At 38.2% G+C, this 57671-nt stretch carries 26 protein-coding genes, 3 tRNA genes and 1 pseudogene (2 of these 30 running past the window's edge); 22 read left to right on the forward strand and 8 right to left on the reverse strand.

Going from position 1 to position 57671, the window contains the following annotated elements; translation table 11 throughout:
- The 4 genes from BTR_RS00745 to BTR_RS00760 form a co-directional block, all read right to left on the reverse strand.
- Positions 1-473: the 5' portion of an SH3 domain-containing protein gene (locus tag BTR_RS00745; RefSeq protein ID WP_012230479.1), read on the reverse strand. The gene continues 88 nt to the left of window position 1, outside the view; the window shows 473 of its 561 coding nt (coding positions 1-473); it begins with the start codon at positions 471-473; its stop codon lies beyond the left edge, outside the window.
- A gap of 1594 nt (positions 474-2067) precedes the next feature.
- Positions 2068-2301, reverse strand: coding sequence for a 30S ribosomal protein S21 (gene rpsU, locus BTR_RS00750; RefSeq protein WP_012230480.1), 234 nt, complete (start codon positions 2299-2301; stop codon positions 2068-2070).
- Between the two features lie 188 nt (positions 2302-2489).
- A complete protein-coding gene (locus tag BTR_RS00755) occupies positions 2490-4163 on the reverse strand; it encodes a formate--tetrahydrofolate ligase (RefSeq protein ID WP_012230481.1) in 1674 nt (557 codons plus the stop codon).
- A gap of 784 nt (positions 4164-4947) precedes the next feature.
- A tRNA-Arg gene (locus BTR_RS00760) sits at positions 4948-5024 on the reverse strand.
- Positions 5025-5392: 368 nt separating this feature from the next.
- Here BTR_RS00760 and BTR_RS00765 point away from each other — a divergent pair.
- From BTR_RS00765 to pgi, 3 genes are all read left to right on the forward strand, one after another.
- On the forward strand, positions 5393-6532 hold the full coding sequence (locus BTR_RS00765; RefSeq protein WP_012230482.1) for an efflux RND transporter periplasmic adaptor subunit: 1140 nt from the start codon (positions 5393-5395) through the stop codon (positions 6530-6532).
- Positions 6529-9666, forward strand: a complete 3138-nt coding sequence (locus BTR_RS00770) for an efflux RND transporter permease subunit (RefSeq protein ID WP_012230484.1) — start codon at positions 6529-6531, stop codon at positions 9664-9666. Before BTR_RS00765 ends, BTR_RS00770 begins: the two co-directional genes overlap by 4 nt.
- 189 nt (positions 9667-9855) lie before the next feature.
- Positions 9856-11520, forward strand: a complete 1665-nt coding sequence (pgi, locus tag BTR_RS00775; protein ID WP_012230486.1) for a glucose-6-phosphate isomerase — start codon at positions 9856-9858, stop codon at positions 11518-11520.
- Between the two features lie 305 nt (positions 11521-11825).
- On the opposite strand, the gene BTR_RS00780 is transcribed toward pgi, so the two are convergent.
- Positions 11826-11915 (reverse strand) — tRNA-Ser (locus tag BTR_RS00780).
- A gap of 288 nt (positions 11916-12203) precedes the next feature.
- On the opposite strand from BTR_RS00780, the gene rplU reads away from it, so the two are divergent.
- The 4 genes from rplU to BTR_RS00805 all read left to right on the forward strand — a co-directional run bounded on the left by rplU (position 12204) and on the right by BTR_RS00805 (position 17572).
- Positions 12204-12680, forward strand: a complete 477-nt coding sequence (gene rplU / locus BTR_RS00785; protein ID WP_012230487.1) for a 50S ribosomal protein L21 — start codon at positions 12204-12206, stop codon at positions 12678-12680.
- A gap of 12 nt (positions 12681-12692) precedes the next feature.
- Positions 12693-12962 (forward strand): 50S ribosomal protein L27, encoded by a 270-nt coding sequence (gene rpmA / locus BTR_RS00790; protein WP_012230488.1) that lies wholly within the window; start codon positions 12693-12695, stop codon positions 12960-12962.
- Between the two features lie 1376 nt (positions 12963-14338).
- Positions 14339-16873, forward strand: coding sequence for a phosphoenolpyruvate--protein phosphotransferase (gene ptsP / locus BTR_RS00800; RefSeq protein ID WP_038473168.1), 2535 nt, complete (start codon positions 14339-14341; stop codon positions 16871-16873).
- A 609-nt stretch (positions 16874-17482) separates the two neighbouring features.
- Positions 17483-17572: transfer RNA gene (locus BTR_RS00805), tRNA-Ser, on the forward strand.
- Between the two features lie 172 nt (positions 17573-17744).
- Here BTR_RS00805 and BTR_RS00810 read toward each other — a convergent pair.
- The 3 genes from BTR_RS00810 to BTR_RS13295 are packed head-to-tail and all read right to left on the reverse strand — an operon-like array spanning position 17745 to position 20177.
- Positions 17745-18950 carry an ATP-grasp domain-containing protein gene (locus tag BTR_RS00810; RefSeq protein WP_012230492.1) on the reverse strand — a complete coding sequence of 402 codons (1206 nt, stop codon included), beginning with the start codon at positions 18948-18950 and terminating at the stop codon, positions 17745-17747.
- The gene (locus BTR_RS13290; protein WP_244393483.1) at positions 18947-19576 is read right to left on the reverse strand and encodes an MFS transporter; all 630 of its coding nucleotides are present in this window, start codon (positions 19574-19576) and stop codon (positions 18947-18949) included. The genes BTR_RS00810 and BTR_RS13290 overlap by 4 nt, the downstream gene beginning before the upstream one ends.
- Positions 19476-20177, reverse strand: coding sequence for a hypothetical protein (locus tag BTR_RS13295; protein ID WP_012230496.1), 702 nt, complete (start codon positions 20175-20177; stop codon positions 19476-19478). Before BTR_RS13295 ends, BTR_RS13290 begins: the two co-directional genes overlap by 101 nt.
- A 211-nt stretch (positions 20178-20388) precedes the next feature.
- Between BTR_RS13295 and BTR_RS00820 the strand changes: the two genes are divergently transcribed.
- The 15 genes and pseudogenes from BTR_RS00820 to BTR_RS00895 all read left to right on the forward strand — a co-directional run.
- Positions 20389-21555 (forward strand): tyrosine-type recombinase/integrase, encoded by a 1167-nt coding sequence (locus BTR_RS00820; protein WP_012230497.1) that lies wholly within the window; start codon positions 20389-20391, stop codon positions 21553-21555.
- Between the two features lie 208 nt (positions 21556-21763).
- A complete protein-coding gene (locus BTR_RS00825; RefSeq protein ID WP_007347209.1) occupies positions 21764-21964 on the forward strand; it encodes a helix-turn-helix transcriptional regulator in 201 nt (66 codons plus the stop codon).
- Positions 21965-22061: 97 nt separating this feature from the next.
- Positions 22062-23630, forward strand: a pseudogene (locus tag BTR_RS13300) (YfjI family protein).
- A 669-nt stretch (positions 23631-24299) separates the two neighbouring features.
- Positions 24300-29264 carry a DEAD/DEAH box helicase gene (locus BTR_RS00835; protein ID WP_012230499.1) on the forward strand — a complete coding sequence of 1655 codons (4965 nt, stop codon included), beginning with the start codon at positions 24300-24302 and terminating at the stop codon, positions 29262-29264.
- Between the two features lie 1872 nt (positions 29265-31136).
- On the forward strand, positions 31137-31796 hold the full coding sequence (locus tag BTR_RS00845) for an LbetaH domain-containing protein (RefSeq protein ID WP_012230502.1): 660 nt from the start codon (positions 31137-31139) through the stop codon (positions 31794-31796).
- Between the two features lie 82 nt (positions 31797-31878).
- Entirely contained in the window at positions 31879-32472 is a 594-nt protein-coding gene (locus BTR_RS00850; protein ID WP_012230504.1) for a hypothetical protein, read from the forward strand.
- Positions 32473-32577: 105 nt separating this feature from the next.
- Complete coding sequence (locus BTR_RS00855; RefSeq protein WP_012230506.1) at positions 32578-33357, forward strand: hypothetical protein; 780 nt, start codon at positions 32578-32580, stop codon at positions 33355-33357.
- Positions 33358-35055: 1698 nt separating this feature from the next.
- Positions 35056-50163 carry a Vomp family autotransporter gene (locus BTR_RS00860; protein ID WP_012230508.1) on the forward strand — a complete coding sequence of 5036 codons (15108 nt, stop codon included), beginning with the start codon at positions 35056-35058 and terminating at the stop codon, positions 50161-50163.
- Positions 50160-50762, forward strand: a complete 603-nt coding sequence (locus tag BTR_RS00865; RefSeq protein ID WP_012230510.1) for an invasion associated locus B family protein — start codon at positions 50160-50162, stop codon at positions 50760-50762. The genes BTR_RS00860 and BTR_RS00865 overlap by 4 nt, the downstream gene beginning before the upstream one ends.
- 933 nt (positions 50763-51695) lie before the next feature.
- The gene (locus BTR_RS00870) at positions 51696-53006 is read left to right on the forward strand and encodes a Ppx/GppA phosphatase family protein (protein ID WP_012230515.1); all 1311 of its coding nucleotides are present in this window, start codon (positions 51696-51698) and stop codon (positions 53004-53006) included.
- A gap of 29 nt (positions 53007-53035) precedes the next feature.
- Positions 53036-53764, forward strand: coding sequence for an RlmE family RNA methyltransferase (locus BTR_RS00875; RefSeq protein ID WP_012230516.1), 729 nt, complete (start codon positions 53036-53038; stop codon positions 53762-53764).
- Positions 53765-53931: 167 nt separating this feature from the next.
- Complete coding sequence (obgE, locus tag BTR_RS00880; protein ID WP_012230518.1) at positions 53932-54957, forward strand: GTPase ObgE; 1026 nt, start codon at positions 53932-53934, stop codon at positions 54955-54957.
- A gap of 1 nt (position 54958) precedes the next feature.
- On the forward strand, positions 54959-56098 hold the full coding sequence (gene proB, locus BTR_RS00885; RefSeq protein ID WP_012230520.1) for a glutamate 5-kinase: 1140 nt from the start codon (positions 54959-54961) through the stop codon (positions 56096-56098).
- A gap of 44 nt (positions 56099-56142) precedes the next feature.
- Positions 56143-57399, forward strand: coding sequence for a glutamate-5-semialdehyde dehydrogenase (locus BTR_RS00890; RefSeq protein WP_012230522.1), 1257 nt, complete (start codon positions 56143-56145; stop codon positions 57397-57399).
- A gap of 29 nt (positions 57400-57428) precedes the next feature.
- A protein-coding gene (locus tag BTR_RS00895) for a nicotinate-nucleotide adenylyltransferase (protein WP_012230525.1) crosses the window boundary here: on the forward strand, positions 57429-57671 show its beginning. 342 nt of this gene lie beyond the right edge of the window; only the first 243 of its 585 coding nucleotides appear in the window; it begins with the start codon at positions 57429-57431; its stop codon lies off the right edge, out of view.

Raw genomic sequence — 57671 nt, forward strand, 5'->3', positions numbered from 1 at the left:
CACCATTGTCCATCGCATTGGTGGATATTGCCAATGACATTAGGCTCTACTTCTGCCAAAAGTTCTGCGTTGTCGGTGGGTTTTTTTCGTAGCATTAGCCTTTTTGTTTTATCTTTTTGCCATGGAATAGTTATAGCAGTTCGCTTTCCTGATAAAAGCGATTGATACACCCACCCTTCATCACCTTCTGCATCACGAATTTTGCGCCATTGATCATATTCTTGGATGATTTCAATAGGTAATCCCTTCTTTTTGTAAGTAAAAATGATAGAATAGTTACTTCCTGGCCCAACGCGTACGTTAACACGAGTAGGTTTAATCGAAGCAAATCGCGGAAGTGGTAAACCACTGGGACCTAAATTTTGATTAAGTGTTTGTGCGTGCAACAAACGCGGTGAACCTAATACGATGACTTTTGCTATTAAGATACATGATGCAAGCATTAAAACGTGATACAAACGAGAATTTTGCACACTGAACTCCTTTATTTCATCATATATTGGTCATTTAAAATCTGGAAGATTAAGATCGGAGACTGATAAAAATTATGCCATATCGCCCGTTAACGAGATCTAAACAATGAAAAAATTGTTACGAGAAGAGCAAAATGAGGAAAACAAAAGTTTGAATTTCGTAGTGTTTATCGTATTTACGAGGGGATGCCTGCAAATAAATATTGGATTTTTAGCGCGCTGTGTGTGTGAGAAAGATATTAAAACAGCCAAAGTATATTGTGGCTGAGGCAGCTTTTGTATAGGAAATCAGTGCTAAAATCTCTTTTTTCTAAGAGTGTTTGTCGAAATAAAAGTACAGTTATGGATGTTATGAATATGAAAACTATTCAGTAAAGGGATTATAATATGGCTTGAGAGGACAGTTTTGAATGGACAAAAGAACACGATACATGAAGCACTTAAACGTAAAAATATGAGGAGCGACATTATAGAATAGATTGATATATGAAGGGCTATTTTAACGGAAAAGTTTCCTGTGATAATTCAATGTACAAAATTTGCTATACTATGCTCTTATGCAATGATAGTGCTTATACGTGCTGGTACCATCATTCTATTTCACCGCTTTCAATGTTACGTAGTTCCTATTATTTAGAGTATTCATAAGAAACATTTTTGTTCTATTTGCAGAAAAAACCCGCTCATGATGTACAGAGATGTACAAGCAAAAATCTTGATTGATTCAATATAAGAGGGTGTTGAAAGATTTTACTATTCAAAGTTATTACTTAATATAAAAAACAATTATTTATGACAATAAATCAATAAGTTATAAATTGTAAATAAAAAATCTTTCATTAAAAATGATAATAGTAAGGCACTTATACCCATATTAAAATACAGCGTTTTCTCTGTTTATTTTCAAATTTTTTCGATTCAGTATAAAAAGCTTGATGAAAGAGAAGAGTTCACTCGATACACTTATGAGGTTAATGACATAAGTGATGGATAGAAGAAATTCATCAAGAAAAAAGAATCTATCGTGCAGTGGTTGAAATTCTTCATCCTTTAGAGAGATATAAAGAGTTGCGACATTACATTGTTTTATTACATAAGTGAAGGGAAAGAGGACTGTATGTTCTTATATCCTCACACAATCGCTTATTGCGATAGTGATTTGTGTTTTACAATCTGATTTAAAACCTTTTGAAAGATGCAGAGTATTTGAGGACAAAAAAGAAAATCATCATGAGACTTTCATATAAGAAACAGCTATTTAAAAAATAAAAAGAAGGAGAAAAATGACAGCGAAAAGTGACAAAAAAACATTTATACTCAATTCACATTTTACATAGAAATAAGTTGCTTAAGTATCTAAAGTGCTATTTGTTATCTATTTTTGAAAGCTATAAGAGTAAAGTAATCTCCCTTTAGGATAATAAATTTTATCACTTTCAGATAATTAACATATTAGTTTATAAACGAAACTACGAGACAACATTGCAAGCAAAAAACCACAGGTAAGTAACCTATTGAAATGCCTATAAAGATAAAATTTTCTGCTAGCTTATTCTCTGTTGCTTATGCAATTCTATGACGCATTCAAAGTATATCACTTTACCGCAATAGTTCGTCCGTTACTAACAAAACCTTCTCTTTGTGCACGCTTACGAGCAAGCTTACGTGTACGACGAATAGCTTCAGCTTTTTCACGAGCACGCCTTTCAGATGGCTTTTCATAATAACTACGCATTTTCATTTCACGGAAGATACCTTCACGCTGCATCTTTTTTTTCAACGCGCGAAGCGCTTGATCAACATTATTATCACGAACGAGTACTTGCACTATTTATCCTGCTTTTTTCAGTGTCATAAATGATAGGAAAAACCTACGTCCTTTTAAAGGTACATCCAAAAGGACAAAAGCTTATATCATATAAATAAGACATTTGTCTATATAGCTTTTTAAAATTCTATTTTTTTTGTAATAAAATGCCTTTTATAATGAATGATAGAATTTACATGGTTATAAACTTATGAAAGTCCTTGTATTTGATCATTTTCGTCAAGATGAATTTTTTCAGCGGCAGGATAATGCGGTAAGCCCGGCATGGTCATAACATCTCCACAAATGACAACAATAAAGCCGGCTCCCGCACAGAGACGAACTTCTCGTACAGGAATTTCAAAATCAACAGGAGCACCATATTGCTTGGGATCAGCAGAAAAAGAATAAGGTGTTTTTGCCATACAAATAGGGTAAGTGCCAAACCCTTCTTTTTCCCAAGATTCAAGTTGTTTAAGAATAGTCGCAGAGATGATGGCGCCACGCCCACCGTATAACTTTGTTATAATACAATTAATTTTTTGAACGAGGGGGATATCATCTTGATAGAGAACTTTAAAGTCGGAATCTTGCTTTTCAATTAAGGTAACGAGTTCTTGTGCAAGTGCTACTGCACCTTTTCCACCTTGTTCCCAATGTTTACAGATAAGTGCTTTATGTCCAGTTGTTGCAACTATTTTTTGTAATGTTCTTATTTCAGCATCGCTATCGCTGTCAAAATGATTAATCGCTACAACACAAGGAATACCGTAGAGCGCCATATTTTTGATGTGTCGTACAAGATTAGCTGCTCCCTTTTCTAAAGCGGTGATATTTTCTTCTGTCAGGTTATTTTTATCCACACCACCATTCATTTTTAATGCACGAATCGTTGCGACAATCACTGTTGCATTTGGGACAATACCGGTTTGCCGACATTTGATGTTGAAAAACTTTTCTGCTCCAAGATCGGCTCCAAATCCTGCTTCTGTGACAACATAATCAGCAAGTTTTAAAGCGGTTTTTGTTGCTATAACTGAGTTGCAACCATGAGCAATATTGGCAAAAGGTCCTCCATGAACGAGAACAGGATTATTTTCAATTGTTTGTACAAGGTTGGGTTGGATGGCGTCTTTGAGAAGAACGGCCATTGCGCCTTCTGCGTTGAGATCAGCCACTGTTACGGGTGTTTTATCATGACGATAGGCAACAATAATTTTTTTGAGTCTTTGTGTAAGGTTTTCTAAATTTTCAGAAAGACAAAGAAGTGCCATAATTTCTGATGCAACAGTAATATCAAAACCTGTTTGGCGTGGAAAACCATTTGTTATGCCCCCCAATGAAATAACGATATCGCGCAATGCACGGTCATTCATATCAAGAACGCGCTTCCAAACAATGCGACGTGGATCAATGTTTAGGGGATTCCCCCAATAGATATGATTATCGATCATTGCGGCAAGAAGATTATGAGCTGCTGTAATAGCATGAAAGTCACCGGTAAAATGCAAATTAAGGTCATCCATTGGGATAACCTGCGCATAACCACCACCAGCTGCACCACCTTTGACACCAAAACAGGGGCCTAAAGACGGCTCTCTCAAAGTGGCTATTGTTTTTTTGCCAATGAGATTAAGAGCATCACTCAGTCCAACGGTTGTTGTTGTTTTTCCTTCTCCAGCAGGGGTAGGATTGATAGCAGTGACAAGGATAAGTTTACCATCTGGATTGTTATTGAGCGATTTTATGTAGGAGGAAGAAATTTTAGCTTTATCATGACCATAGGGAATGAGATTTTCATGTGCGATACCAATTTTCTGTGCAATTTCAGTAATATGTTGCTTTTTAGCAGTGTGAGCAATTTCAATATCTGTTTTATGCATGGAAAAATTCTCTAAATTGAGCTTTTATTAACGTTTTGGACCTGTACTCTACGGATTAATGAGAAAAATCCATAAAGACTAGAAAGTATAAGATATCATAGAGGTCAATGATATGGCGCGCAAGAGATAATGCTAAAAGACGACAAGAGGATTCTTAGTCGTTTTTTTGGAAAAAAGAATCTCTATTTTTTTAAGTTTCAATAAGTTTTTAGCTAGCCTACCATATCACTCTCAAGTTCAGCTAATGATGAACATCAGAAGAAAGTCTTTAGGGAATTAATTTAAAAACTTTTGACACAGCGATATCGATGCGATTTTTATATCTCATAATTTGTTATTTCGAATAGCACACTGAAAAAGTTTTAGATGTTGGTAAACCCCTATTGGGGGGTATACTTAAAGTTCCTCTTAAGATGGGGTGGACAAAAATGAAATATTCAGAAAGATCTATATATCCATGGATGGAAAAGAGAAATAAGCACGTAAAAAATTATCCAACTGATTAAAAAGTATAATCCAGAAGAGATCAAAAAAAAGTGCATAGATTGAGAAACGAGAGCAACAACACACACCAACTTATGCAGTCGCTACGATTATCGCTAATAAAAAGCGCATTTGGGTTGAATTGAAGGCTGCATGACATCCCATTATACCAAAATGGCTAAAGAAACGACTCGCAATAGAATGGAATAAAAAGCCATAAGAAGATCAAAGATAAGCAAAAAATAAATAACATAAAGGAAATTCAAGGGGCTTGAATTTACGAACAAGATATTTTGATAGATGGCGCACCCGAAGAGATTCGAACTCCTGACCCCCAGATTCGTAGTCTGGTGCTCTATCCAGCTGAGCTACGGGTGCACACATTTTGATTTTCTACATTATCTAAGATACAAGAGTTCCTAATCGTTTCATTAAAGAAATGCAAGTGAAACTTGGGTCGTAATAAAAAAAATCTCTCTTTTTTATGAGATATTTAAAAAAAGAATATAATATATTATGGTTTCAGTTGGATTTTGGATAAGGTCATTTTCTTTGCTGTGACCGTACCAAGCAATATGAACGATAGTTAACTTGACGTTTTCGTCTGTGAACGATAGTCAGCCAGAGATGATATGTGTTTTTGCGGTGGGGGTAAGATATATACCTGCTGTTTGGTTTTTGTGTAAAACGCCGATATGACTGTTGAAAACTATTTCAGATAAACATGACACAGCAAAGGTGGATGTATGGCGTTATTAAAAAAGATCTTTCCATTGGTGTTTTTAATTGTCGTTTTAACGGTTACTTATTGGGCTGGAAAACAGAGTGCAGAAAAAACCATTTCTATGGTGGATAAAACAAGTATATCGTATCAAGCTTCAAAGGGAGCAATGGGAAAACCTGCGACGAAAGTTGTCGTTGACCGTGTGAAGATTCAAGATCTTTATGAACACCTTAACGTTCTTGGGAGTGGAAAAGCACTTGCTGAAGTAGATTTAACCCCTTTATCATCAGGTGTTATTGATAAGCTTTTTGTGTCTGCTGGTACAAAAGTACAAGTGGGGGATGTGATTGCAAAGCTTGATTCTAAAAAGGAAGAAATAGCGGCTGCAAAAGCAAAAGTACAACGTGATAATAATGCGTTAACGCTTTCACGCATTCTTAAATTACGTGCCAGCAATACAGCAACGGAAGTTCAAGAAATTACAGCACGTTTAGAGTTGGATAACGCAAATTTGGTTTTGCGTAACGCTGAGCTAGATCTCGACCGGCGAACAATTCTTGCACCGATTCCTGGAGTTGTTGGTATTTTACCTGTTGATGCGGGGAATAACGTGACCCTTAATACTATAATAGGCCGTATTGAGAATAGAGAACGTATTTTGGTCGATATATGGGCCCCTGAACGCTATGTATCACGCATCCATAAAGGAGATGAGGTAACGGCAACATTAACCGCGCAGCCAGATAAATCTTTTGTTGGTCATATTTACGCGATTGATAATGTTGTTGACCCAGAAAGTCGCACACTTCATGCTCAGGTTGAAATCAATAATGAAAAAGATACGCTCATGTCTGGTATGTCCTTTTCTGTTGCTTTGCAATTCCATGGTGGTTCTTTCCCTGTCGTTAATCCTCTTGCGATTCAATGGAACAGTAAAGGGTCATTCGTTTGGCGTGTGAGAGAAGGAAAAGTAGAGTCTATTCCCGTATCGATTATTCAGCATAAAGCAGATCAGGTTTTCGTGAAAGCCCCTCTAGAAAATGGTGATCAAGTTGTTATTCAAGGGGTGCAAATGCTTTACCCAGGAAGTAAAGTAATTATTGATAATCCAAAGCCCCATCAACAGCAATTATCAGCAGTTTATGGAGCGGATATACAATGAGCCAAGCATTGAGCACAAAGCAGCCAATGTCGCAGGCGGAGAAAGGTGGTCTCATTGCCTTATTTATTCGCAGACCGGTTTTTACTTTTGTTTTAAATGCCATAATCATCATTGCAGGGTTTGCAGCATGGTTAAATGTTGATGTGAGAGAATTACCCGATGTTGATACGCCAGTAACAACAATTGTGACGATGTTTTCTGGTGCATCAGCGGAAACAATTGATCGTGAAGTGACAAAAGTTATAGAAGATGCTGTTTCTCGTGTGTCAGGTGTTAAGACGATTTCTTCAACATCTGCTTTTGGACGCTCCCGTGTGCAGATTAATTTTAATGTCGGTGTTGATTTGAATGTTGCGGCATCTGACATCCGTGATGCTCTGTCTCGCATTGCTTATTCTTTACCCAAAAATGCTGATGTTCCTTTGATCATTAAAGCAGATTCGAATGCTGCTGCCATGATGTATTTGGTTGTAACGTCACCAATAATGAGTATTGATGATTTAACAACAGTTGTAGACGATCAGATTGTGGATGCAATTTCTGCTGTTGATGGTGTTGGTGATGTTCAGGTCGATAGTGCTCGCACAAAGATTTTTCAGATTGATATCGATCAAGCAAAACTTGCAAGTTATGGATTAACTGTCGCAGATATTTCACGTGTTCTTGCTGATATGACAACGGATGTGCCAGTAGGATCGTTACGCAATTCTAAGCAAACTTTAGTTGTCCGTGCTACTGCACGTTTAACAACACCAGAATCTTTTGAACAAGTTGTTTTAAAGCCTCATGTTCATCTTGGTGATGTTGCACACGTTACTTTATCACCTGATTTAGAAACGGTTATTCTTCGTATCAACGGAAAGACAGGGATTGGATTAGGGATTGTGCGTAAAGCACAATCCAACACCCTTAATATTTCTGCAGGCGTGAGAGCCGTTGTTGATAATCTCAAAAGTGTCATCCCTTCTTCTGTAAATATAGACGTTATTAGTGACGATGCAATTTTTATTAAAAGCGCTCTTCATGAGGTTGAGGTTGCGTTGGTCATTTCTATTTTGAGCGTTATCTTGGTTATTTTTCTTTTTCTCAGAGACATTCGTGTCACGCTGATACCTGCCGTATCTCTTCCAGTCGCTTTGATTGGTACCATTGCAGCGATTTATCTTGTAGGGTTTTCATTGAATATTCTCACATTTTTAGGACTTGTTTTAGCAACAGGGCTTGTTGTTGATGATGCCATTGTTGTTCTGGAAAATATTGTTCGGTGGCGCAATATGGGGTTAGGTTCCAGAGCTGCTGCGGTGTTAGGAACCCGTGAAGTATTTTTTGCTGTTGTCGCAACAACTTTGACTTTAGTGGCTGTGTTTGTCCCTATCTCCTTTCTTCCTGGACAAGTTGGAGGACTTTTTAGAGAATTTGGTTTTGTTTTGGCAATTTCTATTTTGCTTTCTTCAATCGTTGCCTTAACGCTTTGTCCTATGTTGGCTTCCCGTTTTCTCAAAGAACCTATTGAGGAGGAAGAAGAAAAAGCCCATCATCATTTTACTTTTTTATATAAATTGGGTTCTTTGTTTCATAAAGCCTATACGTACAGTTTGCATAAGTGTTTAGGAAAGCCTTGGGCTGTTTTTTTTGCTTCACTTATTTTTGCAGCTCTTTGCGTTGGAGGCTATACGAAGTTGCAACAAGAATTAACGCCAGCAGAAGACAGAGCCCTTATCTTTTTGGTCATTAATGGACCACAAGGTATTTCAACACAATATTTGAACGAGCAGGTAGAGCAAATTGAAGAGAGTTTACAGCCATTACGTGATGCGGGTGAGATTTCTAATAGTTACTCTATCGCGGGTATTGGCGGTTCACCCAATACTGCTTTTTTGGTTTTATTGCTTTCATCTTGGGATAAACGTTTACGCAGTCAGCAAGAAATCGTGAAAGATGTTAATGCAAAGGTTAGGCAGTTTCCGGCAGTTTTTGTGTTTGCTGCCCAGGGAAATTCTTTAGGTGTAAGAGGAACGGGGCAAGGGTTACAATTTGCAATTCTTGGCAATGATTATGCAACACTACAACCCATTGCTGATAAGTTGGTGCGTGCTTTACAAGCTGATCCACGTTTTATTCGCCCACGTCTTACTGTTGATGCTACACAACCGCAATTTTTTATTGAAATCAATCGAAAAAAAGCCTCCGATTTAGGGATTGATATCACCAACTTGGGCGATACATTACAAGCAATGTTGGATGGTAAAAAGGTTGGTTCCATTAACGTGGATGATCATTCTTACGATGTTAAATTGATATCGCGTAAAAATTCCATGAAAAGTCCTAGTGATTTAGAAAATATTTTTTTAAAGACTAAAGACAATCGATATGTTCCTTTATCGGTGATTGCGCGTTTACACGAAAAAGCTATCGCCCCCCAATTAAAACGGGAAAAGCGCATGAGCGCTATCATTTTAAGCGCAAATCTTGCTCCAGGTATTACTTTAGGGGATGCTTACCAAACTGTACAAAAAATTGCATCCCCTTTGTTATCGAAAGGAACCTATGTAGTTCCCTTAGGGGAAGCTGAAACACTTAATGAAACATCTTCCAGTTTTATGATTGTTTTTGGCATTGCCTTTGTGATTATTTTATTGGTTTTAGCGGCCCAGTTTGAAAGCTTTATTTCAGGATTCATCATCATGGCCACTGTTCCATTAGGGATTGGTTGTGCTGTAATTGCTATGCTCTTAAGTGGTGTGAGTCTTAATATTTACAGTCAAATTGGTTTAATTCTGTTAATTGGCGTTATGGCAAAAAATGGTATTCTGATTGTAGAATTTGCAGATCAATTACGTGATCAGGGAAGAAGTGTGCGTGAAGCTGTAGAAGAAGCAGCAAATATTCGCCTTCGTCCAGTTTGCATGACAATGATTTGTGCTATTTTAGGAGGCATCCCTTTGGTTTTAGCCAAAGGTGCTGGTGCAGAAGCGCGTATAGCTTTAGGTTGGGTTATCGTTGGTGGTTTAGGTTTAGCAACTATTTTTACGCTTTACGTTACACCGGTTGTTTATCTTTTTTTGGGGCGTTTTATAAGATCAAAAGTAGAAGAAGATTTGCGCTTAACAAAAGAACTCAATCAAGTTAAATGATGTATCGAGTAGAAAAGATTTGAAAGTTTATTCTTGTAAAAATATCATTGTCGGATCTTATTTTTTTACTTTTATATTCCTTCATTTTGATGTGAGCAGTGAAAAGAGCGAGCAATAAAGGAAACTGCTTTCTACTTTTTTATTGTTTAGACATAAATTTCATTATCAATAACCGTATAGGGTAAGCTTATGGGAGATAGCTTTTCGATTCGAAATGAAAAGGCTTTTGAAGCTGCATTGAGAGCTTTAAAGAGCCATGCTACAAAGGATGGGGTCTCTGATATTCGTCAGCATTTTGTAGAGGATGACCAGCGTTTTTCCCATTTTTCTCTCAGACTTGATGATCTTCTTTTTGATTTTTCAAAATGTGGTGTAACATTTAAAACATTACAACTTTTAGATGATTTAGCTGTCGCAGCAGATGTGTTAGGCCGGCGTGATGCAATGTTTTCGGGACAAGCCATTAATACAACTGAAAAACGTTCCGTTCTTCATATTGCATTACGTTTACCGGCTGATGAAATTTTCATGTTGGATGGTCATGATCTTATTCCCGATATTCAAGACGTCCTTGAAGATATGGAAAGATTTTCTGAAAAGGTACGTGATGGCCGCTATAAGGGAAGCAGTGGAAAGAGAATAAGTGATATTGTCAATATTGGTATTGGTGGCTCTGATCTTGGTCCTGCAATGGTCACATATGCTTTAAAACCTTATCATGATGGTCCACGTTGTCATTTTGTTTCTAACGCTGACAGTGCTCATATTTCTGATACTCTCTCTATTTTGAATCCAGAAACAACGCTTTTTGTCATTGCTTCTAAAACTTTTACAACGGCTGAAACAGTGGTAAATGCTCAAGTTGCACGTCAGTGGATTTTTTCACATTTAGGGGAAGAAGCTATTCACAAGCATTTTGTTGCTGTTTCGAGTGCGCTTGATAAAGTGGCAGAATTTGGCATAGATCCCACAAGAGTTTTTAAATTTTGGAGTTGGGTTGGAGGACGTTATTCAATTTGGTCCGCCATTGGCCTTGTTGTTATGTTTGCAATAGGGGGGCAAAATTTTCGGCAATTTCTCAATGGCGCTTTGCAAATGGACCAACATTTTAAAACCATGCCTTTGCATAAAAATATTCCTATTCGATTTGCTCTTTTAGGGTTCTGGCATCGTGTTATTTGTGGTTATTCAACACGCTCTATCATTCCCTATGCACAACGCTTAATACATTTTCCAGCTTATTTACAACAGCTTGATATGGAATCAAATGGGAAGCAAGTCTCGCTGGATGGAAAACCATTAAATTTTTCAAGTGGTCCGATCGTTTGGGGTGATTCAGGAACAAATAGTCAACATGCTTTTTTTCAGCTTCTGCATCAAGGAACAGATGTTATTCCTGTAGAATTCATTTTATTTATCAAAGGGCATGAGAAAAATTTACACTCTATGTATGAGATGTTGCTAGCAAACTGTTTAGCGCAATCAAAAGCCTTGATGAAAGGGCGTAGTATTGAAGATGCTCGGCATATCTTGATACAAAATGGTGTTGACGCAAGAGAAGCAGATCACTTAGCACTTCATAGAAGTTTTAAAGGAAATCGTCCCAGTATTATGCTGGTTCAAGATTTATTAACGCCTTTTGCACTCGGTCGTCTCATTGCGCTTTATGAACATCGTATTTTTGTTGAAGGTATTTTAATGAATATTAATTCGTTTGATCAATGGGGTGTTGAACTTGGTAAGGAATTAGCAAATGAGTTATTACCCATTCTTCGTGGAGAAAGTGAAGCGGATAATCGCGATAGTTCAACATTAGGATTGCTCGCCCATATTCAAGCAAGACGTGCAAAATAATATAATTTGATAATAAGTTCTGTGCGAACTAAGCAAAGGTAGAATGAGAGAGGAATATGAGACAATTCTTTATTTTACTCTGCGCTCCCTTATTTTTTTGAATTAGGTTTTTGTAAAAGAAAATAAATGAAGTGCAAAAATTCTAAAAACGATAAAGAGCTTTAAAAGGTTTTGAAAACCTTTTATGAATTCTTTTAAAATCCTTTGAAAAAAATAGATTGGTACAAAACTACAGATCAAAGCACACAGAACTCATTGGCGAGTTACGTTAAGGACATTCTAATAATATCGTTTTAGTTAAACTTTGGCGGAGAGAGAGGGATTTGAACCCTCGATAGAGTCACCCCTATGCCGCATTTCGAGTGCGGTGCTTTCAACCACTCAGCCACCTCTCCATATGAAGTGCGAAAAAATTCGCACCACTTAAATATAGCATCTGATGGGTAGATAACCTTCAATTGTTTTTGGTACAACCTTTTTTTCTTTTTTATAGGACTTTATTGACAGAGAATAGAAATTCCTTCATATATGCAGAATATGAGTGTGGAGAGTTCTGCGCTCGTTTGTGTTGAGGAAGGTTTTATCCTTCTTTAAAATTGGTTACGACTGATAAAAAGCAGCCTATTTTCCCTTATTTCAAGGTAAAAATTAAATAAGAGCTGGAGTGAACGGAAGGATAAAAAATGTTCGCAGTCATTAAAACCGGTGGTAAGCAATACCGCATTGTTGCTAACCAAGTGGTAAAAGTTGAAAAAGTTATTGGAAATGCGGGTGATGTTGTTGAATTCAATGACGTATTGATGGTTGGGCAAGAGGGTAGTGCGGTTATTGGGACACCTGTTGTTGCTGATGCACGGGTAACGGCTGAAATTTTAGAACAGGCACGTGGACGCAAGGTTATCGCATTTAAGAAGCGTCGTCGTCAGAATTCTAAGCGCACGCGTGGTCATCGTCAAGAATTTACAACACTGCGTGTTTTAGAAATTTTAATGGGTGGTTCAAAGCCTAAAAAAGCAGCTGCGAAACCCATAAAAGAGGAAGCAACGGCAGCAAAAGGAACAAAAGATACTGCTGTTGAGAAGAAAGCTGAAAAAACAGCTGAAAAAAAGACTGCATCGCAGAAGAAAGCGGCTGTAGCATCAAAAAGTAAGAAAGATTAAAGGAGAGCGTCTATGGCACATAAAAAAGCTGGTGGTTCCTCGCGGAATGGTCGCGATTCAGAATCGAAACGTCTAGGCGTTAAAAAGTTTGGTGGTGAAAGCGTTATTGCTGGAAATATTATCGTCCGTCAGCGTGGTACACGTTGGCATCCCGGCGACAATGTCGGCATTGGAAAAGACCATACGCTTTTTGCTTTATCAGAAGGGAAGGTTTCTTTTCAACGGAAAGCAGGTAACCGTTCCTATGTTTCAGTTATTCCTATGGTGGAGGCAGCAGAGTAATCTGTAGAATTTTCTCTAGCCATTAACTGGAATTTCATTGGATTTCAGTTGTAGTTTTTAAATATTAAAAGGGAAAGATAGTATGTTATCTTTCCCTTTTTGCATTGGTACTATAATAAATCTAGAAAGTATACGGAAAACGAAAAAGGTAAAATTGGGGAAATGAATCTTTTCAATGAGGGGAGGAATTTGTTAGTATATTTGTGTATGATGATAGTGAAAAGAATTTACTTTCTTTTTATGCATAAAGAGGTACTTAGTATTTTTTTAGAAGAGAGGCAATTTTTTCGGTAAATTATGAGAAATTTAATGAAAGCATTATTTATGTGATCATTTTGATAAAGAGGAATTTTTTTATCAGTATGTGTGATGGTGATGGGGGTATATTATTTTTGGATGGTGATGGGGGCAGGTCAGATGAGGCCATTCTTTTAAAAAAGAAGGAATAAAAAATCCATAAAGCTGAATGATTAAAGCTTCTTTTAGGGAATATGTATTGAAGCATTTCTGTCAAACGACGGTGAATTATATTTTTGAGGAGGACTCAAGATATAAAAATAACCAATGTGCAATCAGCTATCTTCAAGAGTATTTTTTCTCTTTTCACTATTTATTGTACATTATTGAAAATCAACCAGCATAAGGGCTTAAAGTTAAGACAATAATTGCTTTTCGTTTTTGTGCTTTATTTATCTCATTTGACGAAATGTCTAGAAAGTAAGATATTTATAGCATGTTTTTAAAGTTTAGTGGTTTATGATAGTGTTTGGGGGGTACTTTACAAATGTGTGACAGAGGGCATTGTGTGTTTGCGATATTGATTGAAGCAAAGGATTAGCTTAAAATATATCAATGTTATATGATTGAGGGATTAGTATCGTAGGATGAGCTGCACAGAATTTTAAAGATAGTAAGTTGCATAGAGCAATTTTAAATGGTGTAATAAATTTATAAGAGAGGTAGTCGATTAAATCAACTTGTAGGAAGAGTTAAAAATGTTAACTGAAGTTACAGATGATTGAGGAGGATGCTTTCTTATAGGGAGAATAATAGCAAGTTATGTTAAATAATTTGGGATAAAGAGAGCGTCTTTAAAACATAGTTTTCAGGTGATTGGGGCTGTAAAAATCGGGGTTTTGTCTTTGTAAAGTAAGAGTTTAAGAGTCAGATTTGCTTATGATGGTTTTAAGCAACCCGCGGGGTTATAATATCCAATTGTTTTATCGGTTATCTTGAGGTATTTAAGCACCTCACTTAGTTCTATTGCGTAAAACAAAAAGTCGTAGTGTTGTGTACATCTCGTATTTTTGAAAATGTGGCTTTGAAATGAAATTTATCAGAGATTTTGTATTCAAATGTGAGGGCAGTTTGAATTCATGATGAGATGTGAGGAAGCAGAAGCAATGAATGTAGATTTTACCGAGAGTGAAATCCTGTCTATCAAATCTGTACAACTTGCTGCTGCTTTTAATCATAAAAATGATGCGATTTATGCTGCTGCTGAATTGCTTGTACAGGTTGGCGCAGTTGACAAATGTTATTTGGCAAGCATGCTCGCACGTGAAGAAATAACGAATACTTGGTTGGGTAATGGGATAGCCATTCCTCATGGCATGGTTGAAAATAGTGATTTAATCATCAAGGATGCTGTTGCTGTTATACAGGTTCCTGCTGGTGTTGAGTGGCAGGATGGAAAGAAAGCACATTTGGTTATTGCCATTGCAGCGTGTCCAGATCGCTATAGAGAAATTTGTAAAAAATTAACGTCTCTTTTATTTGATAAAAAACAGCTTGAAGTACTTGCAACAACTACGGACAAACAGCAAATTGTTACAACTCTGTTTGGTCAAGATATAAAGAAAGAAAAAGCTTTTATTGGTGATCTTTCGGTGTGTCAGGAATGGACTTTAGATTATCCGAGTGGTCTTCATGCACGACCAGCTTCTCTTTGGGTTGATTTTGCAAAAAAGATTCAAAATTCTATCAGAGTTCGCTATGGTCAATACGCCGTTGAAATGAAAAATTTGGTTGGCTTATTGCAATTAGGCGCAAAAAACGGTGATGTTCTGATTTTTTCTACAGATGCTGTAGAAGGAGCACAACTTCTTAAGGAAGCGATTTCTATTGTAAAAAAGGTGAGCATCAGTGAAAAATGCATGATGAGAGAAGTGGAATCTCAAACAAAGACTTTTCATGGTTGGTATCCACGCTCTATGCAAAAAGGCATTTCTGGTGTTGGAGCAAATTCAGGATTAGCGTTTGGTAAGATTTTTGTTTTAAGGCAGAATAATATTTCCATAGTAGATCAGCCTATTGATTTTGCAGCTGGTGCAACATGTCTTGAAAATGCTCTCACAAAAACAAAACAAAAAATGGAATCAGTGATTTCTGATATTACAGTACGTATGGGAGCGGATTCTGCGGCGATTTTTTCTGCGCAAATGGTTTTGCTTGAAGATGAAAATCTCATAGCTCAAGCTTGTCGTTTTATAGCAGAAGGTCATGGTGTTGCTTGGTCTTGGGATAGAGCTGTTCGGCAATTTTCAGATATGTTTTCTAAGGTGAGTAATCCTTTATTAGCAGCACGTGCTGTTAATTTAGTTGATGTTGGTCGTCGTGTTTTAGGTGAAATAAATCCATCCTATCGATCATTCTTTTTAAATGATATTCCAAGTGGTGTTATTCTGGTTACAAATGATCTTTCTCCTTCTGATGTTGCACAACTTGATGGTACAAAAGTAAAAGGATTAGCAACAGCATGGGGAGGTCCACTCTCTCATACAGCTATTTTGGCGCGTACTCTTGATATTCCGATGGTTGTTGCTTTAGGTGATGATATTTTATCGATACAGTCTGATGTCCAGGCTATTATTGATGGAGATAACGGGTTTATTTATCTTGATCCTACGCTTGAAGATGTTGAAGATGTTCAAAGGCATATTGATACTGTTGCGCAGAAACGTGTCAGTGAGATAAGTGCATGTAGATTACCAGTATACACGACAGATGGTCAAAGAATTCGTATCATGGCTAATGTCAATTATGCAAATCAGGTTCCTGTTGCGCTAGATTTAGGGGCTGAAGGTGTCGGACTCATGCGTACAGAATTTTTATTTTTAGAAAACCCCAATATTCCAGATGAAGAAGCACAATTTGATGTGTATCGTGCGATGATTGCAGCCGTAGGGGATAAGCCATTAATTATTCGTGCGCTTGATATTGGTGGGGATAAACAGGTTACGCATTTACATTTATCTAAAGAAGATAATCCTTTTTTAGGTGTTCGAGGAACACGGCTTTTGTTACGTCGGCGTGATCTTTTGGTTCCTCAGTTACGTGCTTTGTATCGGGCAGCAAAAGAGGGTGGAGATCTATGGATTGTATTTCCGATGGTGATGTCTGTTTCAGAGATTATTACTATAAAAAAGATTGCAGAAGAAATCCGCAATGATACTGATGCACCAAAATTAAAACTTGGTATTATGATCGAAGTTCCATCAGCGGCTATTATGGCAGATGTGTTGAGCGCCTATGTTGATTTTTTTTCAATTGGAACCAACGATTTAACACAATATACAATGGCTGTTGATCGGCAAAATCCGCACCTTGTGTCTGAAGCAGATAGCCTTGATCCAGCAGTTTTGCGTATGATTTATCAGACTATTCAGGGAGCAGCACAACATAAATGTTGGGTTAGTGTATGTGGTGGTGTGGCTGGAGATCCTTTTGGTGCGATGATTTTGACTGGATTGGGAATTAATGAGCTTTCTATGATATCTTGCGATATTGCTCCAGTAAAGGCGTGTTTACAGACTCATAGTTTTGAAGATATGAAAATTTTAGCACAAAAAGCACTACAATGTGAAACAGTACGAGCTGTACGCGCTCTAAGCAAGGATATTCGGTGGTAAAGAACATTAAGAGAAAAGAACTTGTTCATTGTGCAAAGTCTTAGATCTTGAGTATTATGGACCATTGTTTTTTAGAGCGGATTATAGGCAACATAAAAATAACAAGCAGGTGGGTTTCATCTCAAGAGAGCAGTTTAAATCAAATTTGTCGTGGTTAAGAATCCTCATTTTGGGGAGAAGGAAGAAGGCTAAAACTGATTTTTCTTGAAACGGAATTTATTATCTAAATGAAGTAATTTTAATATTAGAAATTCATATCGCTATTATTCTATTGATTATTGGGACAATCAATGCAGATAGACGAGAGATGTTTAGTGACTTTATTGTAAAGAAAACATAAATCATATGCCAATTTTAAAAGCAGCGTTTTTTTAAGCAGAAGGTGTGTAAGTAAGCATGAAAGTTTATGGTTGGAGATAAGCTTTTTATTCCCATGTTTGCATTATACATAACTATCCACGGAAAAAGTTTTTTCTTAAAAAGGAAGGATGTGCTTGTTATTCAACAGATATCAGCTTTTATTTTAATCAATGAATTTATTTTTTGAGTTTTGAATGTATAATTTAAGCTTGCACGTTATTTCTTTCTGGGTATAGTGTGCGGACCTCTGGAGAGGTGGCCGAGTGGTTGAAGGCGCACGCCTGGAACGCGTGTATATGGGAAACCATATCGAGGGTTCGAATCCCTCTCTCTCCGCCATTTATCATAAAGTTGGTGGGTGATATAAAAGTTAGGGAATTTTAAGCTCTTTGGTTTTGTTAATTTATTTTTTTATCTATCTTATGCCCCTAAATGAATTTTCATTATCTTGATAGTATGGTCTTATAAATTCAATATTCTTTGGCTTTTTTATTTGCAATTGATGTTTTCTCTATAAGAAATTGCTACGAATTATCCTCTCCAAAGTCGATAATTCATCATCACTCTCGCCCCAAATTGCTATAATAGCTGGACAGGTGTTTAAATCGATGGTTAGGGGGAGAGGCTCATTTTCTTTAAAAAAGAGCATAAAATGAACGACATTTTCCCAAGAATGAAGCTTTTGCTGCCATAGATTAACATCTTTTATGATACGATTGTTAACTTTGTTGATAAGAAAGATAATACGCCCTTTTTTCTTAAAACGACTTGGTGTTTGTGAAAACACTCCCGCAATAAGGTTAACGGCGCTTTCAAGTAGATCATTTTCATAGCAATGTGCAAACAAAGTGGGCGCAATCCCCCCGTGCAGGCGGGCTCCTACTTCGATCATTACTGGACCACGAGCGGTGTGCATGATTTCCATATGTGCAGGCCCATATTCAATTCCCACCGCGCGAATGCACTGTTTTGCATAAGAGATAAGAGCGGCATAAAGAGGATCTTGAGCATCAAGCACATCAAGCGATTCATAAACAAAGGCACTTCCATTATGAATACCCTTTTTATATTGCGATAAAGCGCATATCTTTATAGCTTCTTCCTTTACAATGGCATCTACGATGTATTCTTCTCCTTCCAATCGTTCTTGGAGCAAATAAGCCTCGTTAGGTGTGCCAAAAATATTTTTTTGCGTCCAGTCAATTTCAGAAATCCACGCCGCCACTTCTTCCCGGTTAGAGAAAAACAAAACTCCATCGCTTCCTGCAGAATCGTTTGGCTTTACCACATAGCCACTGAGGCTTTCAAAATCATCGAGAGCACAATCACCTTTTGTAAGAATTTTTGATCGAATATAGGATAAACCATTTTCACAAAGGCGCCTTTGCATTGCAGCCTTTTTTCGCCGCCAATCGGTGGTCAAGGGGTTATTTCCGGCACAACCATAATAAGCAGCCAATTGTTCTGCACAATAAATACCTATTTCGGAGCCTGCCACCACGGCTTTTATCGCACCGACAGGAAAGCGCTGTTTTATTTCATCGACACTATGAAGTTTCGCTTCTACCATGCCCTCACCCTGATAAGAGAGCATAAAGTGTGAAAAAGGAACTGGTTGAGAGACAACGCCATAACAAGCATAGCCTAATTTTTGTAAAGCAGGACTATAAAGAGCACCCGTGGAGAAAGGATCGATAATAAGAATGGATTTACTCATACTTTGGCCCGCTGTGATGAAAGGAAAAAAACATAAATAAAAATTATCAGCCCTATAAGGGGGAGAAGGTAAATGGCTGCTTGAGGTCCCATAAGGGCAGAGCTTGTAAGAAGACCAAGGATAACATAACCAGCCGATTGAGAGAGAGTATAAAGCATGCCGCTATAGCTTCCCACCAGCTCTGCTTGAGTTTCTGTTCGGGTTGCTTCAATCATATGTTTGCGGGCGTTAATCCGCATGGTATTCATTGAAAAGCCAATAAAAAAGCAAAAAATCACAGCCCAATAAGGCGATTGCGTGGTGCTAAAAATAAGATCAGCTAAACCCAATATAAGGGCTGGAAGGATGAATTCAAAGCGCGGGATCTTGATAAAAGCAGCCAGAAAAGCGCCCACACCTGCAACAGCACTGCACAACCCATAATATTCAGAGCCAAAATTTTTCACACTCTGAAAAAGGATAGTTGCCAGTGTATTATAAGCGCAAATGTGAAAGCCAATAAGGCCTATGCAGATGCATAAAAGTTTAAGCTCTAGGGAAAGCCCATCTGCTTTGCGGTATAAGCATTGGCTCTTTATCGGTGATAGGCGGCAAGCTGTTTGTAGTGCTGTCGGCATGATATTCATCGCGAAAGATGACATATCCGGCCACAAGGCTTACGATAATGTCAAACACACAAATCGCTGCAATCAAACCATTATAGCCGACTTCAGCTGCTACCCCTCGTGGGCTGGTTGCTTCTAAGAGATAACCACTCAATGCTGCCCCCAAAAAGGCGCCAATCTGCACCACTGTTTGCATAATGCGAGAAGCCTTTTGAGCACTAATATAGCCACTAAGCGCGAGTTTAGTATTATAAGTCTTCAGCGTACTTAAGGTGATCAAAGAGAGATAACCAATAGAGATAGAGACCACAATAAAACCAAAAGGGGAGTCGACATAATGAAAAAGAGCAATCAATAAAAGGAGGCTATAGATGATGATCCGTCTTTTGTATAAATCGATCAATCGCAACGATGCTTTAATGTGCACAAAACCACTCTTTTTCAAAAGATAGGGTGTAAGAGTCCCTAAAGCCATGGTTATGCCTAGAAAAACCGATGAGGATGTTATGCGATAAGCATTCCAAAGGTTACTTAAGAAAAGCACCATATCAGAAAGATAGAGCAGAACAACAAGCCCATAAAACCGAAACATTAGCTGTTTGCGCACATCATTCCCCCCCATGTCTGCATCTTAAAAAATATGCAGTATTATAATTGGATAACACTTTGATTTATAATGATAATCTAGCGTTATTCATATTGAATGAGAGTCCCGAATAACGTAAGATTCTCTCATTTCAAAGCTGTTTATCTTGAATCAATCAAAACCATTCCCTTGCACGTCAAAAGCGGGGCTGGTGTGTGGGTAAAAACTGTATAAGAAAGGACTAAAAATGGCTCTTATGAACCGTCTTAATGCAAGATCTGTCGCAACATTGGGGGCTGGCAAATATAATGATGGTGCTGGCTTGTTACTTCATAAGCGTAAAGATGGAGGTGCTCAATGGCTTTATCGTTATACCCTTCACGGGCGCCGCCGCGAAATGGGCTTGGGTGCCTTGAGAGATGTTTCTTTAAAACAAGCTCGCGAATGTGCAAATCAATGGCGTGCTGTTTTACGTGAGGGTCGTGACCCCATTAAAGAACGCAATAAACAAAAGCGTGAGGCAATGCGTAATCTCCATTATTTAAAAGACATTGCACTAGATGCTTTTGAAAGTCGTAAAGCTGAATTAAAGAATGATGGTAAGGCTAGTGATTGGTTTTTACCATTACGCCTTCATATTCTCCCTAAGTTAGGTTGTGTTCCCGTTTCTGAGATTACGCAAATAGAGATACGCAATACCCTCGCTCCTATTTGGCATACAAAAGCTGGAGCTGCTCATGCTGCACTGAAACGTCTCAATATGTGTCTTAAACATGCGGCTGCTCTAGGATTGAATGTTGACTTACAGGCAATAGAAAAAACAAAAGCTCTCTTAGGAAAACAACGTCATAAGGTCACTAATAGACCAGCTATGGATTGGAAAGATGTTCCGGCTTTTTATAAAACACTTTGTGAAGCATCAACCATAACAAAACTGGCTTTGCGTCTGCTTATCCTTACAGGGGTTCGTACCAATTCCTTGCGTCATATTCGTGAAGATCAAGTTGAGGGGGATATATGGACTATCCCTGCTGAGAATATGAAAGGAAGGCGTGATGCTACAACAGAATTTCGCGTGCCTCTATCAACAGAAGCACTGAAAATTATTGAACAAGCGCGTCTGCTTTCTCGTAATGATTTCTTTTTTTCTGCAACTGGTCGAGGTCCTCTCGGTGAGAATAATATGTCACAATACATGCAACAAACTGGAGTAAAAGCATGTCCCCATGGATTTCGTTCTAGTTTACGCGATTGGCTCGCTGAAACAACCGATGCCCCCTATGAGGTCGCTGAAACTATTCTAGCTCATACAGTGGGCGGTAAAGTAGAGCGTGCCTATCGTCGTACGGACTATTTAGAACAGCGTCGTGTCTATATGGATAAATGGGCGGCTTATGTCACCGGTCAATCTTAAGATATGGGGTGCATAACCCCATTATCTGTGGATAACTTTATCTCTCTGTTTTCTCATATTATCTCAATTAAACTCATAAATTATCACATCAGAAATTATATGATAAAATATTGTTTTCTATAAATAAAATACCTTCAAAAATAAACCAAAATGTGCTTAATAAATAGGCATGATTTGGTTCTATTTTTTATTATGAAAGGATTTTAGAATGACAGAAAATGATATTCTTTTAACAGACCGTGAAAGTGCAAAATTGCTTCATATGAGTGTCTCAACTTTTCGCCGTCATGTTACCAATGGCTCTCTCCCAAAACCTTTAAAATTTGGTTTTTTATCCCGTTGGTTACAATCGGATCTTTTGAATGTAATCGAACAAGCGAAACAGCAACGTCAAAGTGACGCGGCATAAAAAAACCTTGTCACGTAAGGACGGACAAGGCTTTCTCAAACTCATCACCTTAGAGCTAGCACAATCCGTCCTGTGACGCAATGTTATAGGATTTAAAATGATGTGTTCTTTTAAGTTAGAGAATAATACTCCTTTAAATGATAAGACTTGTTTAGAAGCCATTCCTTATAAACAAGCATTGCAACAAAATGGTTGGGGGGAATTAAAGCCTATCACGGCGGCTCTTTTACCCGTCGAGTCTTTTCATGCTGCGCAAATGCCTTTAACTTTAAGTCGCTATGTTTATGACGTTGCTGACCGTCAACAAGCGCCTCTCGATTTTGTGGCTGTCGCTGCTTTGTGTGGCTTGGCTGCTCTCATTGGCAATGGCGTGCGCATTGCTCCAAAACAACATGATGATTGGAAGATTGTTCCTAATCTCTGGGGCGCTCTTATTGGTCAACCTTCAACCATGAAAACACCTACCATGCAAGCCACTTTAACTCCTATCACTTGCCTTCAAAAGAAATGGTATAAAGACTGGTTAAAGCAGAAAGAAAAACAAGAAATTGAAGAGATACTTGAGACTTTAGACAAGTCTGAAAAGAAAAAACAAGCCCATAAAGCAATAAAAAAAGGAGATCTTGAAACAGCCCGTGCTCTTTTGTCTGAAACCCTCTCTAAAGACAATGTGCATGATGAGGATGTCTCTCGTTTTATTGTCAATGATACGAGCGTGGAAAAGCTTGGGGAACTTTTAAAAGAAAACCCCCGTGGTCTCTTGATGGTGCGTGATGAATTATCCGGTTTCTTAACAGATATGGAACGCAAGGAATATCAAACAGAGCGTGCCTTTTATTTGGAAGCTTTTAATGGAGATGGTCAATTTACTTATGACCGGATTGGGCGTGGAACCATTTTTATTCCTAATGCAACCGTTTCTATTATAGGGGGCATTCAACCCTCTCGCATTCTCCCCTTTATACGCAATGTTTTATATGGCAAAGGCAATGATGGTTTCTTACAACGCTTTCAAATGCTGGTCTTTCCCGATGAGACAAAAGATTGGAAATGGGTTGATAGACCTCCCAATCAAGAGGCATGGGAAACGTATGAAGGGGCATTTCGTTCTCTTTATGATAACCCCCTTGGTTCACCAGAATATCCGCTTGTGATGCGCTTTTCTGCTGAAGCTCAAGAGATCTTTCGTGAATGGATGCAAAAGATTTTTAAATAAGCCAAAGAGAATAAGCTTTCTGAAAGCTTACAAGCGCATCTTTTGAAAATGCCTAAGACCATAGTAAGTCTTGCATTGATTTTTGAATTAACTGAAGGGGGGCGTTTTGAAATCAATAAAGATGCCCTTCAAACAGCCTTGCGATGGGAAAAATATTTGTTCAGTCATGTCAAAAGGCTTTATGCGGCGGCGGATAGCTTAGCAACAGAGGGGGCAAAATTGATTGTCGAGCGTTGTAATCATTTACCCGATGTCTTTACTTTACGTGATATTCATCAAAGAAGTTGGACGCATTTAAAAGATAATCAAACCGTTAAGCAAGCTTTAGAGCTTTTATGTCGCTCCAATCATATTCGTCCAATAGCCAATGAAAATAGCTCTCAAAGCGGTCGCCCTACCATACGTTATGAATGGCATCCTTTCGTTAAAAACAACAGCATCAAACAATGAAGTCATTGTAATCTTTTGTTATCCTTAAAACCTTCAAAGATCTTATCGTACCAACAAAGGGTTTACGTAGTATCTTTGAGGGTTTTTGTTTTATCATTTTTTAAAGAAGAGACATAAAGAGGTTCTTTTAAATCTTGTGTCTAAAGATATCCAAAACACAACCTCTATGAGTTTTGAAGGGGTTTTGAGTTTTGAGGGTTGCTGCTATTATGTAAAAAAACGATAAAAAATAAAAACATTATATTTCAATGTGTTAATATTTTATAGACCTTAAAAAAACAACCTATATTGATAACACAACCTATAAATTCAACCAATAATATACGTTTTGAGGGGGTTTTGACGGTTTTTACACCTTCAAAACCTATAAGAAAAATTCGTAATAAAACTTATCAAAATACTCATTCTGATATCTTAAAGGACATAAGTGCATTTGTCTTGATTAACCCGTGAAACGAATAGCAAATTTTACTACTTTGCTGATCTTATTCCATGCCAAGGGCTGTGGATAAATAGCCTTTTAAAAACCCTTTTTGAAAAAAAATTATCCGTTTTTATGCATTTTTCTGCATTTTTTCTCAATTCGTTCAAAATGGATTTAATAAGCTTCATTTTGATTCTTTTGAAAAGAATTAACCCTCTCATACCAAAACGGAGCTCTGTTATAATATGCTGCAATCTCTTAAGTCTGATCATGAACATGTCACGCTACGCTCTCTGTTGGAATATTATCGTCAACAAGCTAAATCACCCCGTGAATTGGGAACGCTGTTTGAAAACCTTGTCATGGTTTATTTGAGTGAAGACCCGTTGCAAAAGCAAGAATACGAAAAGGTTCAAACTTATTTGGAATGGGCTAAGGAACATGATGAAGATGGGCGTGATATTGGGATTGATTTGGTGGCTACAATCCGTGATCAAGGAGGATATGCGGCTATTCAATGTAAATGCTATGATGCTTCTCACATCATTAAAAAAGAAGATATTGATAGCTTTATCGCTGCCTCAGGGAAAAAGATTTTTACGCGTCGTATTCTCGTTGATAGCACCGAAAGCAATTGGAGTGATAATGCTAACAACACTTGTGATGGTCAAGAAGTTCGTATTCAACAGATTAATCTGTTTGATTTAGAAAACAGTCAAATTGATTGGGGCGCTTATAAAGAACAAGGACAAGCCGTCCTTAAAGAGAAATCAAAGAAAAAGCTTTTAGATCATCAGATAGAAGCGCTTGAAAGAGTTTGTGAAGGTTTACAAGAAGCAGACCGTGGCAAGCTTATTATGGCATGTGGTACGGGTAAAACATTCACCAGTCTTAAGATAGCAGAAACCATAGCAGGTCAAGGCAAGCGTGTTTTGTTTTTAGTGCCCTCCCTTGCTTTGATGTCACAAACAATCCGTGAATGGACCCTTGATACAGAAATCCCCTTGCGTTCCTTTGCGGTGTGTTCGGATACACAAGTAGGCAAGCGTCGTAAAGGCAAACATGATGATGAATCTGGTCTTGATGCATCAGATCTTGTCTTGCCGGCGACCACGGATTCACAAGAGCTTGCGCGTAAAGCCAATAAGACCTCTCTTGATGTGATGACGGTGGTCTTTTCAACTTATCATTCCATTCAAGTGATTTCGGATGCACAAAAGGAATATGATTTACCCGAATTTGATTTAATCATTTGCGATGAAGCGCATAGAACAACTGGGGTTGTGTTAGGAACAGACAAGCATGAATCTGAATTTATCAAGGTTCATGATAACAGCATCATTCGGGGTAAAAAACGTCTGTATATGACAGCAACGCCTAAGATCTTTGCTGATAGTGCTAAAAAACAAGCCCATGAAATGAATGGCATTTTAGCGTCTATGGATGATGAAGCCCTCTATGGAAAAAATCTTTACACCTATACATTCTCAAAAGCCGTTAAGAATGAACTCTTAGTTCCTTATAAGATTATTATCTTAGGCGTTAATGAAGAGGAAGTGAGTGAATCCATTCAACATCTGATGACCGATGAGAATTATGAACTTACTCTTGATGATAAAACCAAGATCATAGGCTGTTATCAAGCTCTTAGCAAAATAGATCTGAAGGTTGATTTGAGTGATGACCCTAATCCTATGCGTCGGGCTTTGGCTTTTTGTAAAGATATCAAGACTTCTGAACGTATCCGTGACACATTCAATTCTCAAGAAATACAGAAAGAATTATATAATCTTCATAAGCTCTATAAAGAGACGCCGCCTCTTCAGTGTACCTTTGCTCATATTGATGGAACGCAAAGTGCCAAGAAACGCAATGAAGCTCTTGATTGGTTAAAGGAAGATGCGGGAGAGCATGTCTGCCGTGTGTTAACCAATGTAAGATGTCTTTCTGAGGGTGTTGATGTTCCTGCTCTTGATGCGATCATGTTTTTACACCCGCGCAAAAGCCAAGTGGATGTGATACAGGCGGTGGGGCGTATCATGCGCCGTGCCAAAGGCAAGAAAAGAGGCTATATCATTTTACCCGTTGGGGTGCCGGCTGGGATTTCTGCTGAAGAGGCTTTAAAATACAACAAGAGATACAGTGTTGTCTGGCAAGTGATCAATGCTTTGCTTGCTCATGATGAGAATTTCGAAATCACCCTTAACCAGATGATTTTAGGGCAAGACGTTAGTGATGTTTTGGAGATTAGCGCCTTAAAGAGCATGACAGCGGTTGAGGATAAAATCTATGTTTATGAGAAACCAGAAAGCGCGGGGCTTGAGATTGGAAAAGCAGCCTATGAACCACAAAAATACATTCATAGTGTTACAGGAAGATTACCCTTTTATAAAGAGTTTCCCAATGCCCTTAAAACCCTTTTGGCTAAGAAATTTACCCTTGCCGATTACTGGGGCATTTGGGCTGGCAATGTTGCTGAGATTGCACAAAACCATATCACCCATCTTCAAAACCTGCTTGCTGATGAAAACAGTGAAGCCTTTCACGCCTTTGATGCCTTTCATAAGGAATTAAAGAACAATTTAAACAGTGAAATAAAGCAAGAAGAAGCGCTTGAAATGTTAGGACAACATCTTGTGACACGTCCCGTGTTTGAAGCCTTGTTTGATGGCAATGAATTTGTGCAAAACAATGCCATTTCGCAAGCCATGGAAAAGATTTTAGCTGAGTTGGATAAAACCAATATCAAGCAAGTATCAAAAGAGTTACAAGAGTTTTATGACAGTGTGAAATTCCGTGCCTCTGGGATTACCTCCCCCCAAGCAAGACAAAACCTTATTATCAAGCTTTATGAAGATTTTTTTACCAAGGCATTTAAGAAAACCACCGATAGGCTTGGGATTGTTTATACCCCCGTTGAGGTTGTTGATTTTATCATTCATTCTGTTGATGATGTGTTGCGCAATGAATTTGGCAAAAGCCTTGGTTCACGGGGTGTCTCCATTCTCGACCCTTTCACGGGAACGGGTACCTTTATCACACGGCTTTTACAATCCAATCTCATCAAACCAGAGGATATGGAATATAAATTCCGTCATGATATCCATGCCAATGAAATTGTTTTGCTTGCCTATTACATAGCAGCGATTAACATTGAATCGACGTATCATAGTCTGATGAAAGGTGAATATATTCCCTTTAAGCATATTGGTTTAACCGATACGTTTCGGATGCTTGAAGAGAAGAACCTGCTACAGGAATTATTTAAAGAAAACAGTGAATATTTAGAGCATCAAAAGAAACTGGATATCAAAGTTATCTTTGGTAATCCTCCTTATTCTTTTGGACAAAAGAGTGCTAATGATAATAATCCGAATACCTCTTATTTTATATTAGATAATCGTATTCGTAAAAAATATATATCGAATTCAACAAAAATAATAAATCGAAATAAACTTTATGATAGCTATATACGAGCAATTTGCTGGGCAAGCGACCGCATAAAAGAGCGTGGTGTGATTGGTTTTGTCACGAACGCGGGGTTTATCAGTGGTCATGCTATGGATGGTTTACGCAAATGTCTCGTTGAGGAATTTAGCAGCCTTTATATTTTCCATTTACGTGGTAATCAACGAACCTCTGGAGAACTTTCTCGCAAAGAAGGTGGAAAAATTTTTGGTGAAGGCTCTCGAGCCCCTATTGCTATCTCTATTCTCGTAAAAAATCCAAATGCACAGCAGCATGGTAAGATATATTTTCGTGATATTGGAGATTATCTCAATAGAGAAGAAAAGCTCACGATAATTGAAAAATTTAGGAGCATTGATGGCATTACACGGAGCAAAGAAGGTTGGCAAATAATTACACCAGATAAGCATGGGGATTGGCTTAGTCAACGTGATGACAGTTTTAAAGCATTTTTAGCCATAGGTGATAAGAAAGGTAATGATAAAAAGCTATTTGAAAATTTTTCGTGTGGTATCGTAACGAGTCGTGATGCTTGGACATATAATGCAAGCCATAAAGCTTTAATACAAAATATGAGTGCTATGATCACTTTTTATAACAGTGAAGTAGAAAGTTTTAAAGATACCTGTCCTCATACTGACCGTAAAACACGTAATAAAACTGTAAACAATTTCATTAATATTGATGCTACAAAAATCAGTTGGAGTACTACTCTCAAACAAGAATTGGTAAGAAGCAAATTTTCCAAATTTGAGAATAATTGCCTTATTCAAAGCCTTTATCGCCCTTTTACACGACAGTGGCTCTATTATAATCGAACCTTTAATGAATCAGTTTTTCAAATGCCGCATATATTTCCTATGGGACAAGCAGTTGAAAATAAAGTAATACACGTTACCGGCATAGGGTCAATGAAAGACTTTTCTGTATTTATGAGTAAGACTGTGCCTGATTTTAAGGTAATAGAGAATGGTCAATGCTTTCCACGCTATATTTACGAAGACACTACGGTTTCAAAAAGTAAAAGTGAAAAACAATCCCATTTATTTACAGAAGAAAGTACAACGGCTGGTTTACAGAGGCGTGATGCCATTACTGATGAAGGTCTAGATCATTTTAAAGCGGCTTATCCTAATGAAAAAATCACTAAAGATGATCTATTCTATTATGTTTACGGTTTACTTCATTCAAAAGATTATCGCTCTCGTTATGCTAATAACCTTTCTAAAGAACTGCCTCGTATCCCTTGTGTAAAGAGTGCTGATGATTTTTGGAAGTTTGTGACAGCAGGGCGTGAACTGGGTCATTTGCACGTAAACTATGAAACTGTAGAGCCGTATCCAGTAACCTTTAAAAAAGGTAATCCAAAAGTTACAGAGATCTCTAATCCCGAAAAATTCTATTATGTGACTGAAATGAAATTCGCAAAAATTAAGAATAGTAAGGAAAAGGATAAATCAACAGTTATTTATAATAGCAATATTACCATAACAGATATCCCTCTTGAAGCTTATAAGTATATCGTCAATGGAAAACCCGCTCTTGAATGGGTTATGGGGCGTCAATGTGTAAAGACTGATAAAAAGAGTGGCATTGTTAATGATGCTAATCGCTATGCTGTTGAAACCGTTGGCAACCCTGCCTACCCTCTAGAATTGTTTCAAAGGGTTATTACGGTAAGTTTAGAGACAATCAAAATTGTTAAGAATTTACCAAAATTAGAAATTAGAGAAACTGAATAACTTATAAAGCATGCTCACATAATGGTTATGATAAACGCATAAGGGGTATAGAGCTTATAACCATAATCTATACCTCTTTTGTGAAGTTGATTAGATACAATCCTAATATGCGTTATTCTAAAAAGAAAAAACTTGCACTTTTAGATACTCTTATTTGGATTGCTTTAAGATTTTTAAGAAATCCCATCTTAAATAGAGTTAGATTTTTTTACATTGCCTTTAAGAGATTATACCGTAATCTAAAATGAGTGCTTTATTGTTCTCAAAAGCTTTGTTTAAAGAGAGTTATATATATTCATTTTACTTATAGGTTTTGTCGGTTCTTAAAACCCCCAAAACCCCTACAAAACCCCTTTTTATATATATTATAGATTGTATTTACGGATTGTATTTAATATAGGTTGTTTCTTTAAAACATTAACATATTGAAATATAATAACTTTTATTTCTAATTAAAAAAATAAAATAATACCTATAAAAAGCACCCCCAAAACTCATAACCTAATGATCTTGATAGCATCTCTTATGAGTTACAAGCTATCTTTTTAAAAGCTTTAAAGGGTCATATGCTTTTCATAAGACACGTGTTAATCACTCACTAAAATGATCACTTTTGTCGGTTCAATTTACTGACAGATAACTGACAAATATATATTATTGGTTGAATTTAGAGGTTGTGTTATCAATATGGGTTGTTTTTTTAAGGTCTATAAAATCTTAACATATTGAAATATAATGTTTTTACTTTTTATCGTTTTTTTTACATAATAGCAGCAACCCTCAAAACTCAAAACCCCGTCAAAACTCATAACTATAATGATCTTGATAGCATCTCTTATGAGTTACAAGCTATCTTTTGAAAAGCTTTAAAGGATCACATGATTTTCATAAAGCACGTTGTAATCATTCTCTAAAATCATAAGGTTATCATTCAAAAGAACTGATAAAAATTCATAAAAGGGATTTTGATAACGTAATCAGTTTTTAATTTCATACGCTTTTCATAAGACACGTGTTAATCACTCACTAAAAATATAATTTTATCTTTTAAAAAGAACTAATCAAAATAACAAAAGCCTATTAAAAGGGACTTTGCTAATCTCTATAATTATCAATCTCTCTTTAGATATTTTCATAACAGTCTATAAATCGTAATTATCCTATTTATCGTTTCTCTTATGAAAATGAAAAATGATGCCATGGCTATAAAGCATATAACAGCTATAAAGAATGCATAAAAACAGTAGCTTTGTTTGAATAAAGCAAAAATGCAAATGAATGCATTGGTTATAAGAGCGCGGTGCCTATTAAGATAGTTCAAATGATAAATGCGTTATAAACAAAATTCACAAAAAAATTAAAATTCATTTAGTGAAAAAAACTGATAGTTTATAAAGATAAAAATACGCATTATGAGAGCGTTTCTAAATATTATAAATGTATAGATTCAAAAAACAACGCAATCGTTTTATAAAGCCCATAATATAGCTTTAAAAGCACATAAATATAAAAGAAGCAATTCATAAGCACATGATATTATCAATACATAATGTATCTAAAAAAATACAAAAAATATCAAAAAAATAAAATATTAATTGACAATAAATACGTATTTTGTTATATAAATAATCAAGTGATGAAAAACACTTTAAACAGTAAGCGGATAGGTTACGAAACAATCTTTCCAAAGCTTTTAAAACTGACTATCTTTTATGCTTTAATTAGCATATATGATGATTTTGTCGGGTGTGGTCACACCATACAATACTCTTTATGAGAAAAGTGTGACGACGGACTTACTGCCGTGTTTTTCAACGCCCGGCTCCCTTATAGGGTTGTCAATGAAAAACGTATAATCAGTAAGGTTTAAATATGAAAAATATCTCAAAAAACACCCCCATTAATAAGAAAAAAACATCTAAAAAATATGAGTTTACTGGCGAAATGGATTTTGTGACTGGTCTCATATTATACCGTATACGTGCTTTAAGAGATTTTGGGGATGTCAAAGCGGGCGATCTTGGGGGGTATATTGAAAACGAAAGTAACTTATCTCACAAAGGCAATTGCTGGGTGTATGACAAAGCGCGCGTCTTTCAAAATGCAAGGGTTTCAGGCAATGCTAAAGTAAAAAGCTTTTTTGTTGACGTTTGTGGTAATGCAAGAATTTATGGTAATGCTATTTTTGAAGGCATGTTATTAAAGGACAATGCAAAGCTTTATGGCAATGCTCATGTTAGCAATGCCGTTGTAATTGAAGGTAATGCTAAAATTTATGATAACGCCCGCGTCACTAATCATGCTCATATTTGTGATGGCTCGCGTGTTTTTGATGATGCCGTGGTTTGTGGCGCTCTTATCTCTGGCGATTCTTATGTTCATAGCGCCGCCTCTTTAACTGCTGATGATCATATTTGGGATGAGGCATATCCAGAATTTGGGAGTGAAGATGATTATTACCGTCATGAATATTATGCTGATTGTGAGGGGTATTATGACGATGATAACGAATATGAAAATGATGCTGCGTAAATAACGCGCGGGCGCGGCGGGGGCGCCCCTCTTTAAACATCTCATTTTAAAATTTATCAAATATAAACTTAGGGAGTTACCTATGTCCACTATAACTGTATCTAAAAAATATGAATTGACTAATGAAAATCACACTTTTGAAGGGATTACTGTACACCGCATTCGTGCTTTAAGAGATTTTGATGATGTTAAGGCGGGGGCATTAGGTGGTTTTATTGAAAATGAAAGCAATCTCTCTCATGATGGCAATTGCTGGGTTTATGATGATGCTCTTGTGTTTAAAAATGGTCACGTTTATGAAAACGCAAGGGTTTTTGGCAAGGCTGTCGCTTGTGGTCATATCTATGGTCATGCCCGCGTTTATGAGAATGCTATCGCTGCTGGCTATATTTATGATAATGCGCATGTTTATGGCAATGCCGTTGTTTCTGATAATTCCCGTGTCTATGGCAATGCTCATGTGTATGGCAAGGCTATTATTTATGATAATGCCTATGTTTATGACAATGCTAGGGTTTATGAAAACGCGCGTATAGCAAATGACGTGCATATTTATGAAAATGCTCATATCCATGGCATTGCTGTTATTCGTGAAAATGTCGGCGGGTCTACTAAAATTAAAACCTATACTGAACGTCTCTCTCCTTATGGCGAGTTAGAAATTGTCTGGGTTTAATCAATAAAGCAGCGGCGGGCGCGGCGGGGGCGCCTGCTTTCAAAATAAATTTTCCATTTCAAATTTTATCAACTGTTTATCACATTAGATTGTGAGGGTACTCCTATGTGCAAAAAATACGAATTAACCAGCGAAATCAAAAAAATCAAACATGCTCTTACGCGAAATATCACAAGCCTTTATCGCATTCGGGCTTTAAGAGATTTTGATGATATAAAAGCGGGTGCTTTAGGCGGTTTTATCGAAAAGGAAGTCAACCTATCCCATGATGGCAATTGCTGGGTCTATGATGATGCTTGTATCTATGGTCATGCCCGTGTTTATGATGATGCAAAAATACGGCATTATTCGCAAGTCTGTGGTCTCGTTTATGGCAATGCTGAGGTCTATGGCAAGGCTTTTGTCTCTCAATATGCAAAGATTTATGATCAGGCTTGTGTTTATGGGAGTGCTCATGTGTATGGCAATGTGTATGGCAATGCTCATGTGAGTGGTGCTGCCCGCGTTCTTGCTGATGCTCATATTTATGACCATGCCCATGTTTCTTATGATGCTACGGTTTTTAGTTATGCACGCGTCTATGGTCATGCTAGGGTTTGTGGCTCTGCTTGTATTTATAGCCATGCGAAAATTTATAATTATGCTGTGATTAATGGTCGTGCAAAGATTTATGGCAAGGTCTATGGCAATGCGCGCGTGGGGGGCTCTTGTGAGGTTTATGGCTCTGTCTATGGCAATGCAAAAATCTTACATTGTGCAACAATCTGGGGGCGTGCTTATGGCAATGCAACAATCAATACAAAAAGCAAAGCAAAGTTGGTTCCCAAAAATTGTGAGGTTTATCAAAGCGATAATGTCGTTAAGATTATTGATAAAACAGAATAAAAATAGGCATGGGGTGCCTTCTTGATAGCTATAAACGTATCATAAAAGAGAGAATTCATAAAAGAAAGCCGTGCCAACTGATATGACGCGGCTTTCAAATGTCTACCCTTATGAATCATTCCAAATGGAGTAATGAATTCATATATACAAAACGTATTATATTGCAAGCGCTCTATTGAGATATGAAAACTTATCAAAAGGAATGTAAATGATGCGTATGATCTTTAATCACTCTTTTGAATGAGAAGCCTATAAACGCTTTTCGTTGCCATTAAATATATCAATCATAATGTCTTTAACTTAAAGAGATTCATTGAAAACAAAGCCCATGATCATGATGCTTCTTTAAAACATTTTAAAACACTAAGCTCAAAATTGAGTTGAGTGAATTTCAAATAACGCATTTTCTAAAATCAAAACATATTAAAACGTTTGGTAGCTTTATCAATTCAATCAAAAGAAAATGCCTATTAGACTAATATCTTTTTTAAAAACGTTCTTTTTACATTTACAAGCGTTAATTTTTCAAAACAAGCTCTCATAAGACAATAAACAACTGCTTTTATCAAATGGAAGGTTTTAAAAATTATTATAAACATCCGTTTCAAACGTTTAAACATTCATTTAGAAAGGCTTTCATAATAAGCGTATTTTAAACAAAGCTTCTTTGCAAATTAATCGCTCTATTTGGCTAGCAAAATTAAGTAAATCCTGTGCCTTATGATGTTACAACGGTTTTGAATTTTACTTGCTTATCTTTGTCTAAAATAGATGCCCTCAAATTTGAGGAGATCTCATTTGGTTTCATATTTTAAAACGATAACTTTTAAAACGTTTTTTATACCATGTCTAAGGTATATAGTATTCTACTTCTATGGCATTATGCGCCTCCATTTTTTTATGGAAGCGAATATAGTTCTGTTCTAAAAACTAGTCTGCAATCTATTCATTAAAAGGCTTTTCATTTCATAAGATATAAAAGACCTCTTTATCGTTTTCTAAACTTTTAGAAAGCGTTTAAAAGCGATCTTGTCCTTAATCCTTTTATGCAATCTTTATAAATTAAACCTATAAGCTTATGAATGCTTCAAACAGTTAATTTCTTTAATGCCATTTTAAAGGTTTTTCCCAATTTGGGGAAAAATTATATGATCTGTATTTTCTATAAATGCGTATCTTTTGATACAATTTACCTTATAACAGTTTCAAACGATTACCCTCTTATAGAATGATCTAATATTGCTATAACACTCTTTAGATTTTGCGCTCGCCAATTTTGGCGAACGTTAATTTGCAATTAACAATCCAATCTTTAAAATAAGAAGTAATCTTTAAAACGTATGTTATCGATAATTCCAAACGATTAAATTTTAAAACAATGTGATTTGTGCTGTGATAAAAACGTATCATAAAATTTATGAACTGTTATGAATGATATCGGCTTTTCATTTCATTTGAACGTTTACATGCGTTATAATATTTACATCATGATTTGCTTTTTATGATCTATTCATACATAGCAATCTTATATAAAAAATAGTCAAATGAATCACGTATAAAAGGATGGATTCCTAAGTGGATTCATATAAAATAATTACACTCAACATATTGACTTTATTGTGTTTTTATTTATAATGTGTATTCTTATTTGGTTATAAGGCGGAGGTCAATAATGCTACCTCTGTTGCTGTAGGTCATTTGGCGCTCGCTGAAGGCAAAAAAAGTATTGCAATAGGTGGTGAAGGTAGATGGGAAGATAACCCAATTCCGCCTGAGGGGCGTACCATAGCACAAGGTGAAGAATCGATTGCTATTGGACGTCGTGCTAAAGCGATTAATGATCAAACTCTAGCTATAGGTTCTCATGCACAGGTGACGGGGAATAGAAGTATTGCTTTAGGTTATGATGCGCTGTCCTCAAAAGAGAATAGTATTGCTATAGGTTACATGTCTCACGCTTTGGGGAAAAGCAGTGTCGCAATAGGTGGCGAATATAATGCAGGTAAGGAAAACGATTATACAACTGCTAAGAGTGATTATTCAACAGCTGTAGGTGCTGTTTCTAAAGCTTTAGAATATGGTTCGACTGCTCTTGGTCACCGTGCATATGCATTTGCTAAAAATGCTATTTCTATAGGTTTCTATTCAGAAGCAAATGGAGTTGGAAGTATTGCTTTAGGTTCCGATTCTAATGTAAAGGTTGATGGTGGTGTTGCTATCGGAAACAACTCTGTATCCAATAGGGCTGCTGGTGTTTTTGGTTATGCTCCTTCGTTAAAGGGTGAGGTTGCAACAAATGCTACAGCTCAGTGGAAAAGTACATCAGGTGCAGTGAGTGTTGGTGATTTTGGTCAGAACATAACGCGACAAATTATAGGTGTAGCAGCTGGTAGCGACGTGACTGATGCAGCAAATGTAGGGCAGTTAAAAGATTTAAAAACATTTGTGAAAGAAAATGGCTGGAAACTGTCTGTTGGCGGTAAAAATGGCAAGACTGTTCTTATGGACAGTGACGTAGATTTTTCCACTGGAAGTACAAACCTTAAGATTACCAAAGGCAATGAAGATAATAAAGTAAAGTTTGATCTTGCTCAAGACGTTACGTTAACAAGCTTAAAAGCAGGTACAAATACCTTAGATGCAACAGGCTTAATAATTACGGGTGGACCTAAGATAACAACCGGTGGCATTGATGCTGGGAATAAAAAGATCACAAGCATTAAAGATGGAACACTTTCAGCAGATTCACATGAAGCGGTAAGTGGTTCGCAGCTTTTTGCAGCAAATAATGAAATTGCTAATGTAAGAGACAGTATTCTTGTTAAGCAAGTAACAGAGATGTCTTTATCGCGCAGTCTTCGTGATAGTGGAGCCGGTTTGATCACCATTGGTAGAGGCACTGGTGGCAATGAAATCAGTATCTTGAACAAAGGGAATGCAGGGCGGAAACTTTCCGGTCTCTTGGGTGGAGATCTCAGTGCAAGTTCAGACGAAGCCGTCAATGGTGGTCAGCTAAATAGTACAGCTACCCACGTAGCGCGGTATTTGGGTGGTGGTATTGACTTTGGAAATGGTCAATGGAATGAAGCAAAATTCAAAGTTAAAACTTTGAACTCAGAGAACAATGAAGTTGAAGAAAAAACCTATGATAGTGTATCAGAAGCTTTAGAAGGTATAGGTCTTTCTTTTACAGAAATTGGTAACAAAATTAACAATGAAGTTAACAATATAGTCAATGACAGCCTAGTTAAGCAGGATGACACCACAAAGCAGATTACTATAGGTGGTGCGAATGAAGGCAGTACAATCAGTATAGCAAATAAAGATGGCGCCTCACGGACTATTTCTGGTGTTGCGGCTGGTACTGCGGATACTGATGCGGTGAATTTTTCACAACTGCAAAAAGTTGAAAAAGATGTAAAAGAACAAGTAGCAGCCAGTAGCTTTGTTAAACAGAATTCTGAAACGAGACACATCACGATAGGTAAAGAAACAGATGGTGATAAAATCGATGTTGCCAATAACAAAAACGAACAGCGTACGCTTACCGGTATAAAGGATGGGGCACTCTCAGCAGATTCACATGAAGCTGTAAGTGGTTCACAGCTTTTTACGACCAATCAAAATGTTACGACTGTAACAAGTGGTCTCAAAACAGCCTCTGAGAATATAGCCAAATATTTAGGTGGAGGAGCTAGTTATAAAGAAGGCGCATGGACCGCTCCCACTTTTAAAATAAAGTCAGTTAACACGGATGGTGAGGAAAAAGAAGCGACTTATTCTGATGTAGCAAGTGCTTTGAGTGGAGTTGGTAGTTCTATCACGAATGTTCAGAATAAGTTGACTGAACAGGTTAATAATGTGGTTAACAAAGTTGAAAGCGAAAGCTTTGTTCAACAAGATAAAACAACGCATAATCTCACTATTGGAGCGAAAGTAGCAGGCGGTGAAATCAACATTGCCAATAAGGACAAGGGCGACCGGACGCTATCTGGTTTGAAGGCAGCAACCAAGGATAATGAAGCAGTTAACAAAGGTCAGCTTGATACGAATATCAAGAAAGTAGAAGATAAATTAGCAGAAGCTGTCGGTAATGTTACACAACAAGTTCAAGGTGATGCTTTATTGTGGAGCGATACCGATAACGCATTTGTTGCTGATCATAAGAAGGATGGGGCGAAAACAAAGAGTAAGATTACCCATCTTTCGGATGGAAATATTGCTTCTGGCTCTACAGATGCCGTTACGGGTGGTCAACTTTATTCGATGAACGAGCAGCTTGCGACCTATTTTGGCGGTGAAGCAGGTTATAATGAAAAAGGAGAATGGAAAGCACCTACCTTTAAAGTCAAAACTGTTCAAGAAGATGGTAACTCTGAAGAGAAAGCGTATCAAAATGTAGCAGAAGCTTTGGCAGGAGTTGGTACATCTTTTACAAATGTTCAGAATAAAATTACCAATGAGATAACCAACCAAATTAATCATCTTCAATCAGAAGATTCAGCGGTTGTTCATTATGATAAAGATGATAAAAATGGCACCATTAATTATGCGAGTATCACTTTAGGTGGTAAAGATAAAACTCCTACGGCCCTCCATAATATTGCTGATGGTGCGATTTCTTCAGAATCTCATGATGCAATCAATGGTAAGCAGATTAACAAAATCGGTGAGGATATTGCAAAATTCCTCGGTGGTGAAGCATCATTTAAAAACGGTGTCCTTAAAAGTCCCACCTATAAATTATCTTACATTGCCAAAGATGGTGTTGTAACAGAAAGTTCTCTTGATGGTGTTGGAACAGCGCTTGCAGGACTTGATAGTAATATCAAGAATGTGAATGATCGTATTAAAGAAGTCTCAGAAGGGGTTGCACAGGATTCTTTAAATTGGAGTAATGCTGAGGGTGCTTTTGTCGCTCAGCATGAAAAAGAAGGTGAAAAAACAAATAGTAAAATTAAGTATCTTGCTGCTGGAGAGATTTCTGCTGCTTCCACAGAAGCAATTAATGGTTCACAGCTTTTCGAAACAAATAATAATGTTGCTACTTATTTTGGTGGTGGCGCTGGTTATGATGAAAAAGGCAACTGGAAAGCACCTACCTTTAAAGTTAAAACTGTTACAGATAATGGTGAAGCTGAAGAGCAAGAGTATAAGAATGTAGCGGAAGCTTTTGAAGGTGTTGGTACATCTATTACGAATGTTCAGAATAAAGTTACCAACGATATAACGAATAAATTCAACGATTTTACTCAAAATATAACGAATATTACACAACAAGTTCAAGGCGATGCTTTGTTGTGGAATGAGGATGAGGGGGCATTTGTTGCTGATCATGGTAAAGATGACAAAAAGGCAAATAGTAAGCTTACGCATCTTTTGGATGGCACGATTTCAAAAGACTCGACAGATGCTATTACGGGTAAACAACTCTATTCTTTGAGTGATAATGTTGCGAAATCCTTCGGTGATGGTGCCGGCTATGATGCGGAAGGCAACTGGAAAACGCCTACCTTTAAGGTTAAAACAGTTAAGGATAATGGTGAATCTGAAGAGCAAGAGTATAAGAATGTAGCAGCTGCTTTTGAAGGTGTAGGTGCATCTTTTACGAACATCAAAAAAGATATTACCAATCAGATTAATCATCTTCAGTCAGAAGATTCGGCTGTTGTTCATTATGATAAAAAGGACGAAGGTGAAACTGATTATGCGAGTATCACTTTAGGTGGTAAAGATAAGACCTCCACGGCTCTCCGCAATGTTGCAGATGGTAAGATTGCTAAGGACTCACATGATGCAATCACTGGCGGTCAGATTAATAAGATTGGTGAGGATATTACTAAGTATTTAGGTGGAGAATCGTCCTTTAAAGATGGAGCTCTTACAGGTCCCAGTTATAACTTATCTGATGTTTCTAAAGACGGTCAGATTACGGATAAGTCCTTTACTGATGTTGGCAAAGCCTTTGAAGGTCTTGATAGTAATATCAAGAATGTTAATGATCGTATTAAAGAAGTCTCAGAAGGGGTTGCACAGGATTCTTTATCATGGAGTAAGGGTGATGGTGCCTTTAGTGCGCAGCATGGATCAGGAGATACGAAAGCTAATAGTAAGATTAAATTTCTTTCTGCGGGTGATGTTTCTGCAAACTCGACAGAAGCTATTAATGGTTCCCAGGTTTATTCTTTGAGTGATCAATTTGCTAAGTATTTAGATGTTAACGCTGGTTATGATGCGAAAGGGGAATGGAAAGCCCCAAGCTTTACGGTTAATGCTGTTAAAGATGATGGTGTTACAATTGAAGAGAAGAAGTACGATACAGTAGCAGAAGCTTTGTCTGATGTTGGTAATTCATTCACGAATATTAAAAAAGATATTACGAATGTTGTCAGTGATAGTCTAGTAAAGTGGGATGAAGAGCAACAAGTAGTCAAGATTGGTGCAGAAAAACACGGTAATAAAATCACAATTTCTGATCAGGATAGTAAAGACAGAATCCTTTCAGGAGTTAAGGATGCAGAGCATAGTAATGAAGCGGTTAACAAAGGTCAGCTTGATGATAATGTAACTAAGCTTTCGGACGAAATTGCAGATGTGCGTTCTGTTGCAGTTTTCTACGATGAAGAAGCAGAGCCAAAAGGTGGCAATCCCCTTATCAGATCAGCGCGTAAAGTTAATAAGACGAGTGTAACGTTTGGAGATCCCCAAACGGGCACAGTTGCATTGCACAATGTTGGCAATGGTTCCATTTCTTCAGAATCACATGATGCGATCAATGGCTCTCAGCTTTTTGAGACCAATAAGAATGTTGCAACTTATTTAGGTGGAGGGGCTAAATATGAGAATGGCGCGTGGGTCGCACCAAGCTTTAAAGTTAAGACGGTTAATGAGGATGGTAGTAAGGTTGAAGAGACGAGCTATGATAATGTAGCGGCAGCTTTTGAAGGAGTTGGTAGTTCTTTCACGAATATTCATAAAGAACTTAAGAATGAGATTAGCCAAGTTGTAGGGAATAGTCTTGTTAAGCAGGACGATGCAGGTCTTATCACTATTGGTAAAGAAGTAGCAGGCAGTGAAATCAATGTCGCCAACAAAACTGGTGAAGAACGGACACTTTCTGGTGTTAAGGCGGCAACCAAGGATAATGAAGCGGTTAATAAGAAACAGCTTGAAGAACATTTGAAAGATCTGTCTAGCAGTCTTCAGTCAGATGAATCAGCAGTTGTCCATTATGATAAAACAGGAGATAAAACAGATTATACGAGTGTGACTTTGGGGAAAGGTAAGGATTCTGCTCCTGTAGGTCTTCATAATGTTGCAGATGGTCAGATTGCTGAGAGTTCTCATGATGCAATCAATGGCGGCCAGATTAATAAGATTGGTGAGGATATTGCTAAGTATTTAGGTGGAGAATCGTCCTTTAAAGATGGCACACTTACAGGTCCCAGTTATAAATTATCTGAAGTTACTAAAGACGGTCAGGTTACGGATAAGTCCTTTACTGATGTTGGCAAAGCCTTTGAAGGTCTTGATAGTAATATCAAGAATGTTAATGATCGTATTAAAGAAGTCTCAGAAGGGGTTGCACAGGATTCTTTATCATGGAGTAAGGGTGATGGTGCCTTTAGTGCGCAGCATGGATCAGGAGATACGAAAGCTAATAGTAAGATTAAATTTCTTTCTGCGGGTGATGTTTCTGCAAACTCGACAGAAGCTATTAATGGTTCCCAGGTTTATTCTTTGAGTGATCAATTTGCTAAGTATTTAGATGTTAACGCTGGTTATGATGCGAAAGGGGAATGGAAAGCCCCAAGCTTTACGGTTAATGCTGTTAAAGATGATGGTGTTACAATTGAAGAGAAGAAGTACGATACAGTAGCAGAAGCTTTGTCTGATGTTGGTAATTCATTCACGAATATTAAAAAAGATATTACGAATGTTGTCAGTGATAGTCTAGTAAAGTGGGATGAAGAGCAACAAGTAGTCAAGATTGGTGCAGAAAAACACGGTAATAAAATCACAATTTCTGATCAGGATAGTAAAGACAGAATCCTTTCAGGGGTTAAGGATGCAGAGCATAGTAATGAAGCGGTTAACAAAGGTCAGCTTGATGATAATGTAACTAAGCTTTCGGACGAAATTGCAGATGTGCGTTCTGTTGCAGTTTTCTACGATGAAGAAGCAGAGCCAAAAGGTGGCAATCCCCTTATCAGATCAGCGCGTAAAGTTAATAAGACGAGTGTAACGTTTGGAGATCCCAAAACGGGCACAGTTGCATTGCACAATGTTGGCAATGGTTCCATTTCTTCAGAATCACATGATGCGATCAATGGATCTCAGCTTTTTGAGACCAATAAGAATGTTGCAACTTATTTAGGTGGAGGGGCTAAATATGAGAATGGCGCGTGGGTCGCACCAAGCTTTAAAGTTAAGACGGTTAATGAGGATGGTAGTAAGGTTGAAGAGACGAGCTATGATAATGTAGCGGCAGCTTTTGAAGGAGTTGGTAGTTCTTTCACGAATATTCATAAAGAACTTAAGAATGAGATTAGCCAAGTTGTAGGGAATAGTCTTGTTAAGCAGGACGATGCAGGTCTTATCACTATTGGTAAAGAAGTAGCAGGCAGTGAAATCAATGTCGCCAACAAAACTGGTGAAGAACGGACACTTTCTGGTGTTAAGGCGGCAACCAAGGATAATGAAGCGGTTAATAAGAAACAGCTTGAAGAACATTTGAAAGATCTGTCTAGCAGTCTTCAGTCAGATGAATCAGCAGTTGTCCATTATGATAAAACAGGAGATAAAACAGATTATACGAGTGTGACTTTGGGGAAAGGTAAGGATTCTGCTCCTGTAGGTCTTCATAATGTTGCAGATGGTCAGATTGCTGAGAGTTCTCATGATGCAATCAATGGCGGCCAGATTAATAAGATTGGTGAGGATATTGCTAAGTATTTAGGTGGAGAATCGTCCTTTAAAGATGGCACACTTACAGGTCCCAGTTATAAATTATCTGAAGTTACTAAAGACGGTCAGGTTACGGATAAGTCCTTTACTGATGTTGGCAAAGCCTTTGAAGGTCTTGATAGTAATATCAAGAATGTTAATGATCGTATTAAAGAAGTCTCAGAAGGGGTTGCACAGGATTCTTTATCATGGAGCAAGAGTGATGGAGCTTTTGTTGCCTTGCATGGGGAAAAAGAAGGAGAGAAGGTAAACAGCAAGATCACGTCTCTTGCTGCTGGTTCTATAGCTTCAGGTTCGAGTGATGCGGTTACAGGGGGGCAGCTTTATACCTTGAATCAGACGTTAGCGACTTATTTAGGTGGTGGAGCAGGCTATAATGAGGAAGGCAAATGGAATGGACCGACCTTTAAAGTAAAAAGCTACAACGAAGATGGTGAGGAAGTTGAAGAAGAACGTGGCAGTGTTTCTGAGGCATTTGATCTGGTAAACCAATCTTTCACGGATCTTCACAAGGAAGTTAACAGCAAGATTAACCAAGTTTTAGGAGATAGTCTTGTTAAACAAGATGAAACATCCAAACTTATCAACATTGGTAAAGAAGTAGAAGGTAGTGAAATCAATATAGCCAATAAAACTGGAGCTTATCGTACTCTTTCTGGTTTAAAGAAAGCAGAGAAGGGCGATGAAGCGGTTAATAAAACGCAGCTTGATGAGGAAACAGAGGCTCGTACTGCAGCTATTAATAAAGTTAATTCTACAGCAGTTTTTTACGATATAATAGAAGATGAAGATAGCGGCGATTCCCGTCAGAGATCGCCAGGTTTAAGCAAGAGGAGTGTTACATTTGGAGATGCAGATGCGGTTGCACTGCGGAATGTAGCAGCGGGTAAGATTGAAAAAGATTCTACGGAAGCTGTAACGGGTGGACAGGTTCATACACTCACTCATGATGTATCGAAGATTTTAGGTGGAGGAGTTGGGTTTGAAAATGGTCAGTTGAGCAAAGATAAATTCACAGTTCAAGCTTTCAACTCCGAGAAAAATGCTGTTGAAGGAACAAGCTATGATAGTGTAGCAGATGCATTTGAAGGAGTTGGTAAATCTTTCACGAATGTTGTTACTAGTTTTAATAAAAAAGTAGATAACATTACGGAATCTGTTCAAGGTGATGCTTTGTTGTGGGATGATAAAGCAAAAGCGTTTGTAGCGTTGCATGGAAAAGGTGATGCACGAGCCAATAGCAAGATCACGTCTCTTGCCGCAGGAGATATTACTTCTGGTTCAACGGATGCAGTTAATGGTTCCCAGCTCCATAGTCTAGGAGAAGAAGTTTCAAAGTCTTTAGGAGGAGAAGCTAGCTATAAAGATGGCGCATGGTCAGCGCCAAACTTTAAGATTAAAATTGTCAAAGAAGATGGACAGGAAGAAGACAAGAGTTATCCTGATGTAGCGGCAGCCTTTGCTGGTGTAGGTAGTTCTTTCACGAATATTCATAAAGAACTTAAGAATGAGATTAGCCAAGTTGTTAGTGATAGTCTTGTAAAGCAGGATAAAGAGAGCAAGGTTATTAAGATAGGCGCTGAAAAAGGTGGAACAAGCATTAACATTGCCAATAGTGGAGATGCTGCACGGGCTCTTTCTGGTGTAAAAGCAGGATCACTCACAAAAGAATCGACGGATGCGATTAATGGTTCTCAGCTTTATAGCTTGAATCAGACGCTTGCGAGCTATTTTGGTGGTGGCGCTAAATATGAGAATGGCGCGTGGGTTGCACCAAGCTTTAAAGTTAAGACAGTCAATGAGGATGGTAGTAAGGTTGAAGAGAAGAGCTATGATGATGTAGCGGCAGCCTTTGCTGGTGTAGGTAGTTCTTTCAGTAATCTTCATAATGAGCTTAAGCATGAGATTAGCCAAGTTGTAGGAGACAGTCTTGTAAAGCAGGATGAGAAGACGCATGTTATTGCGGTTGGAGGAGAAAAGAGCGGAACGAAAGTTACATTAGCAAATGTTGATAATGCCGCTCGGACCCTTTTAGGAGTTAAATCAGGCGAGCTTTCAGAGACATCGACAGAAGCTGTGAACGGTTCTCAACTTTTTGCGACCAATGAGCATGTCAGCAGTGTCTCTAAAGATTTGGAAATAGCAGCTACGGATATAGCTAAGACTTTAGGTGGAGGTGCAGAATATAAGGAAGGTAAATGGGTATCACCAAGCTTTAAGGTAAAAACCATCAATGAGGATGGTGAAGCTGGAGAAGAGGCTTATGCGAGTGTATCGGCAGCTTTTGAAGGAGTAGGTAGTTCTTTCACGAATATTAAGAATGAGCTTAAGAATGAGATTAGCCAAGTAGTGAGTGATAATCTTGTTAAGTTTGATGAGAAGAGCAGGGTTATCAAGATAGGCTCAGAGAAAGATGGCTCATCAATCACGTTAGGCAATAGTGAAGGTATGGCACGTAGTTTATCAGGAGTTAAATCAGGGGTTGTTTCGGAAGAATCGACGGATGCGATTAATGGATCTCAGCTTTATACTTTGAATCAGACGCTTGCGACGTATTTTGGTGGTGGTGCTAAATATGAGAATGGGACTTGGATCGCTCCAAAGTTTGTAGTTAAGACCGTTAATAAAGAAGGTGATGCTGTTGAAGAGACGAGCTATGATAATGTATCGGCAGCCTTTGCTGGTGTAGGTACGTCTTTTGAGAATCTCCAAAAGAAGGTTACTGAAAGCAACACGCAGGTTACTGAAAACATTAAGCAGAACGCGTTGTTGTGGAGTGATAGTGACAAAGCGTTTGTAGCGCAGCATGGAGAGAAAGAAGGAGCAAAGACCAATAGTAAGATTAAGTATCTTTCCAATGGTGAGATTAGTTCTAGCTCAAGCGATGCAGTAGCAGGTAATCAGCTTCATGCTCTGGGTGAAGAAGTTTCAAGGACCTTAGGAGGTGAAGCCAAGTATGAGAACGGCACTTGGACTTCTCCAAAGTTTACAGTTAAAACGGTGAATAAAGAAAGTAATGCTGTTGAAGAGACGAGCTATGATGATGTCGTTGCAGCCTTTGCTGGTGTAGGTACGTCTTTTGAGAATCTCCAAAAGAAGGTTACTGAAAGCAACACGCAGGTTACTGAAAATATTAAGCAGAATGCATTGTTGTGGAGTGATAGTGACAAAGCGTTTGTAGCGCAGCATGGCGAGGGAGATGCGAAAACGAATAGCAAGATTAAGCATCTTTCCAATGGTGAGATTAGTGCTAGCTCAAGCGATGCAGTAGCAGGTAATCAGCTTCATGCTCTGGGTGAAGAAGTTTCAAAGACCTTAGGAGGTAACGCCAAGTATGAGAATGGCACTTGGACTTCTCCAAAGTTTACAGTTAAAACGGTGAGGAAAGAAAGTGATGCTGTTGAAGAGACGAGCTATGATGATGTAGCGGCAGCCTTTGCTGGTGTAGGTACGTCTTTTGAGAATCTTCAAAAGAAGGTTACTGAAAGTAATACGCAGGTTACTGAAAACATTAAGCAGAATGCATTGTTGTGGAGTGATAGTGACAAAGCGTTTGTAGCGCAGCATGGCGAGGGAGATGCGAAAACGAATAGCAAGATTACGCATCTTTCGGATGGTAAGATTGCTTCTGGCTCGAGCGATGCGGTTACAGGTGGCCAACTTTATTCGATGAACGAGCAGCTTGCGTCTTATTTAGGTGGAGGATCTGGCTATGATGAGAAAGGCAAATGGACTGCGCCAAACTTTAAGGTTAAAACTGTCAAAGAAGATGGTAAGGAAGAAGATAAGAGTTATGGGAATGTAGCGGCAGCTTTTGAAGGAGTAGGTAGTTCTTTCACGAATATTAAGAATGATCTTAGTAACCAGATTAATAATGCGATTACCAATGTTAAAGGGGAGAGCCTTGTTAAGTGGGATGAGGAGACACAGCATATTAATATTGGTGGAGAAAAAGATGATGCTACAATCAATATTGCCGATAAGAATAAGAATAATCGTATCCTTTCTGGTGTGAAGGCAGCTGAGAATGATAATGAAGCGGTCAACAAAGGTCAGCTTGATCAAGGGATAGAAGATGTACGTTCAGTAGCGGTTCTTTATGATGAAGAAGTAGAGCCAAAAGGTGTCAATCCCCTTATCAGAACAGCGCGTAAAGTTAATAAAAACAGTGTGACTTTTGGAGATCCCAAAACGGGCACAGTTGCTTTGCACAATGTTGGCAATGGTATCGTTTCCTCTGATTCACATGATGCGATCAACGGTTCGCAACTTTTTGAGACCAATAAGACTGTTGCGTCTTATTTAGGTGGCGGTGCTCAGTATGAGGAAGGCAAATGGACAGGTCCGACCTTTAAGGTAAAAACCTTCAAAGAAGATGGTAAGGAAGTTGAAGAAGAACGCGGCAGTGTTTCCGATGCCTTTGATCTTGTAAATCAATCCTTCACGGACCTTCATAATGAAGTTAACAGCAAGATTAACCAAGTAGTGAGTGATAATCTTGTTAAGTTTGATGAGAAGACAAATCTGATCAGGGTTGGCGGTGAAAAAGACGGCGCTAGCATCAGTATTGCGGATAAGGGAAGCAAAGATAGAAGGCTATCTGGTTTGAAGGCAGCTGAGAATGATAATGAGGCAGTTAATAAAGGTCAGCTTGATGAGAGTTTGAATGATCTTTCCAACAAACTTCAGTCTGAAGATTCGGCTGTTGTTCTTTACGATAAAACAGAAGGAGAAAATAGCACGACGAATTATGCGAGTGTGACTTTTGGCAAAGGTAAGGATCGTTCTCCAGTTGGATTGCATAATGTTGCGGATGGTAAGATTGGTGAGGGTTCACATGATGCAATTAATGGTTCTCAGCTTTACACCTTGGGTAATGGTTTAGCTCATTCTTTAGGAGGTGAAGCCAAGTATGAGAATGGGACTTGGATCGCTCCAAAGTTTGTAGTTAAGACCGTTAATAAAGAAGGTGATGCTGTTGAAGAGGCGAGCTATGATGATGTAGCGGCAGCCTTTGCGGGAGTAGGTACGTCTTTTGAGAATCTCCAAAAGAAGGTTACTGAAAGCAACACGCAGGTTACTGAAAACATTAAGCAGAATGCATTGTTGTGGAGTGATAGTGACAAAGCGTTTGTAGCGCAGCATGGCGAGGGAGATGCGAAAACGAATAGCAAGATTAAGCATCTTGCCGATGGTAACATTACTTCTGGTTCAACGGATGCGATTAATGGTTCTCAACTTTTTGAGACAAATGATAAGGTTGCCACTTATTTAGGTGGAGGAGCTAGCTATAAAGATGGCGCCTGGACCGATCCAAGCTTTAAAGTTAAGATAGTCAATGAGGATGGTAGTAAGGTTGAAGAGAAGAGCTATGATGATGTAGCGGCAGCCTTTGCTGGTGTAGGTAGTTCTTTCACGAATATTCATAAAGAACTTAAGAATGAGATTAACCAAGTTGTTAGTGATAGTCTTGTAAAGCAGGATAAAGAGAGCAAGGTTATTAAGATAGGCGCTGAAAAAGGTGGAACAAGCATTAACATTGCCAATAGTGGAGATGCTGCACGGGCTCTTTCTGGTGTAAAAGCAGGATCACTCACAGAAGAATCGACGGATGCGATTAATGGTTCTCAGCTTTATAGCTTGAATCAGACGCTTGCGAGCTATTTTGGTGGTGGCGCTAAATATGAGAATGGCGCGTGGGTTGCACCAAGCTTTAAAGTTAAGACAGTCAATGAGGATGGTAGTAAGGTTGAAGAGAAGAGCTATGATGATGTGGCAAAAGCCTTTGCAAGTGTAGGTAACTCTTTCAGTAATCTTCATCAAGAGCTTAAGAATGAGATTAGCCAAGTTGTAGGAGACAGTCTTGTAAAGCAGGATGAGAAGACGCATGTTATTGCGGTTGGAGGAGAAAAGAGCGGAACGAAAGTTACGTTAGCAAATGTTGATAATGCCGCTCGGGCCCTTTTAGGAGTTAAATCAGGCGAGCTTTCAGAGACATCGACAGAAGCTGTGAATGGTTCTCAACTTTTTGCGACCAATGAGCATGTCAGCAGTGTCTCTAAAGATTTGGAAATAGCAGCTACGGATATAGCGAAGACTTTAGGTGGAGGTGCAGAATATAAGGAAGGTAAATGGGTATCACCAAGCTTTAAGGTAAAAACCATCAATGAGGATGGTGAAGCTGGAGAAGAGGCTTATGGGAGTGTATCGGCAGCTTTTGAAGGAGTAGGTAGTTCTTTCACGAATATTAAGAATGAGCTTAAGAATGAGATTAGCCAAGTAGTGAGTGATAATCTTGTTAAGTTTGATGAGAAGAGCAGGGTTATCAAGATAGGCTCAGAGAAAGATGGATCATCAATCACGTTAGCCAATAGTGAAGGTATGGCACGTAGTCTATCAGGAGTTAAATCAGGGGTTGTTTCGGAAGAATCGACGGATGCGATTAATGGATCTCAGCTTTATACTTTGAATCAGACGCTTGCGACGTATTTTGGTGGTGGTGCTAAATATGAGAATGGTACGTGGGTTGCACCAAGCTTTAAAGTTAAGACAGTCAATGAGGATGGTAGTAAGGTTGAAGAGACGAGCTATGATAATGTATCGGAAGCCTTTGCGGGAGTAGGTACGTCTTTTGAGAATCTTCATCAAGAGCTTAAGAATGAGATTAACCAAGTTGCGGGGGATAGCCTTGTTAAGCAGGATGAAAAGACGCATGTTATTAGTGTAGGAGGAGAAAAGAGTGGTACTGAAGTTACGCTTGCCAATATTGATGGTGCAGCACGTACGCTTTCCGGGGTCAAGGCAGGTTTGCTCTCAGAAGGTTCAATGGAAGCCATTAATGGATCACAGCTTTATTCGATGAGCAATGCGTTAGCGTCATATTTTGGAGGTGGAGCTAAATATGAAAATGGCGAATGGAAAGTTCCAGCGTTTAAGGTAACAGGTTTCAAGAGTGATGGTAGTTCTGATGATGAAAAGAGCTATAATGATGTAGCGAGTGCGTTTGAAGGAATTAATGGAAGCATGTCTACGATCAATAATCGCATAAGTGATGTTGAAAAGACAGTTACGTCGAATGGTTTAAATTGGAATGATGAAGTTGGCGCCTATGATGGGAAGCATAATGGATCTTCGAGTAAGATTAGCAATGTCGCGGATGGTCTTATAGAAGAAGGCTCACAAGATGTTGTTAATGGTGGTCAGCTTTGGCAGACGAATGATAGGGTTAGCAAGGTTGAAAGTAAGGTAGATAGTATTGACCAGCAAGTAAAAGATATTGCGACTTCAACGGATGGAGCAGTTAAGTATGATAAAGATGAAGCAGGTCATAAGACGAATAAAGTTACGTTAGTTGGAGGCGATGAGAGTGATCCAGTATTGATAGACAATGTAGCGGATGGTAAGATTGAAAGTGGTTCGAAAGAAGCAATAAATGGCGGTCAGTTGCATGATTATACGGATCAACAGATGAAGATAGTCCTTGATGATGCGAAGAAATATACGGATGAGCATCTGAAGGATATGGTCAACAATGGTGTTGATGAGGCGAAATCTTACACAGATATCAAGTTTGAGACGTTAAATTATGCCATTGAGGATGTCCGCAAGGAGGCAAGACAAGCGGCTGCTATTGGCTTGGCTGTGTCTAATTTACGTTACTATGATATACCAGGATCTGTGAGTATCTCATTTGGTAGTGGTTTATGGCGTAGCCAATCAGCCTTTGCTGTTGGAGCTGGTTATACATCTGAAGATGGAAATATTCGCTCGAATGTGTCTATTACAAGTGCTGGAGGCCATTGGGGCATAGGCGCTGGGATTACTTTGAGGTTGAGATGATAATAGAAAAAATGATTATTATTATGAAAAAGAGAAGTATGTTAGTGAAGATTCTGTTTGCTCTTGCCTTAATAGGCAAGGGTGAAAGCTTTGCTAATGAAAATAATGGCATTTATACAGTTCATCCACCGCACTTATCGATACCTAGGGGAGAACCAGGTGAAACACGCCGAATTATTATGCAGTTTTATGACTGGACTTTGATTTGTGATGAAAAACAAAAGCTTAAGCTTAAGCAAGGTATATGTAATGTGACACAGACTGTTCATGATCAGGAAGGAAATACCATTTTTAGTTGGTCTCTTGTTTCTACGACAAATGGTCAAGCAGTGATGCTGTTTCGAACATTGCCAAATTCTGATATAAGTGTTCCGATTCAAATGTTTGTGAAAGGTGTAAAAAAGCCTGTTCTTATTCGTTATACGCAGTGTAATGAAACGGTTTGTTTGGCACAATCACCTGTAGGGCCGGTTTTTACTGAACAAATAGAACAGGACAATAAAGTACGTATTTCCTATAAGCTTAAAGATGGAAAGATATTTTCTTTTACTGTGCCATTTAAAGGGTTAAACGCAGCACTTAATTCTTTGCGCCCTTAGGAATTCGTCGAGATTTTTTTAAAAAGAGTCATTTTTTCATAAATCGTTGTGTTATATTTTTGAATGTAAATTATAAGGTGAAATAAGTAAGAAGTTTTATGTAATATGTATTCGAGAGAGTAGAAGTTTTCTGAGGTTAAAGTCACAATGAGTGCTTTATATAATAGAAAATTAGGTTAGAGCGTTTCACAAATCCTAGAGCGTAAGTGCGTTGTTTGCAATAAAAAGTTATGAGAAATACTGAATTTTAAATAAATAGAAATATGGCTTCCTTACAATAAGGAGCAGGTTAGGCTCTTTTTTAAAGTTTGATATGGCTTTTTAGAGTGGTTTGATTAAGTATTAATGTTTTTCAATTGAAATGTGATAGTAACAAGTAAATTTATAATCCTAGAGATTTTTTAAACGATAGTTTTTCTTTGTATTCACGAAATAACGTTTATCGTAATTGCATTTTGTAGGGCCATGAAGCTTTTATTCTAGTATAATCAAAACCATTTTGTTGCATATAACAAACGAGGTTTGTGTATGAATAACGCGATTGAAAAAAAGAATTTTCTCCCTTATAAAATATGTCAATGTATAGGTTGTTGCAACCTTAAGCCTTGTCAAAGAGTATGATAATGCTGGTTTGTTACAATAGAGTTGTACTTCATATAAATGATATAAAAATAGCATAATTTACAAAATTGATATGAACGTAAACGATAAATTTATAGTTTTAAGTTCATAAAGAGAAGCATGACTTCATGGAAACAATCAAAAGATTATATAAAATCTGAATGATACGAGCTTAGAAAATTTCGATGATAAGAAAAAAGGGAATGCTTTCTTGTATTTTATCATTTGATGCTGCATTTTTGCCTTATTTAGGAATAAGCAGAAGAGTTTTCGCGTTTATTTATTGGGGGAAACGCTCAAGGGATAAGAGAAATGACCCCGTTAAATTATGGTTCAAAAGAGTCAAAGCAAGGAGAAACATACGATACCAAAGCAAATCAGTTGCATGATCAGTGTGGAAATAATAAAAATAATCGTTCTGCACTGTCACGAACAGAGGCATGCTCTATCCTTGTTGATATAAAGAGACAACAGAGAAAAAGACATTTTAAACAGAAACAGGTTTTGATCCAATCGGAGACAGCTTTTGAGTTTCATCGTCAAACAATAATAGAAGCTCAAAAAACAAAAAAACGCCAAGCGCCTTTTCTTCGACGGTTCTCTCGAGTAAAATCTCCACCCCTTTATGCGGCGCTTGATTTAGGAACGAATAATTGTCGTCTTCTTATCGCATCTCCTAGTAAACCTGGATATTTTCGTGTTGTTGATGCTTTTTCTCGTATTGTACGATTGGGAGAAGGTTTAATAAATAATGGTTTGCTCAATACACAAGCTATGGATCGTGCGATTGAAGCATTAAAGATTTGTCGTTTAAAGTTAAAACAAAGGCATATTAAGCGTTATCGCTTGATTGCAACAGAAGCTTGCCGTTCAGCAGAAAATGGTAGATATTTTATTCAGCGTGTTTTGGATGAGACAGGTCTTGAATTGGAAATTGTTGATCGGCAAACAGAAGCACGTTTTGCTGTTACAGGATGTAGTACGCTTGTTGAACCAAATACTGAGGCAATTGTACTTTTTGATATTGGAGGAGGGTCATCAGAAATTGTGCTCCTTGATGTTTCTCAAAAGCGTTCTTTTCGTTTAGCGGGACAAATTACCGCTTGGACTTCTCTTCCTGTTGGGGTTGTTACGCTTGCTGAACGTTTTGGAGGGAATAATATTCGTTTAGACGATTTTGAAAAAATGAAAAGTTATGTGCGAGGATTGTTAAATAATTTTTCAGATCGTCATAAATTAGGAGAGTTAGCGCAAGGATCGAAGTTTCATCTTTTGGGAACCTCCGGTACGGTTACGACTTTAGCAGGGATGTATCTTAATTTAGAGCGTTATGATAGGAGGAAAGTGGATGGCATTTGGATGGATGATGCAGACATTACGCTTATGACAAAACGCTTATTGTCATGGGATATAGAAAAACGTGTCATAAATCCTTTCATTGGGCGCGAGAGAGCAGATTTAGTTTTAGCTGGCTGTGCAATTTTAGATGTTATTCGAGAAGTTTGGCCAAGTCAGCGTTTAAGAGTTGCTGATCGTGGCTTAAGAGAAGGAATTTTGATAGAGCTGATGTTACGCGATGGTGTATGGTGTCGAGGTAGAAAGAGCAGAGATTTCAAGCGTTAGAGAATTAAATATGGAGACAATGAATAACGATGAAAAAAACAACAAAACCCCCAACGGGTGGCTATGGAGGTTCAGGATCACATGAATTATATCAGCGCGTAAAAAAGAAAGCTGGAACCATTAAAGCTTCATCACGGCGATGGTTAGAAAGGCATTTGAATGATCCTTATGTTCATCAATCAAAAGTAGATGGTTATCGTTCGCGTGCGGCTTATAAGCTCATTGAAATTAATGAACGTTATAAGTTTCTGAAAAAAGGTCAAAAGGTTATTGATCTAGGGGCAGCACCGGGCGGATGGTGTCAGGTCGCTGAGCGCATCGTAGGGTCAAGTAATGAAAAACCTAGTGTCGTTGGCATTGATTATTTGCATGTGGATCCATTGCCTAGAGTTGCAATGTTAGAAATGGATTTTTTACATGCAGATGCACCGCAGAAATTAATTGAAACTTTAGGGACAAAACCGGATGTGGTTCTTTCTGATATGGCGGCGCCAACAACAGGTCATCGTCAGACGGATCATTTAAGAACGATTTATTTATGTGAAGTTGCAGCTGATTTTGCTCTTTCGGTTCTCAAGCCTGGGGGACATTTTTTAGCAAAGGCTTTTCAAGGAGGAGCAGAAAATACTCTTCTTGCGATATTAAAACAGCATTTTAAAAAAGTCTATCATGTTAAACCACCTGCAAGCCGATCAGAATCAGTGGAGCTTTACCTTCTAGCGCTTGAATTTAAGGGAAAAACAAAAATACAAGAATAGCGGCTTCTTTGAAGAATCAATTTTACTTAACCTATTTAAATAGGATGATTTTTTCTCAAAGAGTTATCAGTGATAGTGATAGTTTTTCTGTTATCAATGATGAAAAACTGGTAAAATTAATGTATTGCCTATAGAGGTAGAGAGTGATTCCTCAGTGAGTGTTTTCAATGAAATTTCTTGATCAAGCTAAAGTTTATATTCGTTCTGGTAATGGAGGTTCTGGAGCAGTATCATTTCGCCGTGAAAAGTTCATAGAATTTGGGGGACCTGATGGAGGAAATGGAGGACGGGGTGGTGATGTCTGGGCTCTTGTAGTTGATGGGCTTAACACGCTGATTGATTATCGCTACCAACAGCATTTTAAAGCAAAAACAGGGGGACATGGCAAGGGGCGTAATATGACGGGTGAGAAGGGGGGGGATGTCATTCTTAAAGTTCCGGTTGGGACGCAAATTTTTGAAGAAGATAATACAACGTTAATCTGTGATTTAACCGAAGTGGGACAGCGCTATCGTCTTGCAAAAGGAGGGAATGGCGGTTTTGGCAATCTTCATTTTACGACATCGACAAATCGGGCACCACGTCGTGCAAATCCAGGCTTGGCTGGAGAAGAGCGTGCAATATGGCTTCGTTTGAAGCTAATTGCTGATGCGGGGCTTGTTGGTTTACCTAATGCCGGAAAATCAACTTTTTTATCTTCTGTAACAGCAGCAAAGCCAAAAGTTGCAGATTATCCTTTTACCACTCTCCATCCTCATCTTGGTGTTGTACGAATTGATGGTCGTGAATTTGTTTTGGCTGATATTCCGGGGTTGATCGAAGGAGCCCATGAAGGGGTGGGAATTGGAGACCGTTTTTTAGGACATGTGGAACGTTGTCGTGTCCTCCTTCATTTGATTTCTGCTCAAGAAGAAGATGTTGCAAAAGCATATCAAATTGTGCGTCATGAACTGGAGGCCTATGGAAATAATCTAAGTGATAAAACTGAAATTGTCGCGTTAAGCCAGATAGATACGCTCACGATTGAAGAGCGTAAAATGAAACAGAAAGCTTTGCGAAGAGTAACGGATCAACCTGTTATGATGTTTTCGGCGGTTAGTCGCGAAGGTTTAGAAAATGTACTGCGTGCTGGTGCACATATTATCGAGATGTCACGCAAAGAGGAGATGGGTGGGGATAGCAGGATTGATTGAGATGGCGGTTGGATTGCAAAAACTCACACACTATAAACGTATCGTGGTCAAGATTGGATCTGCACTTTTGGTTGATCCTCAGACAGGTTTACGCGTTGAATGGCTTAAAAGCTTGATTAATGATGTTGTTGAATTGCACAAAGGAGGCGTAGAAATATTATTGGTGTCTTCAGGCGCTATTGCTCTAGGAAGGACATTGCTACAGCTTCCTAAAGGAGCTTTGAAATTGGAAGAAAGTCAGGCATGTGCTGCTTTGGGACAGATTGAATTAGCAAAAACCTATGGTGATGCGCTTGCACAACATGGGCTCAAAACAGGCCAGATTTTGCTCACTTTATTTGATACGGAAGAGCGAAGACGTTATCTCAATGCACGTGCGACGATTAATGTACTTTTACGTTTTGGAGCTGTACCCGTTATTAATGAGAATGATACTGTTGCGACAAATGAAATTCGTTATGGTGATAATGATCGCTTAGCTGCACGTGTGGCAACAATGATGGGGGCAGATCTTTTAATACTTTTATCTGATATTGATGGTCTTTATACAAAGTCTCCCCATTGCGATCCGACGGCTGAATTTATACCTTTTGTAGCGTCCATTACGCATGATATCGAGAAAATGGCAGACGTTGCTGCTTCAGAGTTTTCACGGGGAGGAATGAAGACTAAGCTTGATGCAGGAAAGATAGCGAATGCTGCTGGAACGGCGATGATTATTACTTCAGGCAAACGTATGAATCCCCTTGCAGCGATTGACAAAGGTGAACGCAAGAGTTTTTTTGCGGCTGGGGAGAAATCCGTTAGTGCTTGGAAAACATGGATTTCTGGTCATTTAGATCCGTCTGGTATTTTGACGATTGATCAAGGAGCCATTAAGGCTCTTGAATCAGGAAAATCATTATTAGCAGCAGGAGTTATTGCTGTTGAGGGAAATTTTAATCGTGGGGATACGGTTGCTATTGTTGATACAAATGGGGTTGAGATTGCGCGAGGACTTGTAAGTTATGGCAAAGATGAAGCTGTACGCATTATAGGACGTAAAAGCGAAGAAATAGAATCTATTCTTGGGTATGAGGCACGCTCTGCTATGGTGCATCGTAATGATATGATTTTACGCTGCTTGACCAATTCTGTTTAAAAAAGTTACTTTGGTTTTATTGTTTTAATAGAGTGAATGATACGATGACTTTAGAAGAACAAATGAAGGATATGGGGCAAAAAGCACGCTCTGCCGCTGCAGCGTTGGCTGTTGCTTCTTCTGAGCAAAAGAACAATGCATTAGAAATGATCGCTTTAAGCCTAGAGGCTCACTCAGATGAAATTTTACGGGCAAATTGTTTGGATTTAGAGAAGGCTACTCAGAATAATTTGAAAGCCGCAATGGTTGATCGGCTCAAATTAGATGAATTGCGTTTGGCTGCAATGATAGATAGTGTTCGCCAAGTTGCTCGTTTATCTGATCCTGTTGGGCAGATCATGAGTGCGTGGACACGCCCCAATGGGCTTCATATAAGTCGTGTACGGACACCTCTTGGTGTGATTGGTATTATTTATGAGAGTCGCCCAAATGTTACAATTGATGCAAGTTCTTTGTGTTTAAAAGCGGGCAATGCTGTGATTTTGCGCGGTGGTTCGGATAGTTTTCATTCTTCATATGCTCTTCACTGTGCATTGGTACAAGGTTTAGAGCACTCTGGTTTACCAAAAAGTGCGATTCAGATGGTTGGAACGACAGATCGTGCTGCCGTTGGGGAAATTCTCAAAGGATTGGATGGAGCGATTGATGTGATCGTGCCACGTGGTGGAAAGAGTCTTGTTGCGCGCGTTCAGTCTGATGCACGTGTTCCAGTTTTTGCCCATTTAGAGGGGCTTTGTCATATTTATATTGATAAATCGGCAGATTTGGATATGGCGCGCAATATTGTTTTAAATGCGAAGTTGCGTCGGACAGGGATATGTGGTGCTGTTGAGACAGTTCTCATTGACAATGAAGCATTAAAAAAGTTTCTTCCTGTTTTGACTGCTTTACAGGAGAAGGGGTGTGAAATCCGTGCTACAGAAGATATTGCGTTTCTTGTGCCAGATGTAAAATTAGCCTCTGAAGAAGACTGGTCACATGAATATCTTGATGCTATTCTTTCTGTTAAAACGGTTGAAGGGGTTGAGGGAGCCATTTCTCATATTAAGCGTTATTCATCAGGGCATACGGAATCGATTATTGCTGAGGATATGGAAGTGGTGAAGAAATTTTTTAATCATTTGGATTCAGCTATTTTATTGCACAATGCATCTACACAATTTGCTGATGGAGGTGAATTTGGTTTTGGAATGGAAATTGGTATCGCAACAGGAAAAATGCATGCACGTGGTCCCATAGGTGTTGAACAGCTAACATCATTTCAATACCATATTAAAGGAAATGGTCAGGTTAGAGCTTGAAAAGTCCATTTTTTCCATGGAAAAATCGTATGCCACCTGTTGAAAGATCCAATGTTGTCGGTCTTTTTGGTGGTTCCTTTAATCCACCGCATGCGGGGCATCTTCTTGTTGCAAAAATTGCTATTCGGCGTTTGCAGCTTGATCAGTTATGGTGGATGGTTAGTCCAGGGAATCCTTTAAAGGATTGTACACAGTTGCTTTCTTTAGAGGAGAGAATGCGATTAAGTTTTAAGCTTATTGATCATCCAAAAATTCGCTTAACAGGTTTTGAA

The sequence above is a fragment of the Bartonella tribocorum CIP 105476 genome, assembly GCF_000196435.1.
In the GTDB taxonomy this organism is placed as follows: Bacteria; Pseudomonadota; Alphaproteobacteria; order Rhizobiales; family Rhizobiaceae; genus Bartonella; species Bartonella tribocorum.

What these genes read in the sequence shown, in the direction of transcription:
- BTR_RS00890 (WP_012230522.1), top strand. Translation starts at nt 56,143, where the DNA reads ATGACTTTAGAAGAACAAATGAAGGATATGGGGCAAAAAGCACGCTCT.
- BTR_RS00770 (WP_012230484.1), top strand. Translation starts at nt 6,529, where the DNA reads ATGAGCCAAGCATTGAGCACAAAGCAGCCAATGTCGCAGGCGGAGAAA.
- BTR_RS00855 (WP_012230506.1), top strand. Translation starts at nt 32,578, where the DNA reads ATGTGCAAAAAATACGAATTAACCAGCGAAATCAAAAAAATCAAACAT.
- BTR_RS00865 (WP_012230510.1), top strand. Translation starts at nt 50,160, where the DNA reads ATGATAATAGAAAAAATGATTATTATTATGAAAAAGAGAAGTATGTTA.
- BTR_RS00845 (WP_012230502.1), top strand. Translation starts at nt 31,137, where the DNA reads ATGAAAAATATCTCAAAAAACACCCCCATTAATAAGAAAAAAACATCT.
- pgi (WP_012230486.1), top strand. Translation starts at nt 9,856, where the DNA reads ATGGGAGATAGCTTTTCGATTCGAAATGAAAAGGCTTTTGAAGCTGCA.
- BTR_RS00835 (WP_012230499.1), top strand. Translation starts at nt 24,300, where the DNA reads ATGCTGCAATCTCTTAAGTCTGATCATGAACATGTCACGCTACGCTCT.
- BTR_RS00820 (WP_012230497.1), top strand. Translation starts at nt 20,389, where the DNA reads ATGGCTCTTATGAACCGTCTTAATGCAAGATCTGTCGCAACATTGGGG.
- proB (WP_012230520.1), top strand. Translation starts at nt 54,959, where the DNA reads ATGGCGGTTGGATTGCAAAAACTCACACACTATAAACGTATCGTGGTC.
- BTR_RS13295 (WP_012230496.1), bottom strand. Translation starts at nt 20,177, where the DNA reads ATGGGGGGGAATGATGTGCGCAAACAGCTAATGTTTCGGTTTTATGGG.
- obgE (WP_012230518.1), top strand. Translation starts at nt 53,932, where the DNA reads ATGAAATTTCTTGATCAAGCTAAAGTTTATATTCGTTCTGGTAATGGA.
- rpmA (WP_012230488.1), top strand. Translation starts at nt 12,693, where the DNA reads ATGGCACATAAAAAAGCTGGTGGTTCCTCGCGGAATGGTCGCGATTCA.
- ptsP (WP_038473168.1), top strand. Translation starts at nt 14,339, where the DNA reads ATGATGAGATGTGAGGAAGCAGAAGCAATGAATGTAGATTTTACCGAG.
- BTR_RS00870 (WP_012230515.1), top strand. Translation starts at nt 51,696, where the DNA reads ATGACCCCGTTAAATTATGGTTCAAAAGAGTCAAAGCAAGGAGAAACA.
- BTR_RS00810 (WP_012230492.1), bottom strand. Translation starts at nt 18,950, where the DNA reads ATGAGTAAATCCATTCTTATTATCGATCCTTTCTCCACGGGTGCTCTT.
- BTR_RS00875 (WP_012230516.1), top strand. Translation starts at nt 53,036, where the DNA reads ATGAAAAAAACAACAAAACCCCCAACGGGTGGCTATGGAGGTTCAGGA.
- rplU (WP_012230487.1), top strand. Translation starts at nt 12,204, where the DNA reads ATGTTCGCAGTCATTAAAACCGGTGGTAAGCAATACCGCATTGTTGCT.
- BTR_RS00765 (WP_012230482.1), top strand. Translation starts at nt 5,393, where the DNA reads ATGGCGTTATTAAAAAAGATCTTTCCATTGGTGTTTTTAATTGTCGTT.
- BTR_RS00755 (WP_012230481.1), bottom strand. Translation starts at nt 4,163, where the DNA reads ATGCATAAAACAGATATTGAAATTGCTCACACTGCTAAAAAGCAACAT.
- BTR_RS00850 (WP_012230504.1), top strand. Translation starts at nt 31,879, where the DNA reads ATGTCCACTATAACTGTATCTAAAAAATATGAATTGACTAATGAAAAT.
- BTR_RS13290 (WP_244393483.1), bottom strand. Translation starts at nt 19,576, where the DNA reads ATGAATATCATGCCGACAGCACTACAAACAGCTTGCCGCCTATCACCG.
- BTR_RS00825 (WP_007347209.1), top strand. Translation starts at nt 21,764, where the DNA reads ATGACAGAAAATGATATTCTTTTAACAGACCGTGAAAGTGCAAAATTG.